At 36.8% G+C, this 57,671-nt stretch carries 49 protein-coding genes (1 of these 49 running past the window's edge); 17 read left to right on the top strand and 32 right to left on the bottom strand.

All coding sequences use genetic code 11. From position 1 onward, the window contains the following. Window positions 1-2 precede the first annotated feature (2 nt). Both V5290_RS11190 and V5290_RS11195 read right to left on the bottom strand, forming a co-directional pair. Window positions 3-1,478, bottom strand: a complete 1,476-nt coding sequence (locus tag V5290_RS11190; protein ID WP_333385515.1) for an aspartate aminotransferase family protein — start codon at window positions 1,476-1,478, stop codon at window positions 3-5. Then, a complete protein-coding gene (locus V5290_RS11195; protein ID WP_333385518.1) occupies window positions 1,478-2,890 on the bottom strand; it encodes a diaminobutyrate--2-oxoglutarate transaminase family protein in 1,413 nt (470 codons plus the stop codon). Before V5290_RS11195 ends, V5290_RS11190 begins: the two co-directional genes overlap by 1 nt. Window positions 2,891-3,479: 589 nt before the next feature. Here V5290_RS11195 and V5290_RS11200 point away from each other — a divergent pair. Genes V5290_RS11200 through V5290_RS11210 form a run of 3 tightly spaced genes read left to right on the top strand, consistent with a single transcriptional unit; the run spans window position 3,480 to window position 6,908 of the window. Continuing rightward, window positions 3,480-4,205, top strand: coding sequence for a response regulator (locus tag V5290_RS11200; protein ID WP_333385520.1), 726 nt, complete (start codon window positions 3,480-3,482; stop codon window positions 4,203-4,205). A 16-nt stretch (window positions 4,206-4,221) separates the two neighbouring features. Beyond that, entirely contained in the window at window positions 4,222-5,649 is a 1,428-nt protein-coding gene (locus V5290_RS11205; RefSeq protein WP_333385523.1) for an ATP-binding protein, read from the top strand. After that, complete coding sequence (locus tag V5290_RS11210) at window positions 5,649-6,908, top strand: ABC transporter substrate-binding protein (protein WP_333385526.1); 1,260 nt, start codon at window positions 5,649-5,651, stop codon at window positions 6,906-6,908. Before V5290_RS11205 ends, V5290_RS11210 begins: the two co-directional genes overlap by 1 nt. Before the next feature lie 68 nt (window positions 6,909-6,976). On the opposite strand, the gene V5290_RS11215 is transcribed toward V5290_RS11210, so the two are convergent. Then, window positions 6,977-7,495, bottom strand: a complete 519-nt coding sequence (locus tag V5290_RS11215) for a hypothetical protein (RefSeq protein ID WP_333385529.1) — start codon at window positions 7,493-7,495, stop codon at window positions 6,977-6,979. Between the two features lie 387 nt (window positions 7,496-7,882). On the opposite strand from V5290_RS11215, the gene V5290_RS11220 reads away from it, so the two are divergent. From V5290_RS11220 to V5290_RS11230, 3 genes are all read left to right on the top strand, one after another. Next, window positions 7,883-8,962 carry a BMP family ABC transporter substrate-binding protein gene (locus V5290_RS11220; protein ID WP_333385532.1) on the top strand — a complete coding sequence of 360 codons (1,080 nt, stop codon included), beginning with the start codon at window positions 7,883-7,885 and terminating at the stop codon, window positions 8,960-8,962. Window positions 8,963-9,041: 79 nt separating this feature from the next. Next, the gene (locus V5290_RS11225) at window positions 9,042-10,103 is read left to right on the top strand and encodes a 2-oxoglutarate and iron-dependent oxygenase domain-containing protein (protein WP_333385534.1); all 1,062 of its coding nucleotides are present in this window, start codon (window positions 9,042-9,044) and stop codon (window positions 10,101-10,103) included. Between the two features lie 2 nt (window positions 10,104-10,105). Further along, complete coding sequence (locus V5290_RS11230) at window positions 10,106-10,558, top strand: NfeD family protein (RefSeq protein WP_333385537.1); 453 nt, start codon at window positions 10,106-10,108, stop codon at window positions 10,556-10,558. 134 nt (window positions 10,559-10,692) lie between these two features. Here the strand turns inward: V5290_RS11230 and yeiP are convergent, their stop codons facing one another. The 3 genes from yeiP to V5290_RS11245 all read right to left on the bottom strand — a co-directional run bounded on the left by yeiP (window position 10,693) and on the right by V5290_RS11245 (window position 13,898). Next, a complete protein-coding gene (gene yeiP / locus V5290_RS11235) occupies window positions 10,693-11,259 on the bottom strand; it encodes an elongation factor P-like protein YeiP (RefSeq protein WP_333385540.1) in 567 nt (188 codons plus the stop codon). A 23-nt stretch (window positions 11,260-11,282) separates the two neighbouring features. Continuing rightward, window positions 11,283-11,609 (bottom strand): TusE/DsrC/DsvC family sulfur relay protein, encoded by a 327-nt coding sequence (locus V5290_RS11240; RefSeq protein WP_333385542.1) that lies wholly within the window; start codon window positions 11,607-11,609, stop codon window positions 11,283-11,285. A 93-nt stretch (window positions 11,610-11,702) separates the two neighbouring features. Continuing rightward, window positions 11,703-13,898 (bottom strand): FUSC family membrane protein, encoded by a 2,196-nt coding sequence (locus V5290_RS11245; RefSeq protein WP_333385545.1) that lies wholly within the window; start codon window positions 13,896-13,898, stop codon window positions 11,703-11,705. 561 nt (window positions 13,899-14,459) lie between these two features. Here V5290_RS11245 and folD point away from each other — a divergent pair. Then, window positions 14,460-15,314 (top strand): bifunctional methylenetetrahydrofolate dehydrogenase/methenyltetrahydrofolate cyclohydrolase FolD, encoded by an 855-nt coding sequence (folD, locus tag V5290_RS11250; protein ID WP_333385548.1) that lies wholly within the window; start codon window positions 14,460-14,462, stop codon window positions 15,312-15,314. Window positions 15,315-15,389: 75 nt separating this feature from the next. Here folD and trxB read toward each other — a convergent pair whose 3' ends face one another. Beyond that, the gene (trxB, locus tag V5290_RS11255) at window positions 15,390-16,343 is read right to left on the bottom strand and encodes a thioredoxin-disulfide reductase (RefSeq protein ID WP_333385550.1); all 954 of its coding nucleotides are present in this window, start codon (window positions 16,341-16,343) and stop codon (window positions 15,390-15,392) included. Window positions 16,344-16,525: 182 nt separating this feature from the next. Beyond that, complete coding sequence (gene rne / locus V5290_RS11260) at window positions 16,526-19,480, bottom strand: ribonuclease E (protein ID WP_333385553.1); 2,955 nt, start codon at window positions 19,478-19,480, stop codon at window positions 16,526-16,528. Between the two features lie 331 nt (window positions 19,481-19,811). Between rne and rluC the strand changes: the two genes are divergently transcribed. The 3 genes from rluC to V5290_RS11275 are packed head-to-tail and all read left to right on the top strand — an operon-like array spanning window position 19,812 to window position 22,428. Then, window positions 19,812-20,750, top strand: a complete 939-nt coding sequence (gene rluC, locus V5290_RS11265) for a 23S rRNA pseudouridine(955/2504/2580) synthase RluC (protein ID WP_333385556.1) — start codon at window positions 19,812-19,814, stop codon at window positions 20,748-20,750. Between the two features lies 1 nt (window position 20,751). After that, window positions 20,752-21,396: an HAD-IA family hydrolase gene (locus tag V5290_RS11270; protein ID WP_333385559.1), complete on the top strand. Its 645-nt coding sequence runs from the start codon at window positions 20,752-20,754 to the stop codon at window positions 21,394-21,396. A gap of 21 nt (window positions 21,397-21,417) precedes the next feature. Continuing rightward, the gene (locus V5290_RS11275) at window positions 21,418-22,428 is read left to right on the top strand and encodes a glycosyl transferase family protein (RefSeq protein WP_333385562.1); all 1,011 of its coding nucleotides are present in this window, start codon (window positions 21,418-21,420) and stop codon (window positions 22,426-22,428) included. Between the two features lie 93 nt (window positions 22,429-22,521). On the opposite strand, the gene V5290_RS11280 is transcribed toward V5290_RS11275, so the two are convergent. From V5290_RS11280 to V5290_RS11290, 3 genes are all read right to left on the bottom strand, one after another. Next, complete coding sequence (locus tag V5290_RS11280) at window positions 22,522-23,394, bottom strand: peptidoglycan binding protein CsiV (protein ID WP_333385565.1); 873 nt, start codon at window positions 23,392-23,394, stop codon at window positions 22,522-22,524. 19 nt (window positions 23,395-23,413) lie between these two features. Beyond that, complete coding sequence (gene mfd, locus V5290_RS11285) at window positions 23,414-26,893, bottom strand: transcription-repair coupling factor (protein ID WP_333385568.1); 3,480 nt, start codon at window positions 26,891-26,893, stop codon at window positions 23,414-23,416. 91 nt (window positions 26,894-26,984) lie between these two features. Beyond that, window positions 26,985-27,542, bottom strand: coding sequence for a PilZ domain-containing protein (locus V5290_RS11290; protein ID WP_333385570.1), 558 nt, complete (start codon window positions 27,540-27,542; stop codon window positions 26,985-26,987). Window positions 27,543-27,757: 215 nt separating this feature from the next. On the opposite strand from V5290_RS11290, the gene V5290_RS11295 reads away from it, so the two are divergent. The 3 genes from V5290_RS11295 to lolE are packed head-to-tail and all read left to right on the top strand — an operon-like array spanning window position 27,758 to window position 30,901. After that, the gene (locus V5290_RS11295) at window positions 27,758-28,984 is read left to right on the top strand and encodes a lipoprotein-releasing ABC transporter permease subunit (RefSeq protein WP_333385573.1); all 1,227 of its coding nucleotides are present in this window, start codon (window positions 27,758-27,760) and stop codon (window positions 28,982-28,984) included. Next, window positions 28,977-29,660, top strand: coding sequence for a lipoprotein-releasing ABC transporter ATP-binding protein LolD (gene lolD / locus V5290_RS11300; protein ID WP_333385575.1), 684 nt, complete (start codon window positions 28,977-28,979; stop codon window positions 29,658-29,660). Before V5290_RS11295 ends, lolD begins: the two co-directional genes overlap by 8 nt. Continuing rightward, on the top strand, window positions 29,660-30,901 hold the full coding sequence (gene lolE / locus V5290_RS11305) for a lipoprotein-releasing ABC transporter permease subunit LolE (RefSeq protein ID WP_333385578.1): 1,242 nt from the start codon (window positions 29,660-29,662) through the stop codon (window positions 30,899-30,901). Before lolD ends, lolE begins: the two co-directional genes overlap by 1 nt. Window positions 30,902-30,941: 40 nt before the next feature. On the opposite strand, the gene V5290_RS11310 is transcribed toward lolE, so the two are convergent. The 13 genes from V5290_RS11310 to yegQ all read right to left on the bottom strand — a co-directional run bounded on the left by V5290_RS11310 (window position 30,942) and on the right by yegQ (window position 44,856). Beyond that, a complete protein-coding gene (locus tag V5290_RS11310; protein ID WP_333385580.1) occupies window positions 30,942-31,544 on the bottom strand; it encodes an arylesterase in 603 nt (200 codons plus the stop codon). Between the two features lie 66 nt (window positions 31,545-31,610). Continuing rightward, complete coding sequence (locus V5290_RS11315) at window positions 31,611-32,267, bottom strand: Bax inhibitor-1/YccA family protein (RefSeq protein ID WP_333385582.1); 657 nt, start codon at window positions 32,265-32,267, stop codon at window positions 31,611-31,613. A gap of 287 nt (window positions 32,268-32,554) precedes the next feature. Further along, window positions 32,555-33,307, bottom strand: a complete 753-nt coding sequence (gene tpiA / locus V5290_RS11320) for a triose-phosphate isomerase (RefSeq protein ID WP_333385585.1) — start codon at window positions 33,305-33,307, stop codon at window positions 32,555-32,557. A gap of 170 nt (window positions 33,308-33,477) precedes the next feature. Then, the gene (gene ttcA, locus V5290_RS11325; protein ID WP_333385588.1) at window positions 33,478-34,407 is read right to left on the bottom strand and encodes a tRNA 2-thiocytidine(32) synthetase TtcA; all 930 of its coding nucleotides are present in this window, start codon (window positions 34,405-34,407) and stop codon (window positions 33,478-33,480) included. A 94-nt stretch (window positions 34,408-34,501) separates the two neighbouring features. Continuing rightward, on the bottom strand, window positions 34,502-36,340 hold the full coding sequence (locus tag V5290_RS11330; protein WP_333385591.1) for an EAL domain-containing protein: 1,839 nt from the start codon (window positions 36,338-36,340) through the stop codon (window positions 34,502-34,504). A gap of 214 nt (window positions 36,341-36,554) precedes the next feature. Next, window positions 36,555-37,334, bottom strand: coding sequence for an ATP-binding cassette domain-containing protein (locus V5290_RS11335; RefSeq protein WP_333385594.1), 780 nt, complete (start codon window positions 37,332-37,334; stop codon window positions 36,555-36,557). A gap of 2 nt (window positions 37,335-37,336) precedes the next feature. After that, window positions 37,337-38,347: an oligopeptide/dipeptide ABC transporter ATP-binding protein gene (locus V5290_RS11340; protein ID WP_333385597.1), complete on the bottom strand. Its 1,011-nt coding sequence runs from the start codon at window positions 38,345-38,347 to the stop codon at window positions 37,337-37,339. After that, window positions 38,347-39,237: an ABC transporter permease subunit gene (locus V5290_RS11345; protein WP_333385600.1), complete on the bottom strand. Its 891-nt coding sequence runs from the start codon at window positions 39,235-39,237 to the stop codon at window positions 38,347-38,349. Before V5290_RS11345 ends, V5290_RS11340 begins: the two co-directional genes overlap by 1 nt. Next, a complete protein-coding gene (locus tag V5290_RS11350) occupies window positions 39,227-40,201 on the bottom strand; it encodes an ABC transporter permease (protein WP_333385603.1) in 975 nt (324 codons plus the stop codon). Before V5290_RS11350 ends, V5290_RS11345 begins: the two co-directional genes overlap by 11 nt. Window position 40,202: 1 nt before the next feature. Further along, window positions 40,203-41,807, bottom strand: coding sequence for an ABC transporter substrate-binding protein (locus V5290_RS11355; protein ID WP_333385606.1), 1,605 nt, complete (start codon window positions 41,805-41,807; stop codon window positions 40,203-40,205). A 124-nt stretch (window positions 41,808-41,931) separates the two neighbouring features. Next, entirely contained in the window at window positions 41,932-43,206 is a 1,275-nt protein-coding gene (locus tag V5290_RS11360) for an MATE family efflux transporter (protein ID WP_333385608.1), read from the bottom strand. Window positions 43,207-43,262: 56 nt separating this feature from the next. Continuing rightward, window positions 43,263-43,511 carry a YfhL family 4Fe-4S dicluster ferredoxin gene (locus V5290_RS11365; RefSeq protein WP_333385611.1) on the bottom strand — a complete coding sequence of 83 codons (249 nt, stop codon included), beginning with the start codon at window positions 43,509-43,511 and terminating at the stop codon, window positions 43,263-43,265. Window position 43,512: 1 nt separating this feature from the next. Continuing rightward, a complete protein-coding gene (gene yegQ, locus V5290_RS11370; protein ID WP_333385614.1) occupies window positions 43,513-44,856 on the bottom strand; it encodes a tRNA 5-hydroxyuridine modification protein YegQ in 1,344 nt (447 codons plus the stop codon). Between the two features lie 266 nt (window positions 44,857-45,122). Between yegQ and proQ the strand changes: the two genes are divergently transcribed. The 3 genes from proQ to V5290_RS11385 all read left to right on the top strand — a co-directional run bounded on the left by proQ (window position 45,123) and on the right by V5290_RS11385 (window position 49,494). Beyond that, entirely contained in the window at window positions 45,123-45,752 is a 630-nt protein-coding gene (gene proQ, locus V5290_RS11375; RefSeq protein ID WP_333385617.1) for an RNA chaperone ProQ, read from the top strand. A 12-nt stretch (window positions 45,753-45,764) separates the two neighbouring features. Further along, window positions 45,765-47,759, top strand: a complete 1,995-nt coding sequence (gene prc, locus V5290_RS11380; RefSeq protein ID WP_333385619.1) for a carboxy terminal-processing peptidase — start codon at window positions 45,765-45,767, stop codon at window positions 47,757-47,759. A gap of 70 nt (window positions 47,760-47,829) precedes the next feature. After that, a complete protein-coding gene (locus tag V5290_RS11385; protein ID WP_333385622.1) occupies window positions 47,830-49,494 on the top strand; it encodes an AMP-binding protein in 1,665 nt (554 codons plus the stop codon). Between the two features lie 217 nt (window positions 49,495-49,711). On the opposite strand, the gene V5290_RS11390 is transcribed toward V5290_RS11385, so the two are convergent. Then, entirely contained in the window at window positions 49,712-50,452 is a 741-nt protein-coding gene (locus V5290_RS11390) for a UDP-2,3-diacylglucosamine diphosphatase (protein ID WP_333385625.1), read from the bottom strand. Between the two features lie 6 nt (window positions 50,453-50,458). Next, a complete protein-coding gene (locus tag V5290_RS11395) occupies window positions 50,459-50,953 on the bottom strand; it encodes a peptidylprolyl isomerase (RefSeq protein WP_333385627.1) in 495 nt (164 codons plus the stop codon). Window positions 50,954-51,205: 252 nt separating this feature from the next. On the opposite strand from V5290_RS11395, the gene cysS reads away from it, so the two are divergent. Further along, on the top strand, window positions 51,206-52,603 hold the full coding sequence (cysS, locus tag V5290_RS11400; RefSeq protein ID WP_333385630.1) for a cysteine--tRNA ligase: 1,398 nt from the start codon (window positions 51,206-51,208) through the stop codon (window positions 52,601-52,603). Window positions 52,604-52,960: 357 nt separating this feature from the next. Here cysS and V5290_RS11405 read toward each other — a convergent pair whose 3' ends face one another. The 6 genes from V5290_RS11405 to V5290_RS11430 all read right to left on the bottom strand — a co-directional run. Then, complete coding sequence (locus V5290_RS11405; RefSeq protein WP_333385633.1) at window positions 52,961-53,143, bottom strand: DUF2496 domain-containing protein; 183 nt, start codon at window positions 53,141-53,143, stop codon at window positions 52,961-52,963. Then, complete coding sequence (gene priC / locus V5290_RS11410; RefSeq protein ID WP_333385636.1) at window positions 53,136-53,699, bottom strand: primosomal replication protein PriC; 564 nt, start codon at window positions 53,697-53,699, stop codon at window positions 53,136-53,138. Before priC ends, V5290_RS11405 begins: the two co-directional genes overlap by 8 nt. Continuing rightward, complete coding sequence (locus V5290_RS11415) at window positions 53,678-54,466, bottom strand: TSUP family transporter (protein WP_333385640.1); 789 nt, start codon at window positions 54,464-54,466, stop codon at window positions 53,678-53,680. The genes priC and V5290_RS11415 overlap by 22 nt, the downstream gene beginning before the upstream one ends. Continuing rightward, window positions 54,467-56,524 carry an ATP-dependent DNA helicase DinG gene (gene dinG, locus V5290_RS11420; RefSeq protein WP_333385642.1) on the bottom strand — a complete coding sequence of 686 codons (2,058 nt, stop codon included), beginning with the start codon at window positions 56,522-56,524 and terminating at the stop codon, window positions 54,467-54,469. It lies immediately after the preceding gene. A 182-nt stretch (window positions 56,525-56,706) separates the two neighbouring features. After that, on the bottom strand, window positions 56,707-57,342 hold the full coding sequence (gene narL / locus V5290_RS11425; protein WP_333385645.1) for a two-component system response regulator NarL: 636 nt from the start codon (window positions 57,340-57,342) through the stop codon (window positions 56,707-56,709). Window positions 57,343-57,447: 105 nt separating this feature from the next. Continuing rightward, window positions 57,448-57,671, bottom strand: the end of a protein-coding gene (locus V5290_RS11430; RefSeq protein WP_333385648.1) for a histidine kinase. It continues 1,363 nt past the right edge of the window; only the last 224 of its 1,587 coding nucleotides appear in the window; the start codon falls outside the window, past its right edge — the gene reads right to left on this strand; it ends in the stop codon at window positions 57,448-57,450.

Raw genomic sequence — 57,671 nt, forward strand, 5'->3', positions numbered from 1 at the left:
TTTTATTGATTGATTAATTGCAGAGCAGTCGTTTCAATCTTAGCGATTAATGAATCGAAATCTGCGCTATTTAAACATGGGTTTAATAACGTAAATTTAAGCACTAATTGCCCATCAACCTTGGTTTCTGCAATCACAGCTTCACCACTGGTTAATAGTTGTAAACGTAAGGTTTGATGTAACTGATTAAACTCAATTTCATTCAGCTCGCCCTGAACTTTACTTGATAAGCGGAACAATACCGTTGAGAGTAACGGAGTACAACATAACTCAAAATGCGGGTTTTGATGGATCTTATCTGCTACGTCTTGTGTTAAAGAAAGTAGATGATCGTAAAATTCACCAAACTGTTTCACACCAACTGCTTTTAATGTCATAAACATTTTTAATGCATCAAAACGTTTCGTCGTCGCAATGCTTTTATCCACCAAGTTAGGCAGTTCATCACCTTCGCGATTTAAGTAATCAGCATGATGTAATAAGGTATTAAAGTTAGCTTTATCTTTAATTAATAAAGCACCACAACTGATTGTTTGATAGAACAGTTTATGGAAATCAACACTGACAGAATCTGCTAGTTCAATGCCTTTAAGGCGGTTTTTATGTTGTTCGCTTAATTGTAACGCGGCGCCATAAGCACCATCGACATGTGACCAGCAACCTGCATTGCGTGCGATATCAACAACCGCTTCTAGATCATCAATCGCACCATGGTCAGTAGTACCTGCCATAGCAACAACAGCAAAAGGTAATAGGTCCTGCGCTTTTAGTGCCTCAATGATTAATTGTAATTCATCAACATCAATTTGCCCTTGTACATTGGTTTTCACCAAGACAACACTGCGTTCACCTAAACCCATTAACGACGCTGATTTTTGTACGGTAAAGTGGCTCTTATCTGAACAGATGATACGCATTTTTTGAGCGTAATCAGGTAAACCGTCTTGCTGTACATCATGTTGTGATTGTTGGTATGCAAACCAATCTCGTGCTAACAACAAACCCATTAAATTGCTTTGTGTACCACCGCTGGTGAAAACCCCATCGGCACGCTCACCCATTTGGTAGGTATTACATAACCAATCTACCATTTGTTGCTCAACGAAAGTGGCAGCAGGGGCCTGATCCCAAGAATCCATTGATTGATTTAACGCTGCAATAAAGTGTTCAGCGACAATCGATGCGATTAAAGGCGGTGTGTGCAAATGTGCAATCGTATGTGGGTGCTGCACTAATAATGAGTTTTTGGCAACCAGTTGGTTAGTGGTTTCGATCACTTCAGCTAACGGCGCTGGTTGTGTGAAGTCCACTGCATTAAGCTGCTGTTTCAATAATGCAGGCTCAAGCCCTGAATAAGGGGTAGTTGCATGTTGAAATAAACCATCAATTGCTGCTTTAGTCTGTGCAGTTGCTTGCTCAAAAGCTTGATTCTCACCAAGCTGAGCAAAATATCCTGACCAGTTGTTGGTTGCTGTCATTATTGTGCTTCCACTGCAATTTTGATTGCTTTTTCAATGGTGTCAATTACAAAGTTAATTTGCACTTCACTAATAACTAGCGGAGGTAAGAAGCGTAATACAGCACCTTGACGTCCACCTTTCTCAATAATCAAACCTAACTCTAATGCGGCACGTTGAATGGCGATAGCTAATTGTGGATCTGCAACGGCTTGGCCTAACGCATTGGTTTCGCCTGGTTTAACGATTTCGATACCGTTCATTAAACCTCGGCCTCGTACTTCTCCGATATGTGGGAAGTTTGCTTGAACACGGCGTAAACCTTCACGAAGTTGCTCACCTCGTTGTGCAGCATTGTCTGCTAAATTATCACGTTGAATAATTTCTAGTGTTTTTGCACCACTCGCCATGGCTAATTGGTTACCACGGAAGGTACCTGTGTGCTCACCTGCATTCCAACAATCGAATTTCTCATGGTAAAGAATAATCGACATTGGCATACCGCCACCAATCGCTTTAGATAGGATAAGAATATCTGGTTCAATACCAGACTCTTCAAAAGCAAAGTGATCGCCACTACGTGCAATACCACATTGTACTTCGTCAAAGATCAGTAAAATACCGTGTTCAGTAGTAATACGACGTAATTCTTGCAACCATTTTTTCGGTGCTGGTATCACGCCGCCTTCACCTTGTATAGGCTCAACAATTATTGCAGCAGGTTTAGTAATGCCAGACTCGTCATCGCATAATACTGATTCAATGTAACGGATACTTTGTTTTGCGCCTTCTTCACCACCTAAGCCAAATTTACAACGGAAGCTGTATGGGAATGGCATAAAGTGTACGTCAGACATTAACCCTGTACGACGACTTTTTGAGCCTAAGTTACCAGTCAAGGCTAATGAACCATTAGTCATACCGTGGTAAGCACCTTGGAATGACATCATGGTATTACGTTTAGTGTATAATTTAGCTAACTTAATTGCCGCTTCTACAGCATCAGCGCCAGAAGGGCCACAGAATTGAATACGTGCTGTTTTAGCGAAATTAGTCGGTAAAAACTGCATTACAGCTTTAATGAACGCATCTTTACTTGGAGTCGTTAAATCTAATGTTTGGTAAGGTACACCCATGTTGATTTGATTAATCAATACTTGGTTTATTTCTTTGTGATTGTAGCCTAACGGTAGTGCTCCAGCACATGCTAAACAGTCTAAATATACTTGGCCTTTAGTATCCTCTACGATAGCTCCACGGCTATTTTTTATCGCAATAGGTAGGCGACGTGGGTATGAACGTACTTCAGATTCATAGTGTTCTTGACTTAATAATACTTCATCGGGCGTTAAGTCATATGGAGAAGTAACAACAGGTACTTCTGAATCGTTTAAAGAGTGACATTCTGGTGCTAAATTTAGGACGTTCGGCATTTTACGCTCCACTAAACTGGAAAAATTAAAATACAGCAATTTATAAAAATAAATTGAGTAAATAAGGCATAGCAATAAATTTATTACAAATATTCGGTACGAAATTTACAGTGCTTAAGAGTAATGGCTCAAGGTTCGACTGTACGTTCGCGATGTTGTAATGAGTATTGTTTTTGGGGGTTAAAATAACGATTTAGAGATCTAGATGAGTCAATGTTAAGTGTTTGCATTGTATAGGCCTCCGTTTAATAGTTAATCGTTAAAATAATTTGTGAGTTGAATTTGAAAACGCGCGCATTTTATCATCGTTTATAGCCAGTGCAAGCTTAAAAGACGGGTTTATTTAAATTAAAATATTCACTGTTTTTATGTTATTGAAAGTTAATGGTTTAACTTTGTATTTGTTTGAATAATAGACTTTATATTTGTGCGTTTTTTTTAATGATTTTGTTGTGTTTTTGCGGGGTGAATCAATACTCTACAACAAAACCATAGCGTTTATTGTTTGCGATTACTTGTTTAGTTTAAAATGGTTTCTCTTTTGGTGATTTTTTCATTATCAAATTTTTTCTGTAATAAGCGAGTTCATGTGTCAAATAGTAAACAAATTTTAGTCGTCGATGATGATAAAACTATTCGAGAGTTATTATCGGAATATCTCAGTAAAGTCGGATTTTCCGTTATCTCCGCTGAAGACGGTATTGAGATGGAAAAACAGTTAGCGTTACATCAACCAGACTTAATTGTATTAGACATTATGATGCCAGGTGACGATGGCTTTGTTTTGTGTCAGCGTGTTCGTCAAAATTCTAATGTGCCTATTATTATGTTGACTGCTAATTCAGATGAAGTCGATCGAGTGTTAGGTTTGGAAATTGGTGCTGATGATTATATGGCTAAACCATTTAGCCCTCGAGAATTACTTGCACGTATTAAAGCGTTATTACGCAGAAGTGCTTTCCATAAAGCTGCCATTGATTCAGTAAAACCTCGTTTTATGAAGTTTGCGCAATGGAAGTTGGATGCATTACAACAGACCTTATTAAATGATAATGGTGAAAGTTTATCGTTAACAGGTGCGGATTTTCAATTGTTGATGTTATTTCTAGAGAACCCAAATGAGGCTATTTCTCGAGATAAAATCTGTCAAACTTTACATGGTAGAGATGCTTTCTCTAATGAGCGCGCTATTGATGTGCATTTAAGTCGTTTACGCCAAAACTTAGGAGACGATGCCAAAAATCCACAAATCATTAAAACCGTACGTGGCGCAGGTTATGTTTTCATTGCTGAAATACAACGACTCACAGAATAATCATAATTGGTAAAACATGGCTTATATTAGAAAACTATTTGGATCGTTGATCTCGCGAATGCTGCTACTGACTATCGTGTCTGTGGTGCTGGCACAAAGTTTGACCAGCCTGTTTTGGGTAACACAAATTGCCGATACTGAAAAAAATGCAGTGATTGCTAATGCACAAAATTTAGCAAATAGTGCAGTGAGTACTATTTCCTTTTTTCAAAAATTACCCAATAGTTATCGCCATTTAGTTTTAGAGCAATTACGAGATTTAGGTGGTTCGCGTTTTTTTGTTTCATTAAATAAAAAAATGATAGACATCAATCCTATTAACAACAGTGATTTAAAGCAGCAAGTGCTAAGTGACATGAAGGGGATAGTTCAGAAAAAATTGGGTGAGCATAGGACCTTATACTTAGAGTTTTCTAGCCCAGATGATTTACATGTCATTAATAATAATATTTTACTCAAAGATCTGCCGCCGTCTTGGGGTGCTTATAGTTTAATGATTCCGTCAGTCAGCCCTCCAATTTTGGTATTGCAAATGGAGCTAGGTGAAAACGAATGGCTATATTTAGCCGCGGTTTTACCTCCTCCGTATTTATTAGATGATCCGTCACCAATTTCAACTCAGCAGTTTGTATCCATTACGGTGACTACTTTCATCCTCTTAACTTTTATTTATTTGATTTTTTATTGGCAAACAAAACCTTTAAAAAATTTAGCATCAGCAGTTGGGGAATTTAGTATAGACTTCACTAAACCTCCTCTAGTAGAGCAAGGGGCAACAGAAATTGTTGCGGCGACTCGTGCTTTTAATCATATGCAACAGAAACTACAAAGTTATATAAAGGATAGAGAAGAGGTATTTCGTTCAATCTCTCATGATTTAAAAACACCAATCACGCGTTTACGTTTACGGGCGGAATTATTGGAAGATGAAAAACAAACGGATGCGTTTAATGTTGATTTAGAAGATCTAGAAATGTTGGTTAAAGCGGCACTGCAAACAGTGAAAGATACTAATATTCATGAAAACATCGATAATATTAATATTGATAAATTATTACAACAGATCGTTGGTACGCAAAAAGACGTGATTAGATTACATATCAATACCAAGGATACATTTCGAGGCAAACCCCATGCTTTAAAAAGAGCGCTATCCAATGTTATCGATAATGGTGTGAAATATGGCGCGACAGTGGATGTATTTGTTAAAGATTCAGCTCATTCATTAGTCATTACGGTGAGGGATCAAGGGCCTGGTATCGCCGAGTCAGATTTAAGTTCAATCTTTACGCCTTATGTGCGCTTACATAACGATAAACAAGGCCATGGTTTAGGTTTGGGTATTGCTCGTAATATCATTCAAGCACATGGTGGAGAGATACACCTATTTAATCACCCTCAGGGTGGACTTGCAGTATGTGTTGTTTTACCGAGAGCATGCTAATGAATAAAAATATCATAAAGTCGCTGTCTACAGTGTTTTGTATTGGTACCTATATTTTAAGTTACACAGCCAATGCTGCACCTTTTGAAGTCTTACACTGGTGGACTGAGCCTGGAGAACTTCAATCTAAACAGGTGTTAGTGGATCATCTTAAAATTAAGAATATTGAGTTTGAAGACTTTGCCATAGTGGGTGGTGGTGGTGATGGTGCAATACATGTATTACAAATGCGCGCTTTATCAGGAACGCCACCTGAAGCCGCTCAAATCAAAGGTCCTGACATTACTGAGTGGGATAAATTAAGCATGTTAGTATCTATTGATAAGTTGGTAGATACGCGTGCTTGGACTAATTTTTTGCCTGAAGTTGTTATTAATGATGTGTCAGTAGACAACAAATATATGGGCGTACCTATTAATATTCACCGAGTGAACTGGCTATGGTTGAATACAAAAATTTTTAAGCGTTTCGGTTTAGCTGCCCCCACTACTTGGAAACAGTTTTTTACCGTGGCTGATTTCATTCAAGCCAAAGGGATAAAACCTTTATCAATGGGAGGTACCCCTTGGCAAGATGCGTTATTGTTTGAATCGATAGCGATCTCAGTATTAGGCCCTGACAATTACATTAAGGCTTTTGTTTATTTTGACAATAGTGTGATTAACTCAGCAGCTATGGTTGAAGCGTTTAAGTTATTCAAGCGCTTACATCGTTATACTTCTATCGCACAACAGGGACAAGATTGGTTTTGGGCTTCTCAATCCTTTATCAATGATCAAGCTGCTATGTTTTTTATGGGGGACTGGGTTAAAGGCAGTTGGACAGCAGCGGGGAAAGAAGCGTTAAAAGATTATCGTTGTGTGCCTGCACCGGGTACTGAAGAGGTTTTTAGCTATAATATTGATAGTTTTGTTTTGTTCAAAAAAGTAAACACAGACGTAGAGCAGACCAACCAAAAAGTCTTTGTAAACACATTAATATCACCTGAGTTTCAAATAGATTTTAGTAAAGCAAAAGGCTCTATTCCTGCTCGTCAAAACGTTGACTTAAGTAGCTTTGATGCGTGCTCAAAACAATCAGCCTATGACTTTGACCATAAAATAAAAGTCCCATCATTTACTCAAAACATGGCGACTAGCAGTCATCAACAAGGGCAAATAATTCAGTTGATCAGCGATTACTTTAATAGCGAGTCATTGAGCGCTGAAGAAGCGGTTCAGCAACTAGATGTAATGGTAAAAGCATTAACGTCTAAATAATTTAATTTGTCTCTGTTTGTTTAAGAACAGAGAGGCAAAACTAAATTATCAAAGTTTATCGATATTTTTTAATTTGCACAGTTAGCCATTAACAATACTGCTTTACCCTTGTCGTCGAAAGTGGCATTTAGCACTTCATTATTATTAATTGTTGCACTAACTGTGCCTTTAGCTATTTCTGCGTCAGTAACGCGTATATTACCTAACTCACTTTTTGCAAGCGTATCATCAACGTCAATAGTGAAACTAGCTGTATCATTAGCTGCGATAGAAGTAATTATCAGAGATAATAATTTGTCGCCATCATTGACATTACCAGTTTTATTAAGTGATACCTGACCCTTGGTGACTTCAAAAGGTTGGAATACTTCTACGCCTTGACCCGATGCCGTAGTATCAAATATTAGACGCCCATTACTGTTCGTTAAGTCAATATTCATCGCGATTTTTTGCACATCACATTTACTTGTATTACTAATAGTGAATTTATCTTTTGGAGCGCCATCACGAAATTGAACTTCAATGTTTGCGTATGAGCTAGAGGAGATGATGCATAAAAACAGAGCAGATAATAAATGTTTAAACATAATTTTAATCCTTTAAAAGTTATTTTTTTATATCTTACGTTTGTAGTAAGGGTGTAGATCAGTCAATTAAACTTTATAGATAAAAGTGAAAATAGTTTTACTGGTGAAATGAGTGGAAGCTTTAACATTGAGGCTAACAGCTTACAAAAATACCTCACAACAACATCCCACAACAACACCTCACAATTTGTGCAAATGGTCAGGAAAATGCACCAAAACAGAACAAAACATAAATTTTTTGAATACTAGAGAGCTTAAATAAATCACATAAACTCCTGTTTTAGCTAACAAAGTAACCTTTGAAGGCGTTAAACCTTTTATTGGTTTGCTTTTTGCTAGTTAACTGTAGTTAAATGTAATTTGATGTTAAATAAAAGGGAGTTATTTATGAAGTTCAACAAATTAGTGACAGCTGCTGCTTTGGCTGTTAACGCGTTCTTATTGCCAACAACACAAGCTGCGGATGATCCATTAAAAGTGGGGTTTGTGTATGTAGGCCCTGTTGGTGACCATGGCTGGAGTTACGAGCATGACCAAGGTCGACTAGAGTTAGAAAAGCATTTTGATGGAAAAGTTGAAACAACTTATGTTGAAAATGTACCTGAAGGTGCTGATGCTGAGCGAGTTATTACTCAATTAGCTAAAACTGGCCATGATGTGATCTTTACGACCTCTTTTGGATTTATGAATCCAACCATTAAAGTGGCAAAACGTTTCCCTAAAGTGCATTTTGAAAATGCAACGGGTTATAAGCGCAGTAAAAATGTCGGTACGTACTTATTAAGTACATATCAAGGTCGTTATGTTTCTGGTGTTGCAGCAGGTATGGAAACAGAGTCGAACGTATTGGGTTACATTGCTTCTTTCCCAATTCCAGAAGTTATTCGCGATATCAATGCAGTTTACTTGGGCGCTAAAAGTGTTAATCCTGATGTGAAAATGAAAATTGTTTGGGTAAGTACTTGGTACGACCCAGGTAAAGAAGCTGATGCAGCAAATGCTTTAATGGATCAAGGTGCTGATGTGATTCTTCAGCATACAGATAGCCCAGCACCGCTAATTGCTGCTGAAAAACGTGGTAAAATGGGTATTGGCCAAGCTTCTGACATGAGTCACTTTGCACCTACTGCGCATATGTTCTCAGTGCGTGACCATTGGGGACCTTACTACATTGATACCGTGCAGAAGATCATGGATAACACTTGGAAACCTGAAGATTACTGGGGCGGTTTCAAAGAAGAGATTTTACAAATCGTTTCTGTTAACCCAAATCTAAGTGATGATATCAAAACGGCAATCAGTGAAGCTGAAGCAAAAATTAAGTCGGGTGAATTCCATCCTTTTACAGGTCCAATGAAGGATAACCAGGGTAACGAAGTTATTCCTGCAGGTAAAACGCTAACAGATAAAGAGTTAGCTGGCTTGATGTGGTATGTAGAAGGCATCGATGCAAAAATTCCACAGTAAATAGTTACCCCACTTAGTACTAGTTCGCTAGTACTAAGTTTCCTCGCTTAAATAAATACCCAATTTTAGGATACACAATATGACCTTAAACTTACCCATCATTGATATAAGTGCGCTACAAAGTGATGATATTAGCCAGTGGAGTGACGTCATTACGGCCATTGATAAAGCATGTCGTGATACTGGATTTTTTTATATAACAGGCCATGGTATTCCAAAACAACAGTTTGATAGCGTACAGTCAATGGCAAATACTTTTTTCTCTTTACCTGAGTTTGCTAAACAAAAAATTAATATTCAACATTCAAGTAATCACCGTGGTTGGGGACAGGTGAGTGCTGAAAAACTAGATCCTAATGGGCCGAGTGATCATAAAGAAACCTTTGATATGGCTTTAGACCTTAGCCCGTATCACCCTCAGGTCGCACGTTGCAGTCAACTTTATGGACCAAATCAATACCCTAACGTCGATGGCGTATTATTTTTTAGAGTGTTAGACCCATACAAAGCGACTTACGGTGTTGATGATTATGTATTTGCTGTTACCCAATTATCACAAACTACGATGCGTTCAGAATTAGGTAAGATGGAGTTAGATAAAACCTTTGAGGAACGTGATGTTCTAAACACTAATATCGTTGCATCAATCAACGAAGCTGCAGGTCCTTGGGGTATTCAGGTTCTGCGTTATGAAATTAAAGATATTGTGCCGCCAACGACTGTAATGGAAGCGATGGAGACACAAATGAAAGCTGAGCGTGTTAAACGTGCTCAAATTTTAGAATCTGAAGGTGATCGTCAAGCGGCAATTAATGTCGCAGAAGGTCAAAAGCAATCCGTTGTATTACAAGCTCAAGCTGAAAAAGAAGAACAAGTATTACGTGCACAAGGTGAAGCAGAAGCAATCATTGCTGTTGCGGAAGCACAAGCTGAAGCGTTAAATAAAGTTGGTGAAGCTGCCAATACAGAATCAGGTCAAAAAGCGATCCAGCTAGATCTTGCTACTAAGGCAATTCAAGCTAAAGCTGCTATAGCTAAGGAATCGTCAGTAGTATTGCTACCTGACAGTGGTAACGATGCAGCTTCAATGGTTGCACAAGCAATGACAATTATTACGAGTTTAAATAAAGATAAAGGCTAATTATGGAATACATACTGACACACCTTCCACAAACTCTGGTTGTGCTGGGTCTAATATTTTTAGTGATTGAAGTGCTAGTACTTGGTTTTTCAACCTTTGTATTATTATTTGTAGGCGTAGGAACCATTATTACTGGTTTATTAATGGCATTAGGTTTTTTACCTGAAACCTTAGTTAATGCCTTACTTGCAACGGCGGTTATATCATCACTCGTTGCTTTAGTTAGCTGGAAACCAATGAAGCGTATGCAAAATAGCGTTGAGGCTCACCAAGTTGAAAATGGCATGGTAGGGGAAACATTTACTCTAGAAGAAGATCTACAGTTAGGTAAAACCGTCAGTCATCGATATTCAGGTATTGATTGGAAAGTTAGATCAAAGCAAGCGTTAATAGCTGGTACTGAAGTGAAGATAGTCAATATGCAAGTCGGTGTATTGACAGTAGAAGCTGTTTAGTAAAGATAGTACTAGCAAATCGCCGATTAGATTAACGGCAGATATTTAATGTTGTTTACATTATATAAAAATAAAGCCGATAATTAATATCGGCTTTATTGTTTCTATCTGTTATGGTTAATCAATCGCTCTAATTAAGCACGGCCCATGAATTTCTTTTCGGTAGTATTTACACGGATTTTATCACCCGTTGAAATGTGCTCAGGTACTTGTACTGTTAAACCTGTTGTTAAGATTGCAGGTTTAGTACGTGCTGTTGCTGAACCACCTTTAATGGATGGGTCAGTTTCAGTAATAGTTAAATCTACACTTGCAGGTAATTCAACACCTACTGGTGAACCATCAACAATCACTACCTGTAAACCTTGTGTATTTTCATCAATGAACAATACTTCTTCAGCAATGCTTTCTTTATTTAAGTTGTAAGGTGTGTAGTCTTCATTATCCATGAATACATACTCTTCACCATCAATGTAAGAAAACATAACATTACGACGGATTAGGTCTGCTAATGTCAGCATATCACTGTCTTTGAAAGTTTCATCTGTTTTTGCACCTGTAACTACGTCGTACATACGCATGCGGTATAAACTACCTCCAGCACGACCTTGCGGTACAGAACGTTCGATGTCTTTAATGATGTAAACGCTGTTATTAAATTCAATTGCGGTGTTTTTCTTGATATCACTTGCCTTAGGCATCTTATCTTTCCTTTATTAAGTACTTAAATACATCTAGCTGGCTTTGGTAAACCCGCTATTTTGGTGGCTTGCTTTGCAGGACCATCAGGGAATAATTTATACAGGTAACGACTGCTTATTTTATCTTTACCGTATTTATTTTGCATCGCTTTTACTAAGGCTCTAATCGCTGGTGAGGTATTAAATTCCTCATAAAACTCGCGTACAAAGTAAACCACTTGCCAGTGTTCTTCTGTCATTGTAATTGTTTCTATGTTTGCAATTGACTCCGCTAAAGCAAGATCCCATTGTGTGGAATCGAGCAAGTAGCCTTGCGCATCAGTTGCAATGTCTTGACCATTAAAAAGCAAGTTATCTTCCTCTTATCAGTGGACGCTTGATTGCTGCAAAATTCTATAATAAAAGTTACAAATTGCCTATCTTAAAAGCAAGGTTAGCTGTGTCTACTGTGCATTGCGTCTATTTTTCTCATTAACACTTTCAATCTTGGTTAATAAGAGTTGTATATCCATAGCTGAAAAAGCAATTAACCTTAGTTGTTCCACAATTAGTTTAGCTTCATCGGACATATTTTCTTTATATTGTTCAAAGCTATCAATATCGATTTGATTCTCCGATGACTGTTTTAACTCGGGACGATAGGTAAATAAAATTTGTTGAGATGTAGCTTCAAATAACTCTGATAACACGGCTAATTCAGTTTCTAATTCAATTTTATGACGGTGCGATGAAAGGGCAGCAATATAACAACACAAAGCATCACATCGATTAACTAATCCATAAACCTCTTTTTTAAGGTGCTGCTTTGAATTCGGTTCAAATAACATACTTTGCCAAGCATTGGTTAACGCTGAATCAGACTTAAAAGCGGCGAAACGAGTTTGACGGAAGATAATACTTTCACTTCGACCAAACTGATATTGCTGTGCAACCTGCTTAAAATAACGGCTAGTTTTTAAAAGGTGGTTATTAACCAAGCCTGGAAAGCGTTTAAATTGCCAATCTGGATAGATAACACTGATTGCAGCAAAGCTGAGCACACAACCAATTAAAGTTTCATAAATTCGGGCGTATAAGAAAGCAATACCAGAAGGTGCCAATAGATTAGTTAAGATCATCACCATGATGGTAATAAAAATAACCGCGAGCCCATAATTGGTTTTTACATAGGTGATAAATAAAAATGCTGCCAATACCATCAATACACTTTGTGAGAGTGTATCGTGCAAAAAATAGAAAATGGGAAAACTGAGTAAAATGCCTAATAAGGTACCAAAGCTTCTTAACATTAATCGTTTGCGTGTTTCACTAAAACTGGGTTGGCAAACAAACAATACTGTAGGAAGGATCCAGTAGCCATTATTAAGATTAAATTTAGCTTGTATGGCAAAAGCGATCACTAAGGAGACACTAATACGCACTGCATGTTTATATACGGGTGTTTTTTGTTGGTAGGCTTCGAATAATACTTTCCAAAAAGGACGTGGCAACGTTTGTTCATTATCTACAATAATTGGATATTGCTGCGATTTAACATTGGTCAATGACATTAATAATTGATCAATTCCATTTAAGTTATCATAAATAGCCTGAAGAGCTTGCATTGCTTCTTGGTTATTATCAAACGATTGTAATTTTTGTTTTAATAGTAGGAGTTGATCCGATAGGGCTTGTACAGTCCATTTTAAACGTTTGCTATGTAAATATGGATGTTTGTCTTTAATACAGCTGCCGACTAGGTGACAATCACTACTGAGCTGTAATAAAAGTTGATGAAAGCCTTCTAAAATCTGGCTACGGCCGAAGGTATGCTCTAACTGGCTGTATAGATACTGACTTGCACAAATACGTTCATGGATTTGCTCAGCAACAAGATAATATTGATTAAGGCGCGCTAATTCTTGTTGACGTCTATTAGCTTGGTATTGCCCCTTTACCATATCTTTAGATGAGGCTAATCGAGCCACAATACTAATATTCAATTGGGCTAATTTTTGGCGGGTATCGGTAATCGCCTGTCGAGAGTTACTTTTTTGCGTATCAAACAGTTCAGATTTTTGTAACTGATAACGGCTTAATGCATAAAATAATTGTGCTAATTGTTCTCGTAATGTTCGGTTAGGGCTTAAATGTGACCAAGCAATAGCAAACAGCCCATACCACAAAGCTCCTAAGGCTAATAACATTGGAGACTCAAACCATGCAGCTTCTGGTTGATGGCCAATTAAGGTATATATCGCAATAAGGATTGCCCCGAATCCAATGCGGCTATAGTGCATACCTAAACTTGCTAACATCATAAACGCAAAAGTAGATGTGCCCAAACCCACAGCGAATAAAATAGGGTAGGGTAAAAGTAATTCAACACTCGATGATGCAACAAAGAAGCAAGCAATTACCGTGGCAATAAACTTTTGTCTATCTTTAGTATTTTCATCAACTTCTACAATAGCCGACGCTAACACGCCTAAACATAATGAAAGAGAAATCGCTAAACTTGATTGTTTAAAGAAACCAAATTGTAGGTCAAAAATAGCAGGGATAAATACACAAGCCATTGCAATTACAATTCTAAATCCAGAATGGGTATTAGAGTCTGTAATTAGGCGTCTGAGCATTAAAGTAAAAGAGTGTTGCATGCAAGACTTCTCATGAGAGTGGAATGGAGAAAAGAAAGTTTATTTTATACTAATGATAGTAATTAATAGATCTAATTTTTAAGTCATTAATCGAATTCTTATTCATCAAATCATATTTTGATCAGATAAATGCTGTATAGCCATGTACTTAACCTCAATACTGGATAAGAAAAGCGAGTCAATACCGCTATTTATTAGGATTCCTGCGCTAAATCATTTGGCAGATTCAACTATGAAGTGCATAACTCGTTATTGCTTCAATAATTTGTCTTGCCTACGCGCAATTATCAGTATTGTCTATTACATGATTTAACTATCTGATTTTATATGATGTTTCGCTTCCATTAACTAGAACGGAGATTACTTAATGATCATTTTATGGTTGCGTATTATAGCCATTATCAAAGCGAGAATGAAATAGTAAAAATATCGAGATTTAAAGGGGTAGTCTAAAGGTTTAAGGTTTAGTGTTAGTTATTAAATTTTGTATGTTTGATGTGACTTCTTAAGTGAGTTTTGCGACAATAGCGAGAATTTCTTAACTACAAAGAGTATTGCTTGATGTCTGCACAAATCATTGATGGGAAAGCGATTGCGGCTAAAGTTACTGATAAAGTAACTGAAGGTGTGAAAGCACGTATAGCAAAGGGACTTCGCGCTCCAGGTCTCGCTGTTGTGTTAGTAGGTGGTGATCCTGCTTCACAAATTTATGTTCAAAGTAAGCGTCGTACTTGTGAAAAAGTTGGTTTCACATCTAAGGCTTTTGACTTGCCTGATACAACCACACAAGAAGACTTATTAGCTTTGATCGACCAGCTTAATGATGATGACAGCATTGATGGTATTTTAGTGCAGTTTCCATTACCAAAATCACTTGATGAAACTTTAGTGGTTGAGCGTATTAAACCAAGTAAAGATGTAGATGGTTTTCATCCTTATAATGTAGGACGTTTAGCGCAACGTATCCCTAAACTGCGTTCTTGTACGCCACGTGGCATGATCACTATGCTGGAGACTATTGATGTTGACCTACATGGCAAACATGCGGTCGTAGTAGGAGCTTCTAACATTGTTGGTCGCCCTATGACATTAGAGTTACTGTTAGCGGGTTGTACAACAACGACTTGTCACCGTTTTACTAGCGATTTAGAGCACCATGTACGCCAAGCGGATATTTTAGTGGTTGCACGCGGTAAAGCTAACTTTATTCCTGGTGAATGGGTTAAGGAAGGGGCGATTGTACTTGATGTTGGTATTAACCGTTTAGAAAGTGGTAAAATTACCGGTGATGTAGATTTCGATACAGCTAAAGAAAGAGCTGCTTACATTTCACCTGTACCAGGCGGTGTTGGTCCTATGACAGTGGCTACTTTGATTGAGAATACATTATTTGCTTGTAATGAATTTCATTCTTAATTAACGTTTAATCTCCCAATAAAAAAGACTGCTTAAGCAGTCTTTTTTGTATCAGAACCTAAAATAGTTAATTAATTACTTTAGGTTATCTAAATATCTTTCAGCATCTAGGGCTGCCATACAACCCGTTCCTGCTGAAGTGATTGCTTGACGGTAGATGTGATCAGATACATCACCAGCAGCAAATACACCAGGTATAGTGGTTTGAGTGGCATTACCTTCACTACCTGTTTGTACTTTAAGGTAACCGTGGTTCATCTCTAATTGGTCGATGAACATATCTGTATTTGGTTTATGACCAATCGCAATGAATACACCCATTACATCAAGCTCTTCAGTTTTATCAGATAATGTATCTTTAATACGAATGCCTGTTACACCCATGTCGTCGCCTAATACTTCGTCTAATGTACGGTCAGTATGTAAAACGATATTGCCGTTTTTCACTTTTTCGTTCAAGCGATCTAATAAGATCTTTTCTGAACGGAATTCAGTACGGCGGTGAACTAGGTGAACTTCTGAAGCGATATTAGATAAATAAAGCGCTTCTTCAACAGCGGTATTACCACCACCAACAACCGCTACCTTTTGGTTGCGATAGAAAAAACCATCACAGGTTGCACAAGCTGAAACACCGCGTCCTTTAAACGCTTCTTCAGAGTCTAATCCTAGGTAACGCGCAGATGCGCCTGTTGCGATGATTAATGCATCACAAGTATAAGTACCTGTGTCACCTTTTAAAGTAAATGGTGGTTTAGTTAATTCTACTTGATTGATGTGATCAAAGATAATCTCAGTATCAAAACGTAAAGCGTGTTCTTTCATGCTTTCCATTAAACCTGGGCCTGTCATATCAGCTGCGCCGCCAGGCCAGTTTTCAACTTCAGTTGTTGTTGTTAATTGTCCACCTTGTTGCATACCTGTGATTAAAACAGGTTTAAGGTTAGCACGTGCGGCATAGACAGCTGCAGTGTAACCCGCTGGGCCCGAACCTAAAATTAACAATTTTTTATGTATTGTTTCGCTCATATTATTACCTTGAGTAATGTTGCTCATCGATCCATTAAACTATCGTAAGTAATGGGGTGAGGTTGATTAATTGACTGTTGATAAATGTTATTAATTCTAAACTGTTGAATAACAAACTTCAGTAAAAAAAAACGGATACTCCATAGGAATATCCGTTTTTATTAATAGTTATTACCTACTAATTACAAAGATGTTTTAACTGTTTCACTGCTTGAACGGTTACTCGCAAAAGAACTACCAGCTTGTTGTGAAGCTTTAACAATAGCTTGACGTTCAGTTGCTGCAACGATTTTAATCTCTTTAGATAGATCTAAAGGTTCTGAAATCGTTTTAACCATTGCTGAAGTTGATAGGCCTTTAGCAATACTTACTGTGCCAGTTTGAACCGCTGTAGTATTAACAGGCGTAGTTTTAACCGGTGCAACTTCAACAGAAGCTTCAGTTTCTATTGCTGCTACTTCTTGTGGCGTTTCTGTTACCGGCTCAGCTATTGGTGCCGTTTCAGGTGTAACAATAATTGGCTCTGGCGTATCTTCTACCACTACTGTTTCAGCTGGCTTAGTTGGTTCAGGCGCCGCTTCTACTGGTTTAGATACCGTCGCTTTTTCTGCTAAAGGTAAGATCTTTTTAGCAGGAGTCACGTTAGAAGATTCGACACTTTTTTGTAGCTTCTGTGCTTCTTGTTGCGGAGCTTCAACCGGAGCAATGCTATCTACTGTTTCTGCAACTGGTGCTGCTGATTGCACTTTTGGCGTATCAACTTGCTCTGTTTCAGTTTCAGGGTAACGAGATACTACCGCTTCCTTAGCTGAATCATTCTGTTGTTCACGCTTATTGCGTTGACCATTATTGCGTAGGTAACGAGAGCGACGTTGTGGAATTTCAACTGGCGTATATGCCTCTTCAGCATTAACGGTCGTTTCTTCCGCTACTACGTCAGTTGCTTTATCTTCAACGTTAGGCGCTTGTTGCTTTTTCGTTTCTTTAGTGACTTCAGGCGCTTTTTTAGCTTTGTTTTTAGCTTTCGGCTTTTTAGGCTCAGTTGCTTTAACAGGAGCTTCATTGTTAATGTTAGCTGTGTCATTTACGTTCGTTTCAACAGCATTTTCAGGCTGTTGTACACGTACTTTTTTGCGCATGTTACGACGTTTACGACGCGCTACAATCACTTCTTGATTATTACCTTTCTCGTTATTATCTTGAGAAGGTTTAGCTTCGTTCTCGTATTTTTTAGCTTGTTGCGTTGGTTTACGATCTGACTGCTTACGGTTATTACGACGCTCGTTAGAGTGCTCTGCCGATTTGTCATTGCGGTTATTACGTTGACGATTACGGTTTTGATTACTCTTATGATTACGTGTATTACGTGCCGGCTCTTTCGTCGCTTGAGGCCCTGGTTGAGGTGCTTTCTCTACTTGTGCTTTTGGTTCAGCACTGAAGAACTTAACGATAGATTGAATCAGTTTTGCAACAAAAGAAGGTGACTGCTCAGCGGCTTTTACTGGTGCACTTTGTTTAACTTGTGCTTGCGGTGTTGCTTCTTTCTTTGGCGCACTAAAGCCATTTAGTAACGGCTCTTCAAGCTCTTCATGCTCTTTTTGTGCACTGTTAGGGATATATACAGTATGTTGCTTTTCAAGTGCATCATAGTTGATATCTTCTTTACCATCTTTACGCGTACGTTTTACTTCAAAGTGTGGCGTTAATAGGTTGGCATCTGGAACGATATAAACTTCACAGCCGTGACGGTTTTCAATTTTTGCTACTGCTTTACGTTTTTCATTAAGCAAATAAGCAGCCACAGCCACTGGTACACGTGCTTGAATCTGTGCAGTGTTTTCTTTTAGGCCTTCTTCTTCGATTAAACGAAGGATAGCTAATGACAATGAATCATTATCACGAATAGTACCTTGTCCATGACAACGTGGACAAACACGAGAAGCTGATTCACCTAAAGAAGGGCGAATACGCTGGCGTGACATCTCCATTAAACCAAAGCGCGAGATACGACCTAATTGAATACGAGCTCTATCTTGACGAACGGATTCACGCATTCTATTTTCAACTTCACGTTGATGGCGAGCAGGTGTCATATCGATGAAATCGATAACCACCAAACCACCTAGATCACGTAAACGTAGTTGGCGTGCAATCTCTTCTGCAGCTTCTAAGTTAGTGTTAAAGGCTGTTTCTTCGATATCTCCACCACGTGTAGCTCGTGCTGAGTTAATATCGATTGAAGTTAATGCTTCAGTTGGGTCAATAACAATTGAACCACCTGATGGTAAACGCACTTCACGTTGGAAAGCAGATTCAATTTGGCTTTCAACTTGATAGTGAGTAAATAGAGGGATTTCACCTTGGTACAGTTTAAGACGGTTAACATAGTCTGGGCGTACCATTTCGATATGACTTTTAGCTAATTCAAATGTTTTAGCGTGGTCGATAACGATTTCACCGATATCGCGACGTAAGTAGTCACGAATTGAACGTACAATAACATTACTTTCACGGTGGATTAAGAAAGGAGCTGCTTTAGTTTGTGATGCTTGATCAATGGCTTGCCAATGATTTACTAGTACATTTAAATCCCACTCTAGTTCTTCTGCTGACTTACCAACACCAGCGGTACGAACGATTAATCCCATACCTTTAGGCAGTTGAAGATCTGATAAAGCAGCTTTTAATTCGGTACGATCATCGCCTTCGATACGACGTGAAATACCACCTGCTCGGGGGTTGTTCGGCATTAATACTAAGTAACTACCAGCTAAACTGATGAAAGTAGTTAAGGCTGCGCCTTTATTACCACGTTCTTCTTTTTCTATTTGAATAATTACTTCCTGGCCTTCTTTAATCACATCCTTAATGTTTGGGCGGCCTTTGAATGAATATCCTTCTGGGAAGTAGTTACGTGCAATCTCTTTAAGTGGTAAAAAACCGTGGCGTTCTGCACCGTAGTCTACAAATGCAGCTTCTAAACTTGCTTCTACACGTGTGATTTTACCCTTATAAATATTTGCTTTCTTTTGTTCGTGACCAGGACTTTCAATATCAAGATCATACAGCTTTTGCCCATCGACGAGGGCTACACGTAACTCTTCTGCTTGAGTTGCGTTGATTAACATTCTTTTCATTTGTGAACTCTTGTAGTATTTTTTTCGTTATTTTCTAATATGTACTAACTGTTTTTTGCATGCTTGACCTCATGTCTGGTTATACAATCTCTCGACTGGAAGTATTCAGAGGTGCGTTAAAAAGCGGATACAAAAAGGTTAAATCAAAAATAATTCAACACATCAGCGTTACATTCTAATCATTTGATTTGCTTTCATAATAGCCATGCCTACTAGCAATTTTATAGTGAAGTAATTGCGAGGCATTAACTTTGTTATTGTCGCATTTATATCTACTTACAAGCAACAAAGTTTTTACATATTATGCGATCAGGCATGATAAACTTAACGAATGGAACAGATAAATCACTCAGTACGCATTATTGACATCGCTCAAGAGAATGCACAACAACGTATCGACAACTTTCTTCGCTTACATTTGAAGGGCGTGCCTAAAAGCATGATCTATCGAATTGTGCGCAAAGGAGAAGTTCGAGTTAATAAAAAACGCATTAAACCCGATTATAAGTTACAGGTAGGCGACAGTGTGCGCATTCCACCTGTTAAAGTTGACCCGGAAAATGCTTTACCATCACCTAAACTTAACAGCATTAAAAATTTGGAGTCTGCTATCGTCTATGAAGATGATGCTTTGATTATTTTAAACAAACCTTCAGGGCTTGCTGTACATGGAGGAAGTGGACTTGATTTTGGCGCAATTGAAGGGCTGCGAGCATTACGCCCTGATTCACGCTTCTTAGAGTTAGCTCATCGTTTAGATAAAGCGACTTCCGGTTGCTTATTGATTGCTAAAAAACGCAGTATGTTGCGTGCATTACATGAGCAGTTACGCCAGAAAACCATGAAAAAACAGTATTTCGCGCTAGTGAAAGGTCAATGGGATAAAAAAGACCGATTAGTACGTGAACCTTTATTAAAAAATGCTCAAGACTCAGTGGTCAAAGTCAGCCCGCAGGGTAAAGCATCAGAGACTCACTTTAAAATTATTCAACGCTATGAAGGCGCAACGCTAGTTGAAGCAAGCCCAGTGACTGGTCGTACTCACCAAATTCGCGTACATAGTGCATGTAAAGGACACAATATTGCCTGTGATGAACGTTATGGTGATAGTGCTTTTGATAGCAAAATGACGGCACTTGGATTAAACCGACTTTTCCTGCATGCGGCACATATTACTTTCTTTCATCCGGTATTAGAGAAGAAAATGACAGTTAGCGCTCCTCTTTGTCCGCGTTTAGAGACGCTTTTAAGTAAATTACAACGAAGTTAATATGAAATATCAATTAATCATTTTTGATTGGGATGGCACGTTAATGGATTCGCTGGATAAAATTGTACTCTGTATGCAACAAGCTGCGCAGAAAGTTGCAATTCCAGTACCCAGCGAAGCCTCAGTAAAAAATATTATTGGCCTAAGTTTAGAAAAAGCAGCAGAGCAACTATTTCCTTTATTGCCTATTGTTAAACAACAAGCTTTAGTGGATGCCTACCGAGAGCAATACCATGCTAATCAACACATTGAAACTCCATTTTATAATGGTATAGCTGAAATGTTGATAAACTTGCAGCAACGAGGTTATCGTTTAGCGGTTGCAACGGGTAAAGGACGAATTGGTTTAGATCGTATGATCGCTAAAACCAATACGGCTAATTTATTTAATGCCACTATCTGTGCAGATGAAGCTAATTCAAAACCCGACCCGCTAATGATTGAACTGTTATTAAAAAAGCTAAATATCCCTGCATCTCAAGCGATTATGATTGGGGATTCTATTTACGATTTAGAGATGGCTGAAAATGCTGGTATTGATAGTTTGGGCGTCAGCTATGGTGTGCATAGCCCTGAACAGTTATTAAAAGCCAAACCTAAAGCGATTTTGGATTGTCTTGCTACTCAGTTGGATAGTTATATTTAAATTATTTATTAAGGTTTTATTGTGGAAGAGTCAACGTTGAACGATAAAGTATTATTCAGTGAATATATAAAATTAACGGGGCGTGGCGAAAAGGGTCGTCGTCCTTTAACCATGCTTGAAGCAAAACAAGCGTTAACTGATTATTTACAGGGCGATGCTAGTATTTTGCAATTGGCTGTGTTGTTAATGTTACAACGAGTTCGTTGTGAAACGCCAGAGGAAGCTGCCGGTTACATTGAAGCGTTACGTGCACAGGTTTCTGAGCAATGGCAAACGCTACCTGTAGATTTAGATTGGCCATGCTTCGCCGGCAAAAAAAGGCAGCCACCTTGGTTGTTATTGGCTGCAAAAGTATTAGCTGCGAACGGTATTAAGATATTCTTACACGGTCATATGACAGTCGACTTGATAAAATATCAAGTCGAGTCTGCTTGTCCGTTATTAGGAATTGAAATTGCAGATACACCGGAAAAAGCTAAACTCGCTTTAGAGAAAAATGCCTTAGTGTATGTTCCATTATCTGCATATTGCCCTGAATTAATTGAATTACTCGCTTTACGGGAACAAGTTGGGCTTCGTACGCCACTAAATACAGTCGCTCGTAGTGTTAATCCAACTAAAGCTCTTTATAGTATTCATGGTGTCTTTCATAAAAGTTATGAAAAAATACATGCTGAAGCTGCACTATTGAACAATGAGCATAGCATTATTGCTTTTAAAGGTGAGGGCGGTGAAAGTGAAGTAAATCCTCGTGTTTCAACGTTAGCATGTGGCGTGACACAGGTAGATGGTCAAACTCATTATATCGAACAAGATTGGCCAACTTACCTTGAAGATTTTTCTGGGGCACATACCGAAGTTTCCGCTGAGTACTTATTAAAAGTGTGGAATAAAGATATTGAAGATAAATACGGTGATGCAGCTGTGATCACTACAATGGCAATGGTATTAAAACAGATGCAGCCAGAATGCTCTCAGGATGAAGCGTTACAAAAAGCAAAACAGCTGTGGGAAACTAGAAGTATTGGTTAAGGTTTACCGTTAAACCAGCCCATAAAAAAAGGAAGCTTAATTGCTTCCTTTTTAGTTTTTATTTATTGATTTTTCTAGTTACAGTCACTCATATTAGATTCTTCTAATTTGAATAATCATGCCGAAAAGTGGGTGATCGAAATAGTGTATTTCACCGCTTCGTAAACGGGTCGATTGATCAAATAAGGTTTCAGTAATAACTTTTTCAGTGCGTACATTTTTTTGGACAGGCTCTTGATTGACAATTTGCACTACTCCATCTTGTTCAACAACTTTTGTTTCTGGTGCTCGAACCGATAAAGGCGATGAAACGGCTTTCTCTGTTTCAGTACGTACTATTAATTGACTATCGATGTGTAAGTAACGACCTACATAAATGTTAAGATTACCATCTACCTCATAAAGATCTTGAAGTATGTCTTTCTTTTGTAATGCAGCCAATACATCCAGTGACTCATCTGATTGATTAGAGTCGGTAGTTGAAGGGGCATTAGATGAACCAGTTTGTTGCATTGATAATGCATAGTTTTTACCTGCGAAAAGGTGAATAGGTATAGCATTCTGTTTACTTTGTATCGGCATACGCCAAGCAGTATGAAGTAAAGGGGTGAAGAGTTGATGATTATTCAGTCTTTTTAGCTGTGCATTGAGCCTTGTACCATTTAAACGTTTTAATCGATGACCACCCTCTACCATTTGCGCATCAGTTAAGCGCACAGGGTTTTGTTGATGTAAACAAGGTTGTTCTGGTAAACAGCTTGTTACAGGGTTTGCTTTAATAACTTCTAGACGCTCACGTTGTTTTAAATAAACATTGTTTTGATCGAGTTGTTCACTGTTATCTTGGACATCAACATTACGTTTAAATACAAGTATTTCAACGTCAAACCAACGACCACCGGCAGCCTGTGCATTCAAAGAACAAGTTGCCGCAAAAAACAATGGTAAAATATAACGTAAGCTCAAAAGGTTATCCTTTTTTTGATTATTTAATTAGGTTTAATTTAAAACTATTGAGTAACTGTTTCAACCAGTTTAAACGTTCTGCACTATTTTCTAACGCAATACTGAATTTTAATTTACTCGGTCCGTCAAGTTTAAAGGTATTTGATTGTGTTTGCAGTAATGATACAAGGAACATTGGGTCAACTTTTGAATGTTCTGTAAAAGTAACCGCGCCTCCTAAGGCATGAGCCTCAATACGAGCAATACCTAATTTCGAACATCTTTGTTTGATAGCCGTGACAGCCACTAAATTTTTCGTTGAATCTGGCAATAGACCAAATCGATCAATTAGTTCTACTTGTATCTCATTAAGTTCATTATTATTTTTACTATTTGCGATACGTTTATACAAAGATAAACGCATATTTACATCTGGAATATAATCATCGGGAATAAGTGCTGGGATTCTTAATTCTACTTCCGCTTGTGTTGATAATAAATGTTCTAAACTTGGCTCTTGACCATTGCGCAAAGCTTCTACCGCTTGATTCAACATATCCATGTATAGATTAAAGCCAATGCTGGTAATTTGTCCCGATTGTTCATCTCCCAATAACTCACCTGCACCACGAATTTCTAAATCGTGAGTTGCTAATGTAAAACCAGCTCCTAAAGTATCCAATGACCCAATTGCTTGTAAGCGTTTTTTAGCATCTTTAGTCATTAACTTAGGAGTAGGTGTCAATAGATAAGCATATGCTTGATGATGAGATCGACCAACACGGCCACGTAATTGATGTAATTGTGCTAAACCAAGGTGATCAGCACAATTAATAATAATGGTATTAGCCGTTGGAATATCGATACCCGTTTCTATGATAGTAGTACACACTAATACGTTTTGACGTTGATGGTAGAAATCAGACATCACTCGCTCTAGCTGTTGTTCATTCATTTGCCCGTGTGCAATAGCAATTCTTGCTTGAGGTAATAAAACTTGTAAATCAGCGGCGGCTTTTTCGATAGTGTCGACATTATTGTGCAAGAAATAAACTTGACCCCCACGCATAATTTCACGGGTGATAGCATCACTAATAGTCTGGTCAGTACGTTGCTCTACGAATGTCTTCACCGCTAAGCGTTTCGCTGGTGGTGAAGCTATGATAGATAGGTCTCGCATTCCATTCATCGACATATTTAAGGTACGAGGAATAGGGGTCGCAGTCAGCGTTAGAATATCGATTTGTGCACGTAGACGTTTAATTTTTTCTTTTTGACGCACTCCAAAGCGATGCTCTTCATCAATAATTAATAAGCCTAAATCTGCGAAGTTAATACCGTCACTTAGTAATTTATGTGTGCCTATCAGAATATCCACTTTACCGTCAGCAGCGTCCTGTAAGATAAGCTTTTGTTCTTTAGCCGTTTTAAAGCGCGATAATACTTCAATTCTTACCGGCCAATTAGCAAATCGATCTCGGAAATTTTCAAAGTGCTGTTGTGCAAGCAAGGTCGTTGGGACTAATAAAGCAACCTGACGCGCATTATCAGTAGCCATAAAAGCGGCACGCATTGCAACTTCTGTTTTACCAAAGCCCACGTCCCCACAAACGAGTCTATCCATAGGTTGAGATGAGCACATATCGGAAATAACAGAGTTAATAGACACGGCTTGGTCGTGCGTTTCTTCATAGGGGAAATCATTACTGAACAACGCATAATTTTCTTTATTTAATTTATATCTAAAGCCTTTTTTTGCAGCACGTTGCGCATAAATCTCAAGTAGTTCTGCGGCTACATCACGGACTTTTTCTGCTGCGCGTTTTTTAGCTTTAGCCCATGTGTCATTGCCTAATTTGCTGATAGGAGCGGTTTCGACATCACTGCCGCTGTAACGACCGATGAGGTGTAAAGAAGTGACTGGTACATAAAGTTTGTCGCCACGTAAATACTCTAAAGTTACAAATTCATTCACGCTACCGGAAACTTCAATTGTTTGCAGACCTAAATATCGCGCTACGCCATGATCAATATGTACAACTGGCTGGCCAACTTTTAACTCAGCGAGGTTACGAACGATATGTTCTGAATTTTCTTCGCCATTATTATCTTTATTCTGGCGTCTTCTTTGCGTTATTTTATTACCTAATAGCTCAGTTTCAGTAATAAAGGCAAAGCTTGAATCTATAATTAAAAAACTATGCTCAACGCGGCTGACGGTAATATATACCTTTTGCTTTCCGGGCTTACATTCACTCAGGCGATTGACTGATTTAATCTTGAGTTTGAGTGGACTAAGTAATTCGAGCAAAGCTTCTTTACGACCTGCCGATTCTGCACTGAGTAAAATAGTGCCATCAAAATCATCAATAAAAGCACTGATATTTGCTAATGGATTTTTATCTTTATGATGGATCTTGATATCAGGTAAGGTGGTAAGAGGTAAGTTGGTTTTGCCCGCTTTAGGTAACGCAAAAGAGGCGTTTTGTAATTGATACTTTGGAAACTCATTTAGGCGTCTAAAGCATTGCTCTTGGCGAAGATAGAGTTCAATAGGTTGCAACAACGGTCGAAGAAGATCGACGCCTCGTTCTTCAAAACGATGTGTGATGGTATTCCAGAAATCATCGATAGCAGTACCAATATCACCAACGATACATAAACGACTTTGCTTAGGAAAATAATCAAATAGGGTAGCTGTCTCATTAAAAAATAGAGGTAGATAATACTCTATACCAGCTGGTAGATTTGTTTGTGAAATTTGCTGATAAATAGAGTCACTGCTAGTACAAATCTTTGCCGGGAATTTGTCTTGATAGGCTTGTTTAAAGTTTTCTATAGCCTGTTTGTCTGTTGCAAACTCATGAGCTGGTAACATTTTTATCTGCTCAATGGTTGGCAAAGAGCGTTGTGTTTCTGTATCAAAGGGGCGAATAGAGTCTACTTCATCATCAAAAAAGTCGATACGATATGGGGTATCACTGGCCATTGGGTAAATATCAAGTAATGAACCTCTTGCACAAAATTCACCGTGCTCTTGTACTTGGTCAACAGCGTAATACCCAGCTTCTTGTAACTGCTCCCGCAATAGTTGTAATTCTAATTGTTGGCCAGTTTTAACTACTAATGTATTTTGCTTTAAATAGCTCGGAGGAGCTAATCTCAACAGTAAGGTAGTCACTGGCACAATCAAAATTCCTTCTTTCATAGAAGGAAGTTGGTATAAGGTTTCGATACGTGTTGAGATAATATCTTGATGTGGTGAAAAATGGTCGTAAGGTAATGTTTCCCAGTCTGGGAATAAATTTACTTCAAATTTATTTTCAGCAAAAAATAATAACTCTTGGTGCAACTTAATGGCACTGGGCGTGTCATTAACGATGACGATTAACGGCGACTTTTGTGGATTAGCTTGTGCGCATTGATTGATCACTAAACTTTGGCTACTTCCGACTAAATTGGCAAGTTGTTGAGTGTCACTAGCTGATTTCAATATTTGTATGTCGAGTAAATTGTTCATGTTTTGACTTATTTTATTTATTTAATTGCTAAGTAAAGTGTACGTAAAAATAGCTTGTATCACCAACATTAAAGGATGCTTATTATTCTAATTAGCTATTTTCTTCACGTAATTTAGCTCTATCTTTTAGTTGTTGAGATTGAATATGTAAACTAGCCCGAATCAATAACTCACGATCTTGGTCTCGAATAAAGGTATAAGTTAATGTACACTGCTCGGCGCTTATTTCTGTGACGTAAGCATAACAATAAATGGCGGAAGATTCTTCAGGTAAAAATATTTTTAGCCTAACAATATCTTCTTTTTTCAATGTGTTGTTGTTTTTTATGATTAAACAGCCTGCGCTAAACTTTAAGCTTTGATGACGCGATTTTTCTTCATCTTGCTGGGTGAGGACATAGCTTAATAGGGTGTTTATCTTTTGATTTTGAGCTTGTAGATATTGCCATAATGCTTTACTGGTTTCGTTATTTAACTTTAACGGTGTAAGTATATTTGCATCGGCTTGTGCTAAGTCACTTGCCATTCGAAATGGGCCTGGTATCTCTTGCTCAAAAGCGTGTTGGCTAAGAGGGAGTTCCTCTTTGTCAATTGACTTTAAGTTGATTGAAAGTGTATGTTCTACCAAAAAATATTCATTATTATTCATATCTACAAACCAAGCTGTGATTAAGTGGTGGCGAAACACCTTATTCTAGGAGTTTTGTCTGTCTTAGCGAATAAAGATACATTAGAATGACCAGCATTAAAATGTAATCAATAAGTTAAGTCTAATTTAGTGAGATTAATGATGATTTGTATTACACATTTCTTCACCTTACTCAAATTCGTCTTTATTAAAGATAATTATTATAAAAGGTAACTATGTTTTATCCTTTAAGTGTTTTCATTGGTTTACGCTATACAAAATCTAAGCGTAATAATCAATTTGTCTCGTTTGTTTCCCTGTTTTCTACTGGCGGCATAATTCTCGGTGTTTTAGCATTGATCACTGTATTGTCAGTAATGAATGGTTTTGAAGCTGAATTAAAGCAACGCATCTTAGGTGCAATTCCTCAAGCCAAGTTAACTAACCAAACCAATACCATTACGGAATGGCAGGCGCGTATAGATCAACTTCCCGATGATCCTTTAATTATTGATGTAGAGCCCATGATCAATGCTGAGGCTATTTTACAAAGCAAAATTGGGTTGCAAGGTACAAAAATTGAAGGTATCTATCCCGATAAGTATGCAAGTGAAACGGTTAAAAGCAATATAGTTGTGGGCAGTTTAGATAAGTTGGTTGCAAGTGAATACAACATCATCATTGGTGATCAGTTGGCACGTATATTAGGTGTGACAATTGGTGACAAGGTGAGAATAACATCTACCAGAGGAGTACGTTATACACCTTTGGGGCAAGTGCCTAGCCAACGTAATTTTACTGTTGCAGGATTATTTGATGTTGGTTCGGATGTTGATAAATACCTGGTGTTGATGCATGTCGAAGATGCCGCACGTTTAATTCGTATTAAAACAGATCAAGTCACTGACTTACGCTTTTATTTTACTGAGCCTTTTGCTGTTGAGTCTTGGACACCTCCTGTATTACAAAAAGATGAAATGATCATTGATTGGCGTAGTACACACGGAGAGTTGTTTGCAGCGGTGAAAATGGAAAAAAATATGATTTGGTTATTGCTTTGTCTAATCATAGCCGTGGCTGCTTTCAATATTTTATCTTCCTCTGTGATGGTGGTAACAGATAAAAGCGCGGAAGTAGCAATATTAAAAACGCTTGGTATTAACGCTAATACGATTAATTTTATATTTATTATTCAAGGTGCGTTTAGTGGCATTGTTGGAGCATTGATAGGGACAGGTTTAGGTTTATTGTTAAGCACCTACATTAATGAAATTATGTCGTTTTTAGGCCTGCATTTATTGGCTAATGCGTCAGGTGGGACAAGACTTCTTCCCGTTGTACATGAACCTGTGCAAATAGTATCCATTATGTTAGGTGCAATGTTTTTAAGTTTATTAGCAACTTTATATCCAGCTTATAGAGCAGGTAAAGTTAGCCCAGTCGAGGCATTAAGATATGAGTAATTCAATAGTAGTTTGTCAGGATTTAAGTAAAGTTTATCAAGAAGGTCGGTTAGCAACATCAGTACTGCAAGGTGTTCATTTAGCAGTTGAACCAGGTGAATTATTAGCCATTGTAGGCACATCTGGATCGGGTAAAAGTACTTTATTGCATTTATTAGGCGCATTAGATGCACCTTCAACTGGTGAGGTTATTTTTAATGGTAAAAATATACATAAGTTGTCTGCAAAACAACAAGCAAAGTGGCGTAATCAAGAACTAGGTTTTGTTTATCAATTCCATCATTTATTATCAGAGTTTACCGCTTTAGAAAATGTTGCTATGCCATTATTAATTGCAGGCGAACCGATTAAGGTTGCACAACAAAAAGCCTTAGATTTATTAACTCGAGTTGGATTAAGCGAACGTGTTGCACATCGCCCATCGGAGCTTTCTGGTGGTGAAAGACAACGAGTAGCAATTGCAAGAGCCTTAATTAATAAACCCTCTTTAGTATTAGCTGATGAACCTACAGGTAACTTAGATGCAAAAAGTGCGGAATCTGTTTATCAGTTGTTAAAAGAACTCAATGCGGAATTAGGTACTGCTTTTATCGTGGTGACTCATGACCAGCAGCTCGCAAATAAGTTAGATCGTCAGTTATATATGAGTAACGGCATTTTACAGGATTCGCAGTAATGTTTAGACCTTTATCATTGTTTGTTGGTTTACGTTATAGCAAAGCCAAACACAAAAATAAGTTTGTATCGTTTATCTCCATGGCATCAATTTTTGGCATTATTTTAGGTGTTGCTGTGTTGATTGTTGGCCTTTCTACCATGAATGGCTTTGAAAAAGCATTAAGAGACCAACTTTTATCAGTTATTCCTCACGCGGAACTTGAAGTTGTTGAAGGTGATTTCAAAAACGAAAAAGACGTTCTTTCAAAGGTAAGAGAACACCCTGGTGTAGTCGGCGCTAGCCCATATATTGTTATGAATGCGCTGTTACAAAACAATATTAATATGAAAGCGCTGCAAATGCGGGCCATTAATCCTGATACTGAAACCCAAGTAACAGCGGTTGAGAAGTACATTAAACAAGGAGGCTGGGAGCTTTTGTCAGGCGCAGAAAATAGCATTATATTAGGAGAGCCTGTTGCTAATCAGCTTAAATTATCTGTAGGTGATACGGTTACTCTTTTATTACCTCAACCAAGTTCGGTTAAATTAAGGGCACCACGTAAATTTGCATTTACACTAACTGGTACTTTTAAAATGGGAGGGCAGGTCGATACGACACTAGGCTTCATCCATATTAATAAAGCTAAACAGATTTTAGGTGTGAAGCACGCTACAGGGATTGCTTTCAAAGTCGATGATGTTTTACAGGCACAAACGTTAGCTCGAGAAGTCGCTTATAGCATCCCCGTATACATGTATGTGAAGAGCTGGATAACTAGTCAAGGCTATTTGTACCAAGATATCCAAATGGTTAAATCATTGATGTATGTGATTTTATTGTTAGTGGTTGCAGTAGCTTGTTTTAATATTGTTTCAACATTGGTGATGGCAGTTAATGAGAAACGTGGTGACATCGCTATTTTAAAAACCATGGGGGCTAATAAATGGTCTTTACGTGCTATTTTTATGGTGCAAGGCGCTTTTAATGGATTGGTGGGAAGTATCTTTGGCGCTTTACTAGGTACTTATCTTTCTTTAAATTTAAGTACTATTTTTGCTGCAATTGAAAACTTGATGGGGCGTAAATTTTTGTCTGGTGATATCTATTTTATCGATTACTTACCGTCACAAATTGATTATCAGCAAGTATTGGTAATCACTGTCGTTGCTTTTGTTATGAGTGTTGTTGCTACCCTTTATCCTGCTTGGACGGCAAGTAATATTGAGCCTGCAAAAGAGTTAGGCTATAGCCATTAAATTATGGCATTAATCATGTAGTTAAAAATAAGGTGTGTTGTTAATTCAACGCACCAAATTCCTCAAGTAAGTCATATACTCCCTCAGCAATTAATCGATATCCTTGTGCATTAGGATGAACTGTATCGCTGTGCAGTGCAGGTTTCTTCAATACGTCCCTCATAATGTTATTACCCAGTGGAATATTATATTCTGTTGCTAATAACTGATATTGCTCGATGTCAGATAAAAATATAGTGGCTTCAGGTACAGATAACAAAACCACTTGTATATCTCGAGCTTGAGCCATTTCAATCATCTGTGCGAGGTTATCTTGCATATCATCTAAGCTTCTATTTTGTAAAATATCATTGCCACCATGACACAGAATTAATAATTGAGGCTGGTATTGGTCTAATAGTTCAGGTAAACGTTCAAGGCCTTGTTGGCTAGTTTCGCCATTAATACCTGCATTAATTACCTGTTTGTCTAATAATAAACTCAGCTGGCTTGGGTAACTTTGTTGTTTGTTGGCTCCTTTACCAAAGGTCAAGCTATCACCGAATGCTAAGATAGGTTGTTGTTCATTGAGCTTAGTGAGAGATGGGGAGTCACTGCATGCAGTTACTAAAAAGCTAAACATTAAAGCAAAAAGTATTTTCATAGGGGATCTCAAAATTTAAGCAAAAAAAAGCGCACTAAAAAGTGCGCTACAAAGGCTGTGTATTAACTAGTCGTCTAAAATACCTAGAATGCTCAATAGGTGAACAAAGATATTAAAGATGTTTAGGTATAATGAAACCGTTGCACGAATATAGTTAGTTTCGCCACCATTAATAATACGGCTAGTATCAACTAAAATTAAACCTGACATGATCATAACTACAACACTGCTGATCACTAATTGCATTAATGGGATTTGTAGGAAAATGTTAGCAATCATTGCTACGATAACCGCAATCATACCAGCCATTAGAAAACCGCTCATGAATGAGAAGTCTTTACGAGACGTTAATACGTAAGCAGATAAAGCAAAAAAGATGATTGCTGTTGTACCTAGTGCTTGCATAATAAGCGCTGGGCCATTTGCCATTGTTAGGTAGTGATTTAGCATGTTACCTAATGAAGCACCCATTACCCCAGTAAACATAAATACCCAGAATAGGCCTTTACTAGAGTCTGCTGTTTTTGAGACAACAAATAATAAACCGAAGCCAACTAGCATGAGCACTAATGACATCATCGGCCCGATACCGACCATTGTCGCGATAGTTGCAGTCACGGCACTGAATGCCAGTGTCATTCCTAACAGCATATAAGTGTTTTTTAATACTTTATTGATCGATACACCAGCACCTCGTGCTTGAGTGTTAATTGAAGAATTCATAATGTACTCCAGTTGATTAAATAATAATTAACAAACATCATAACACTTGAATTTAGCTTGTGTAGTGTTTTCGTGTCAGTTTAGTTAACAGAGTGTGATTTATGTAATAGTAATTTTAAAAAGATAGTGTTTAGACAATGTAAAATGGCTACTTATACTTTTTAAGTAATTACAATCAGTTATGAAAGATTATAGCTGGGGGGAAGAGGGTATATACTTGTGGCTGTTGGGTAAAAAATAAAAAAGGCACCGAAGTGCCTTAATCATATTGGTCATTTTAAAAGAGCTTATTTAGCACCTTCGATGATACCAACAAATTCTTCAATGATTAGTGCTGCACCGCCTACTAAACCACCGTCGATATCAGCTTGTGCAAATAGTTCTTTTGCACTGTTTGCTTTAACACTTCCGCCGTAAAGGATTTGTACTTTTTCTGCTACAACTTCACTTTGTGCTTTTAACCATGAACGGATATGTGCATGAACTTCTTGCGCTTGCTCAGAAGTGGCAACTTTACCTGTACCGATTGCCCAAACTGGCTCATATGCGATTACTGAGTTTTCAACTGCAGCAATACCTGCAACATCAATAACAGCTTTAAGTTGTGTTTCAACAACTGCGAATGTTTTATCTGTTTCACGCTCTTCTAGAGTTTCACCGATACAAAGAACAGGTACTAAGCCGTTTTCTTGAATCGCAACAAATTTAGCTGCAACAACTGCATCAGTTTCATTGTGGTACTGGCGACGCTCAGAGTGACCAACTAAGCTGTATTTAGCACCAAATTCTTTAACCATTACTGGTGAAGTTTCACCTGTAAATGCTCCAGAAACATTTGTGCTTACATCTTGAGCACCAAATTCAATGCTGTTATTTGCTGTTAAGTTAGCAACTTGTTCAATGAAGATAGCTGGTGGGCAAACTGCAACTTCAACATTGCTTGCTGAATCAGCTGCGCTTTCAATACCTTTGATTAATGTTGCAACTGATTCTTTTGTACCGTTCAGTTTCCAGTTACCCATTACAAGAGGTGTTCTCATGTTTAACTCCGTTAGTTTATTAAATTGTATGCTTTTCAGACATTTTGGTAATTAAAAATCACTTCACTTACCATATTGTGATCTATCCCAGTAAATTATCTGTTATCTGTTATAAATACAAGCAAGGCTTTTATGAAAGTCGCATTTTTATTGTGTTCAATCAATAAAGTCTAGTTTACTTGCGTAAATTGTACCGCAGGTTGCTGTTTATAGAACTCATTGTCATCTGTTTCTTCAATCTTTGTTGGATTAGTAAAAGCTTCTTTGTCGAAAGCGATATCACCCCCATCAATTACCCCAGACTCACTATTAATCGATTTAAAATCAAATAAATCAGTATCTGCTAGATGAGATGGCACCACATTTTGCATCGCAGTGAACATTGTTTCTAAACGCCCAGGAAATTTTTGGTCCCATTCATTGAGCATCTCTTCAGTTAGTTTGCGTTGCAAGTTAGGCTGTGAGCCACACAGGTTACAAGGAATAATTGGGAATTTTTTTAGCTTAGCAAAAGCTTCAATATCTTTTTCTTTACAATAGGCTAAAGGACGGATCACAACATGCTCTCCATTATCAGAGACTAATTTTGCTGGCATTGATTTCATTTTACCTGCAAAAAACAAGTTGAGCATCATAGTGGCGAGCATGTCATCACGGTGATGTCCTAAGGCAATTTTTGTTGCACCAATCTCTTTTGCGGTATTGTAGAGAATGCCTCTACGTAATCTAGAACAAAGGCTGCAAGTTGTTTTACCTGGTTCTAATTTTTCAGTCACGATACTATAGGTATCTTGCTCTACGATTTTATAATCAACGCCTAATTTAGAGAGGTATGCGGGTAGTATGTGTTCAGGAAAGCCTGGTTGCTTTTGATCTAAGTTAACGGCAATAATATCAAAGTTAATAGGTGCAACAGCCTTGAGCTGACTTAACATTTCTAATAAGGTATAACTATCTTTACCGCCAGATACACAGACCATGACCTTGTCACCATCTTCAATCATATTATAATCTGCGATAGCTTGACCTGTTTGTCTACGCAACACTTTGTTTAATTTTTTGAGGTTAAATAATTCTTTTTCTGAAAGTTGCTGCGTCATGATAAGCCTTGTTTAGGGAGAGTTAAAAGCATGCGCATTGTATAAAAAGAGAGGAGTATATGTAAAGGACTGAGACGCCCTTTGTACTTGACGTTTATAAAGGGGAAGGGCGAGCAATTAAGAAACCTTGTACTCCATCGATATACATATGTTCTAATATATGTTTTTGTTCGAGACGTTCTATTCCTTCTGCAACAACCTGACATTCCATACGATGAGCAACATCAATAATCATACGAATAAATTGTTGGTTAGTACTATCATGCTCAATATCTACAATTAAGCTTGAGTCAATTTTAATATAGTCCGGTTTTAGTTCTTTAAACAAGCGGAATGAGCCAATCCCTTTGCCAAACCGACAAATAGCAGAACGACTGCCTGCGCGCTTAAGCATGTCAAAAAATCGTTTACTCGCTGTTAAATGATTATCTAGTGGCTTTTCTTGTACTTCAAAAACCAATGAAGCAGCGATATCTACTTCTCGTAATAATAAACGCTCTAACCAGATAAGAAATGCACTATTTTGTATCGATGCATAACTGACGTTAATACCCCAGTGGCTATCAAAGTCGCCTTTTAAACGGTAGGTAGCGATTGTACGCTCAATGATTAATTGCTCAAGTTTGACAATTGTATCAGTGCGTTGAGCCATTGAAAAAACAGTACTGGCTGGAATTACATTGCCTGTCTCACCCAAGAAACGAGTAAAGATTTCTTGATATCCCTTCATGTTACGATGAATTGCTTGCACTGGTTGTTGTAAAAATTCAAATGAGCGTTGTACCATTAATTCATTGATTGTTGAACGCCAGTGTTGTTCGCCTAATTGGAAGTCAGTGTTTTCTTCAAGTGCCCATGAATTCGGTCCTGTGATTTGAGCTTTAGCGAGTGCAATATCTGCTCTGGCAAGGACATGTTCAGGTAATTGTTTGGCAGAGACACGGGTCATGCCGTTAAAAGCAACACTTTCTAAGTTGTGTGTTGCTTGATATTGGTCAAATTTAAATTTTAGTTCGTCACTATATTTATGTGCTTGAGCAGTAGTCATATTGTGAGCAATAACCGCAAAATCTGAACCGCTTACTCGGAAAACTTCAGCATTAGCAAAATTAGATGATACTTGCTTGATTATTTTTGAAACGCTTAATAAATAATCATCCCCTTGATCAAAGCCGAGGCTTGCATTTACCGTAGATAGTTCAAAAATTCTTATAATAGATAAAATAGCGTGATCTTGATTGTTGTCTGTCGATAATAGAGTTGTTAATTCTCTACGAAATACATGGCGATTATTTAATCCAGTTAAGCTATCTTTGTTAGCTTGGTGTGTTAACTTAAAAATTTGTTGATTTTTGTCGGTTAAATCATGAGTTAATTTTTTAATTTTTTCTTTAATGTTGTTCGCTGCTAAAGTAAATATAGACTTAACATCTTTGTCATTTAGTGTTTCTTCAATTAATAAACGTTCATTCTTTCTGAACAAAGTGAGATAAATCAGGTTACAAAAAAGCGTTGAAATCAAAAGAGCTGCAATAATCAATAAAATAATATTGTGGTACAACTTTGAATATTCATTATTTTTGGCAATGTATTCAATTACCTGATTTGTAGAAATAGAATATTGCTTTGAAGAAGAAATGGGTAAAATTTTACTAAACAGTTCATTGTTTTGTTTATTAGAAAAGGTCAATGGTGTAAGTAATTGATCATTGGTTACTTTTATATAAGTAAAATCATTAGTATTTAATTTATTTTTTAAATCAGCCTCAGAAGTGATGTCATTTAACACTGCTAATCTTTTATCAAGACCATACAAATCCTGTTGTTTTGATAAAATAGGATTAAATAATGCTTTTATAACAAAAACTAATGCGATGATAATTAATGCAATAAGGAAGTTGGAGATCCAAAAATTTCGTCCAAGGTTGTTCATGTTTAACCTCCTTTGGTCTTAATTGCTTATTGAAACTTACTTCATTATCGTATTGAGTTAAGTTTAATCTAACGTCTTTTCATTGATGAAAATAGTTCAACTGGCTATTTTTTGCAATTGAATGAGTCACGTTTCAATAATGCTATGATTAATAATTAATTTTTATATTATATAGCAATTTAAAATCATAATTTAGTTTTTTGTTGAATATTTATTACTTTCGGTAGTCAGGTTGATGAGTTAACAGTAAGTATTTTGTTTGTTCATGTTGCGGGTTATCACATATTTCCTCTGCTGCGCCTTTTTCAACAATTTTACCTTGATGTAAAACCATGATTTGATCACTCATATGTTTAACTAAGTGCATATTGTGAGCAACAAAAATATAACTAGTACCATTAGTTTTTTGAATTTTTAATAAAAGATTAACGATCTTAAATCTAAGTGAGATATCTAATGTAGTTAAAATTTCATCAACTAAAATAATATCTGGGTTTAAGATCATTGCGCGAGCAATGGCGACTTGATGCTTTTGCATACTAGAGAGCATATTTGGATAAAATGCTAGATAATCAGGTAATAGCCCTACTAACTTTAATGTATCAAGAATTTGTTGATGGCGTTGTTTTGCGTCTAAATTAGTATTTAATTCAATGGGTGCATTTAAAATTTTACCAATAGTCATTTTAGGGTTAAGTGAACTACTTGGATCTTGGAATATCATCCGTACTGATACACAACGTTGTTGTGAACTTAAAGTACGAATGGAGTTTCCTGAAATATAGATATCTCCAGCGTTGGCTTTTAACACACCTGCTATGGTTCTTACTAGCGCACTTTTTCCTGAACCACTTTCACCTACTACAGCTAATGTTTCACCTTTTTCTAAGGTAAAACTGACAGGGCCGAAAGCGACTTTCTCTTTACTTCCAAAGAATCCGAAAGGTTGTTTGAAACTTTTACAAAGGTTATTTACTTTTAATAATGACGGCATAGCTAACTCAGCTTACTTGGGTAGTGGCAACGAAAACTGTGTCCTTTTTGAATGGTTAACGTTGGATTTTTAACACATATTTTTTGAGCTTTTGGGCACCGAGGTCCTAATCGACAACCGATAGGTAGTTGGTTTGAAGAGGGGATATTACCTGGTAAGGTGTATAACTGTGCTTTATGTTCATTGATCTCTTCATTATTAATCATGGTTTTAAGCATCGCTTGAGTATAAGGGTGCATGGCTGAACTCATGATTTGCTTGTAAGACCCTGATTCAACGGTTTGACCACAATATACTAATGTCATGTAATCAGAAATACTACTGGTATTAGCAAAGTTATTACTTAACATTAACAGAGTAGTATTGTTGAGCTGATTGAGCTTATAAAGCAGTCGATAGATTTGCGATTGTGTAACCGACTCCATCGCTGTTGTGGGTTCATCAGCAATAATAAGGCGGGGGTTATTAGCAATCGCCATTGCAATCATTACCTTTTGACATACTCCTTCCGATAATTGATGCGGGAAACTTTTTAATACTGCTACATCATTTTGTATTCCGACTTTATGCAATAACTCTTTAATTTGTAAACGTCTTGAAGGGACTGTTACACGCTTTATTTTACTTAAAATTGGCCTAAAACGTTGCTGCCAAGTTTTCTTGGGTAGTACTGATTCAATTTGTGTACGTATTCTTTGACTAGGGTCCAGATAAGAACTCGGTTCTTGAAAAATAACTGAAATCTCAGTGCCTAGTATTTCTCTTCGCTCTTTTTGAGAGAGCTTAGTAAGATCGGTTTTACCTAGAAACATACGGTCTGCGGTCACTGTCCAATTACTGCTGTGTAACCCTAAAATAGCTTTAGCAATTAAAGTTTTACCCGAACCAGACTCTCCGATTAAACCATGAATAGAACCATCAACAATATTCAGTGTTGCTTTATCAATAACGCGGATTTTACCCTGTGCAGTTTCTATATCGATACTGAGGTTTCTGATATCCAATAAAGCCATTATTCCTCTCCCTCAATCACTGCGTGACGTAAACCTTCTGCAAATACATTCACAATAATAATAGTGATAAAGATTGCAAGTCCGGGGAAAGCAACTAGCCAAGGAGATAAATAGATCAATTCCATATTGTTGGCGATCAATGAGCCTAATTCTGTTTGCGGTAATTGTGCGCCAAAACCTAAAAAGCCTAAGGTAGCAATTTCTATGATAGCCATGGTAAATAGACGGTTTAAAATGGTAATTGTTGGCTCAAGAATGTTAGGTAAAATTCCATATTTAAATAAACGCGTTTTAGTTGCACCATCAAGCTGCAAGGCGATAATATATTGTTTGTTTAATTCTTGCGCTATAGCTAAGTAACTTGCTCTAATAAATTGGGGGAGCAAAGACAATGCAATAGCGAAAAGACAATTAATATAACTAGGTCCAAAGAAAGTAATTAATATTAATGCTGACAGTAAAGAGGGGATTGCTAAGAGCGCATCTAGCAAGTGATGCAAAACACTGGCTTTCACACCTTTAGTTAAAGCTGCACCTGCACCAATTGTCATGCCTATAATTGACACAAAAAATGTAATGAGCAGCGCACCACCCAATGTATATTGAATGCCATGAAATAGACGTGACAAAGTATCTCTTCCGAGATCATCTGTACCCAGTACGTGGTCTATTGAACCACCATCTATCCAATAAGGTGGAAGTAACATTTTGTCAGGATCTTGCAGTAAAGGAGAATGAGGCACTAACCATGAAGCAAATAATGAGACCAACACTAAAAAGACGATGACCCACATTGCAACGACCGCAATACTTTTACTTTTAAAAATGGACCATATATAACGCAATGGTGATTGTATTTTATCTTCATTAAATCCGTTATTAATCAGCATATAACGAACCTCTTCTAATTGGGCTAATAATGACCATGGTAATTTCTATTGCAATACTGAACATTAAAATAAAGCCTGTAATAATAAGCATGCCAGCAGGTAAAGCATGGTAATCACCAGTTTTTAAGGAGTTAAACAACCAAGTACCTATACCATTAAGATTAAATACAATTTCAATGGTCATTGCAAAAGATAAGATAGTACTCAATTGTAATCTTAATTGCGGAATAATAGGAGGTAATGCGTTATTTAAAGCATGTTTAAAGACTATTTTAGTGCGAGAAAACCCTTTTGCATAAGCGGTTTGAATATAATTGCTGCGCATTACCATGGTCATCGAATGACGTGTTAAACGCACAATTTCTGCGATTAAAAAGAACGATAATACAGCGGCTGGTAGAATAAGATGTGCAACGCGATCAAAAAAAGCAAACAAACCATATTGTGATGTAACAAAAAGGGTATCTATTAGTAGAAATCCTGTTACGACGGGGATATCGTAAACTAAACTCATATTACCATCTACTGGGAGAATATCGCCCCAGACACTAGGCAACAATACTGCCATTACACCGACCCAAAATACAGGCAAAGCTAACCCTATAATAGCTACTGTCATGATCGCATAATCTAATTTGGTATTACGAAATAATCCTGCTAATAAGCCTAATGGAATAGCAATAATACAAGAAAATAACAGTGCAACAAAACATAACTCTAACGTTGAAGCAAAAAAAGTTAATCCGCGTTGTAATAATGGTTGTTGATCTAAAGCAGAGTGGCCTAGATCTGCACTGAATATATTCCATAAATATGAAAAATATTGTAAGACATAATCTTGTTGCACTATAGGTTGTGTTTGATGATGAATAAGAATGGTTCGGTCGATTGCAAAAGCGAGAATAGTTAAAATAAACGCTGTGATTAACAATAAATTTAAACGTCTTATTAGGAATGACAGCATATTAGTTCAGATCTTGTTTGATGGCATTTTGAAAGTTAATGCCAGTTAAAGGATTTACTTCCACATTTAAAATAGTTTTAGCAATCGCGTCTAGTCTTAAAACATGTGCAATAGGTAAGTAAGGACGCTGTTGGTAGACTATATCTTGGATTTGATAATAGTTTTTAATACGCTGTGCAAAATTACCTTCAGTTAATGAATCATCTAATAAATCTTGAGTTTTAGCATCACACCAGTAGCTGGTATTGCCAGTTTCTGGTGTTGAGTGGCAACTGAGTAGAGGCCTAAATATACTATCGGGATCTTTAATATGGACATTAATACCACTTAAATAAGCATCATAATCACCACTATTTAGACGGCTTTGTAATGCACTATCATTGAGGTGAGTAATGGTACTTTTGACACCTATTGCTAATAAATTCGCTTGAATTAATTCCGCTGTTTTATGAAAGTTAGGATTAAATACATTAGCGCCATCAGGTAGTAAAATCTGTAAAGTCTCTTCGAAATTAAATTTTGCTTCAATGAGCTCTTTTTTAGCCTCTTCAGGGTTAAATAATTGTTTATCAAAGCGTGGTTTCAATGCCCAAGATTGTTTACTTAACAATGTGTCGGTTTGCATTGCACTTTGGAAATAAACCGCCTGAAGAATAGTTTCAGTATCAATGGCTTTAGCTAAAGCTCGACGCACACGAGGGGCGCTTGTTTTATCTGTCTTGGTATTGAATGCAAGTAGAGAGATATTTGATGTTGATTTACTGTTTAAACTAATATCTTCATTTTCACTAATTGTTTGTAATTGGCTTGCTGCTGGATACGAAATTGCATCACACTCGCCGGATAATAGTTTTGTGTAACGTTTTGTTGCGCTTGGATTAGTAAAGAAAATCAGGTTTTCAATATTACTAATTGAATGCCAATATTGTTTGTTTTTATGATAACGAATAGTACCGTTATTATCGAAGCTTTTGAATACAAAGGGACCAGTACCAATTGGTTTAAAATCAATTTGTTCTGGATGATTTTTTTCCAATAATTGTTGGGCATATTCGGCTGAATGAATGACTGCGTAATGTGCTGCCAAATTAGCAAGCAAAGTTACGTCTGGTTTAGATAACACAAACTCAACAGTCCGCTCATCTATTTTATTAATAGATGAAAGTAGATCAGTAAAAGGGTGGTTATAAAAGTAATTTACGGTTTTGTTATTGATTGTATGGTACGGATGTTGGTGATCAAACATACGATTAAAGCTAAATAATACATCATCAGCATTAAGATATCTTGTGGGAGTAAAGTAATCTGTTTGGTGAAAGCTGACATGCTCACGCAAAGTAAAACGGTAACGCAGTTTGTCTTCACTTTGTTCCCAGCTTTCTGCCAAATCTGGTACAAATTCATTTGTATTAGGGTCAACTTTTACTAAGCGATTAAAAAGTTGATGGGTTGTAGCATCTAAACTCGCTATGTCATCACTTATTTGTGGATTGAAAGACGTCGGAAGGCTGTCAGTACAATAGATAAGCGTATTTTGTGTTAATGTTTTGTTTTGATAACAACCACTAAGGCTAATAATCAAAGACAATAAGCATATTAAACGCATAGCATTACTCTATTCCATTATGATAATGAGACGGTTTATCTTTAGAAGATAAACGTTGTCAGGTTAACTTAATATTTAATAAGTTAATTCAAATGTTTAGTAAAATCAATCACACTGATATTAGTTAATTATAATCTAACTTACCTAAGATTTGATAGCACAATATAATGGCAATGAATGCAAAGCTAATACTACCCAGTGCTTGACCGATCAGTATGCCATGTGCACCATAAAAATATGCTCCAATACTAACAAACGGAATTGTGCCTAAAGACATTTTACCAATGTTAAGCAGGCTGGCTAATTTTGGGTATCCAACATTATTTAGAAATGACATTGCCACTAGATTTATTGCCACGAAGATAAAACTGATACTAATATATTGGCAAAAGAAACGCAGTAAACTAGCTGTTTCTCCCGTTGCATTAAAAAGCCCTACAATTAATTCTTGAGAAAATGATAATAATAAAGCGACGACAAACACATAACGAATAATAAAATTTAAAGAATAGTTTAAAGTTGATTTCACTCGTTTAAATTGTTGTGCCCCTATATTTTGACTAATGATTGGGCCAATCGCACCAGGCATCGCAAATAAGATCATAAAAATAACCGGAATTAATCGGCTGATCAATGCCCAGCCTGCTACAGTATCAGCCCCTAATTTTGCTATTTCATAAGTGACATATAAGTGAGTCAATGGTGTAGCTAATTGAGTAAAGCATGCTGGACAAGCTACTTTGGTAATATCAGGCACTGCTCTTTTTAAGCTTTTGAATGAGATTGTTGTTATAAACTTAGCTTTTATTAATAAGTAATAAACGGCTAAAGCGACCATAGTGCTTCGTGCAATTAATGAGGCGATGGCTGCCCCTTTGATATCCAAATCAAAATAAAAAATAAAAATTGGATCTAGTAATAAATTGATTAGGCCAGCTGAAATCGTACAGTACATAGCAATTTTAGCTTTTCCCAGTGCACGCAAAGTGGAGATTGCTTGCATGCCTAACGCAACAATTGGAAAAGTAATGATAGTGATAGATAGATAATCATAAGCGGCTTGTAACGCAATCCCTTCCGCACCAATCATCTGCAGTAACTTTTTCGCATTATAAAACACAAAAACACTTAACAATATGCTAATAACACTTGTCATTAGATAACTGGCCATTGCAGAGTGCTGTGCTGCTTGAACTCTCTTTTGTCCTATTTGGCGGGCAACGACTGCTGAATTTGCAATCATCATTGCAATGGTAAAAGAAGTGGTAAAAAAAAGTATCGCAGCAGCGTATGCAATTGCAGATAATAAATAGGGCTGTTTTAATAAGCTAAGAAAATAGATATCTATTAGATCAACAACAAAAAAGACACTTAAACCAACGACGTTGGTTAGTGCCATTTTTGTAATGTGCTGAGCAACATTACCCTTTGTAAATTTAGCTGTGAAAGTTGCCATTAATTAATATGTAAATTCGCGAACTTATCAAGCAATTGTGCTTCGGTTTCAATATGCTTAGGATCAGTAATGATACAATTAATAGGACACACCGCTACGCAGGTCGCTTTTTCGTAAAAACCAACGCATTCAGTACATAAATCAGGGTTAATTTCGTATATTTCTAAACCAAATGTGATCGCTTCATTAGGACATTCTGGATCACACATATCGCAGTTTATACAACTATCTTCTATTAATAATGCCATTTTAGTTATTATGTGGCTGACGGGTATCATTACCCTGGGTTAAGTTACGCATCAATAATCCATGGTTTAAATCAATTTCTTTGGCTATCGGCATATATAAAGTATGGCCTGAGCCTGGTGCAACATCTACTTGTTCACCTTTACGGTTTTGTAGAGCCTCAAGTTTGAAGTTAATATTACCTTGTGGCGTCATTAGCTCTAACTTATCCCCGACTAAAAATTTGTTCTTAACATTTACTTCAGCTAGTCCATTACTATCACGTCCTAAGATTTCACCAACAAACTGCTGTGTTTCACTAACAGAGTAACCAAAGTCATAATTTTGATAGTGGTCATGAGTATGACGACTCAAAAATCCTTCCGTGTAACCACGATGTGCAAGGTTTTCTAAAGATGACATTAATGAAGGATCAAAAGGTTTACCTGAAATCGCATCATCCATCGCTTTGCGATAAATTTGAGCTGTACGAGCACAGTAATAAAAACTTTTAGTGCGGCCTTCAATCTTTAGGGAATGGACTCCCATTTTTAATAAACGCTCAACATGTTGGATTGCACGCAAGTCTTTAGAGTTCATTATATAAGTTCCGTGCTCATCTTCATAAGCAGGCATATATTCACCTGGACGACCTTGATCTTGTAAAAGAAACATTTGATCTGTTGGTTGTCCTTCACCTAGTGTCGGTTCAACTGGCTGGATCGCAACAACATCACCCGTTTCATTTTGCGTGGCTTCATGAGCATCGTATTTCCAACGACATGAGTTAGTACATGTGCCTTGGTTTGGATCTCGTTTATTAATATAACCGGATAAAAGGCACCGCCCAGAGTAAGCCATGCATAATGCACCGTGTACAAACACTTCAATCTCTATTTCTGGACAATGAAAACGAATATCTTCTATTTCATCCAAGGAAAGTTCTCGGGATAAAATGACACGTTCAATTCCTTGTTTATACCAAAATTTAACTGTCGCCCAGTTAACTGCATTAGCTTGGACACTTAAATGAATTGGCATTTCCGGAAATACATCACGTACCATCATAATCAAACCTGGATCTGACATAATTAATGCATCTGGTTTTAAGTCAACCACAGGCTTCATATCTCGAATAAAGGTTTTTAATTTGGAGTTATGTGGTTGAATGTTACATACAACATAGAGTTTTTTACCTTGAGCGTGCGCTTCATTTATACCTATTTGTAATTTTTCTAGGTTAAACTCATTATTACGTACACGTAAAGAGTATCTAGGTTGACCGGCGTAAACTGCATCTGCACCATATGCAAAAGCATAACGCATGTTTTTTAAAGAGCCTGCTGGCGATAATAGTTCAGGTTTCATCGGTCCCTCTAGGTTAAAAATTGGACAATATAAGTTGAAAATAATGTAAAGATTCTACTTGTTTTTATGAAAAAGCGGTAGAAGAAGTAGATAAACATTAACTATTCATAATAAATATCATTAAATTAGCTGTAATCAGTAACTAGAGTGATAATTCGTTTCACATTTAATAAACGCAACATTATACTACTGAATAATTTTCTTAATGATAATCAGAGATTTACTTTGGCTATCTTTCAACATCGTTTTTAAATATTAGGTTTTACATGGAAAACACAGAAAAGTTTACAAATAACAAACAAATCATTGCCTTCTTAACAGAACAGTTCCCTGCTTGCTTTATTGCTGGGTCTGAATCTGCAAAACCATTAAAAATTGGTGTGTTTCAAGAATTAGCTGCTCGTCTAGAGAATGAACCACGTGTTAGTAAAACACAGTTACGTGGTGCACTACGTCAATACACAATGAGTTGGCGTTATCTGCACTGTGTTAAAGCTGGTGCAAAGCGAGTTGATTTAGATGGTGTCGAAGGGGATGAAGTATCTCAAGAGCATGCAGATCATGCGCAATTATCATTAAAAGAAAGCAAAGAAAAAGCATTTGCTAATAAGAAGAAAAACGATACGGCTAAAACACCAAATCGTGCTGCTAAAAAAGTAGCTATTCCAAATCGTAAAAAAGATGCACCAAAGAAAGCGGCTAAGAAACCAGAAATTGATTTAAGCCAATATAAAGAAGCGAATCATAATGAACTTAAAGTTTCTCAACCAGTCAAAGTTTTGCTAGGTAAGTCTCCCGTCTCAGCTACAGTAGTAGAAATCTTAAAAGAAGAAGTTCAAGTGCAACTAGATTCAGGAATGGTTGTAAAAGTGAAAGCTAAACATTTAATCGTATAAAAGGTCTTTTTAATGAAAAAACTCTTTCGTCATGTATTAATTTTATCCCAGATCTGTTTTGTTGGGACCACCTTTGCCGCTACTGATAGTACAACATTAAGTGATATCCCTCAGTTGCATCAAGAATCCCAGCATGCAAAAGTGGCGAAAAGAGTGAGTGACTTATTCAGTCGCTCTCATTATAAATATATTCCTCTAAACGATGAGTTATCAAAAAAAGTTTTTGACCGTTATATTGAGCAATTAGATTTTAATAAACAAATCTTTATGCAAAGTGATATCGATGAAATGACTGCTTATCAATATAGCTTTGATGATAATTTGAAGTTTGGTCAGTTAGATTCTATTTATGCTATATACCAGTTAAATCTAACGCGTCGATTTGAGCGTTTTAGTTACGCACTTTCGTTATTAGATAAAGAGATCACTTTTGATAACGAAGAGTCTTATCAATATGATCGTACTGATGCGGATTGGGCCAAAGACAAGCAAGAGTTAGACGCTTTGTGGCAAGCACGCGTTAAATCTGATGCTTTAACGCTAAAGTTGTCTGGTAAAGAGTGGCCTGAAATTAAAACGTTGTTAACTAAGCGTTATAATTATTCCTTGAAATACTTAACGCAAACCGAAAGCGAAGATGTATTCCAAACCTTTATGAATGCTTATGCTTATACTATTGAACCGCATACGAGTTATTTATCACCTCGTAATGCAGAGCGTTTTAAAATGGAAATGAATCTGTCATTAGAAGGTATTGGTGCAGTACTTCAGCTTGAAGATGACTATACTGTCGTGCGTAGCTTAGTCCCTGGTGGACCTGCCGAAAAATCTAAATTATTAGCCAAAGATGATAAAATAATCGGTGTCGGCCAAGAGGGTGAGAAGATTGTCGATGTTGTCGGTTGGCGTCTAGATGACATCGTTGAGCTTATCAAAGGGCCCAAAGGCACGACAGTTCAATTGCAAATTTTGTCCGGCAAAACAGGTGATGTTAATAAAGTCATTAAAATTGTGCGTGAAGAAATTCATCTTGAAGACAGAGAAGCAAAGTCTTCAGTGGAAGTTATCGATGGAAAAAATATTGGTGTTATCACGATTCCAAGTTTTTACATTAACTTAAGTAAAGATGTTGAACGTGAGTTAGCTGCACTAGCGAAAAAAGATGTCAAAGGTATTGTAATTGACCTACGTAATAATGGCGGTGGTGCATTAAGTGAAGCAACATTACTAACAGGTTTGTTTATTAAAACAGGGCCAGTAGTACAAGTGAGAGATAGTCGCCAAGAGATCTCAGTGCAATTCGATGATAATGAAGATATTTCTTATGACGGTCCTCTAACTGTCCTCATCAATCGAAATAGTGCTTCAGCCTCAGAAATTTTTGCTGCAGCATTACAAGATTATGGACGTGCGATTATCATCGGCGAACAAAGCTACGGTAAAGGTACTGTCCAACAACATCGTCGTATTGCTCGTTATTATGACACTAATCAAGATGCTGTAGGCTCAGTTCAATATACTATCGCTAAGTTCTACCGCATTAATGGTGGCAGTACGCAAAATAAAGGCGTTGTGCCAGATATCGCTTTTCCAACAGCCATTGATCCAAAGGACACTGGTGAAAGTTTGGCGAAAAATGCTTTACCATGGGATAATATTAAATCAGCTAAATACAATAAAGTTGGTGACTTAAATAAAGATATTAAAACGCTTGAATCAGATCATCAACAACGCATTAAGAAAGAAGTTGAGTTTACTTATCTAGCTGAAGATATTGAAGAATATCGTCTAGAAAAAGACGATAAAACGGTTTCCTTAGTAGAAAAAGAGCGTGTTGCCGAACGTGAGAAAAACAAAGCAAAAAATCTAGTTCGTACCAACGAACGTTTAAAACGTGCTGGCCTTAAGTCTGTTAAGTCTTTGGAGGATGTACCAGATGATTTTGAGCCGCTTGATGCATTTTTAATAGAAGCAGCACATATCACATTGGATTATGCAAACTTATAATCACGGTTTAAAAATCAACTTTAAAAACCGACTTCATTAGTCGGTTTTTTTATTTCTGTAGGAATGACTTATGTTTAAACCATGGTTAGATAAATATCCGCCCGGTGTTAATGCTGAAATTAATGAAAACACACTAATTAATCTTGTTGATATGGTTGAGGATACATTTGAACGTCATTCTGATCATATTGCATTCATCAATATGGGGCATGAATTAACATTTTTTGAGTTGGAGAAAAGCTCACGACATATAGCTAGCTATTTACAGCATGCAACAAGCCTACAGAAAGGTGATCGTGTTGCTGTTATGATGCCAAATTTATTACAGTATCCTATCGTTTTACTCGGTATTTTAAGAGCGGGGTTAATCGTTGTTAATGTCAATCCACTCTATACTCCTTCCGAATTAAAACATCAGTTAAATGACTCTGGAGCAAAGGGGATTTTTATCGCTGAGAATTTTGCTCATACCTTACAAAGTGTTATTGAAGACACCAACCTTAAACACCTTGTATTAACTAAAATAGGTGACGGTCTACCATTCATCAAACGTAATTTAGTCAATTTAACCGTTAAGTATATTAAGCGTATGGTACCTAGATTTAAATTAGCTAATACCTGTGATTATCATACTGCATTGAAAATAGGTGGAAAAGGGCAATATACACGTCCTATGATTAGTATTAATGATATTGCATTTATTCAGTATACCGGTGGAACAACGGGAATTTCAAAAGGTGCAAGTATGAGTCATCGCAGTATCGCTGCTGTACTTGCTCAAGCAGAGGAAACTTTTGGATTGGGTCTAACACAAGGTAAAGAGATGATGGTTACAGCTTTGCCATTGTTCCATGCTTTTGCATTATGTGTTAACTGCCTTTTCTTTATCAAAAGAGGGGATACAAATTTATTGGTCGAGAATCCTCGTGATATTGGTACTTTTATTGCGTATCTAAATAATAATAAATTTACTTTTATAACAGGTGTAAATACTCTTTATAAGGCATTGCTTAACTCTCCTAAAATTGGAAAAGTTGATTTTTCCCACCTCAAATTTTCAATTGCTGGTGGGATGGCAACACATGAAAAAGTTGCTAATAGTTGGGAGAGTATCACCGGTAATACTATTATTGAAGGTTACGGTTTAACCGAAACAGCTGCAATTGTTAGCGTGAATGCTCATAATTTATCTAAGCATACGGGGGCAGTAGGCCTACCGATGCCAAACACTGACGTACGTTTAGTTGATCAAAACAACTTTGTAGTTAAAAATTTGAATTGTGTTGGTGAAATTCAAGTGAAGGGCCCACAAGTTATGACTGAATACTGGAATAATCCTACTGAAACTGAGGCTGCTTTTGATCAGGGTTGGTTTAAAACAGGTGATATTGGGTTATTCGATAATGATGGCTTATTGCGTATAGTTGATCGTAAAAAAGATATGATTTTAGTATCCGGTTTTAATGTTTATCCTAATGAAATTGAAGAAACTGTATTAAAGTTAGAGGGGGTGCATGAAGCTGCTGTGGTTGGAGAGAAAGCGGAAGACGGTAATGAAATTGTAGTTTTATTTGTGGTTATCAATGAACTTGAAGTTTCTATTGATAAGATAAAGGTCCATTGCCGCGACTATTTAACAGGCTATAAACAGCCTAAAAAAATCAATGTAGTAAATAAATTACCAAAAAATAATGTGGGAAAAGTATTAAGGCGTTTATTAAAAGAGAAACAGTAATGTCTGCAAAACGTATTTCAGTTACTGATTAATACCGATTACATAAATATGTTATCCAAATTTTTTGCAGGAAAAGCAGCTCAATTCAAGCCATAAACAAGTTCTCTCGAAGATTAACATTGTTAATCGCCTACCGAAAAATTAATTCGTTATTTTATTGAGGTGGTAATAGCATAGATTAACAAATAACTATAACAACCATAATTATCATTGAAGCTTATTGATGATAATAATCAATGGGTAATACTACTAATTCAGTGCCTTCAGGGTTTGCATCGACAAAACTTAGATTTTTATACCAATCGCCAACGTCAAAACGATTAGCTGGCAGGTCATTAACTTCAATTTGGTGATTAAAGGCTTGATGAGTATGCCCATGAATCAATCGTTGTACACCGTGCAATTCCATTAATCGAATCACTTCCTGCTCAGTTACACCCATCATGTTATTATTTTTATGTTGTTTTTTTGATTGGCTAGCAGTACGAATCTTCCAACCGATACGTTTGCGTAGTCTTAATGGCAAGCAATTAAAAATAAACTGTAAAATAGGGTTATGAATAACCTTACGCATACGTTGGTAATTCTTATCGAAGAGGCATAAAGTATCCCCATGCATGATTAAGGTTTTGGTGCCATACAAATCAATTTCAGTATGTTCTGGTAGCAATGTCATTGAAGCTTGTTTAGCATATCGTTTCCCAAGCATAAAATCACGATTACCATGAATGTAATAAATTTTAGTATTATTTTTTTTAGCGTAATTCGTTAATTTTTGCGCAACTTCATCCATTAACGGCGTATGTTCATCATCCCCGATCCATACTTCAAACATATCCCCTAAAATATACAAGGTTTCTGCATTGGTTGCTTCTTTATCAAGAAAACCAAATAGGGCATCGGTGATATGGCGATGTTGTTCACTTAAGTGTAGGTCGGCAATGAATAAAGTGCGCATAATGAGTTACGCTACAGTAACTTTAGTAATAACGACATCTTCAAGCGGTACATCTTGATGTACAAAGTGTGAGTTACCTGTTGCAACACCTTTGATTTTGTCTACTACATCTTCACCAGCAACTACTTTAGCAAATACACAGTAACCCCAACCATCAGTAGTTTCTGATTTAAAGTCTAAGAATTTGTTATCGCCTACATTAATGAAGAATTGTGCTGATGCAGAATGCGGTTCCATAGTACGAGCCATTGCAACAGAATATTTTACATTTGATAAACCATTATTTGCTTCATTTTTAATTGGTTTTTGACTGTCTTTTTCTTCCATATTAGGTGCGAAACCGCCACCTTGGATCATAAACCCATCAATTACACGGTGGAAAATTGTGTTGTCGTAATGACCACTTGTTGCGTATTTAATGAAGTTAGCCACCGTATTTGGTGCTTTTTCTTCATTCATTTCTAAAGTGATATCACCAAAGTTCGTATGTAAAGTAATCATTATTAAATCCTATCTATAAAAAGAGCTTTATTATACCTCAAACGCTTTTAAATTTAAAAGACAGGTAACTTGAGATGCTTTAAACACTACTAAAAATATACCTTTTTTGTCGATATCTTAATAACTTAGTGTTTCTACGACAGTATTGACAACAGAAATTGATTAATTACTTCAATGAAGTCATAGAAAGAGTGAATTTGTCCTTTTTGCAGGTTAGAATAAGATTTTTACAGTAATCGTATTGGATGGAAAATGCTAAAAATCTATAACACACTAACTCGAACAAAAGAAGAATTTAAACCCCTTGTAGCTGGCAAAGTGGGGATGTATGTGTGTGGGGTTACTATTTATGATTATTGTCATATTGGGCATGGTCGTACCTTTGTTGCTTTTGATACTGTTGCACGTTATTTTCGTTTTAGTGGTTATGACTTAAGTTTTATTCGAAACATTACCGATGTAGACGATAAAATAATCAAACGTGCGACAGAAAATGGTGAAACTTGTGATCAATTAACTGAGCGTTTTACCGATGCGATGCATGCCGATTTTGATGCACTGAATATGCTTCGACCAGATATCGAGCCTCGTGTAACTGACCACATGCCAGACGTTATTGAAATGGTAGAAAAGCTGGTTGAAAAAGGTCATGCCTATGTTTCTGATTCTGGCGATGTGTTGTTTTCTGTATCTTCATTTCCTGAATATGGACAATTAAGCGGCCAAAATCTAGAAATGCTTCAAGCGGGTTCTCGTGTTGAAGTAGAAGACAGTAAGCATGATCCTTTAGACTTTGTATTATGGAAAATGGCTAAAGAGGGAGAGCCATCTTGGTCTTCTCCATGGGGGGAAGGTCGCCCAGGTTGGCATATTGAATGTTCTGCAATGAATAAAAAACATTTAGGTGAAGTCTTTGATATCCATGGTGGTGGTTCAGATTTGAGTTTCCCACATCATGAAAATGAAATTGCGCAGTCATGTTGTGCTCATCACGGTCAATACGTCAATACTTGGATGCACTCTGGTATGGTACAAGTTGATAAAGTGAAAATGTCTAAGTCTTTAAATAACTTCTTCACTATTAAAGATGTATTAGGAGTGTATGACAGTGAAACAGTACGTTACTTCCTTATTTCGGGGCATTATCGTAGTCAGTTAAACTACTCTGAAGATAACCTTAAGCAAGCAAGAGCTAGTTTAGAGCGTTTATACACAGCGATTCGTGACGTTGAATTGGTCGATCTTGCAAATGTTGATCAACAGATGAAAGAGAGTAAATTCTATCAAAGCTTCGTAAAAGCCATGGATGATGATTTTAATACACCTGAAGCCTTAGCTGTATTGTTTGAGCTAGCTAAAGAAGTAAATCGTATTAAAAATGATGAACCATCACAGGCATCATTCCTAGCAAGTATGTTGGTTAATTTTGCTAATGTATTAGGCCTATTATCCCAATCACCAGAGCAGTTTTTACAAGGTGATACTAGTTCAACAGATGAAGTTGCGGAAATTGAAGCATTAATCTTACAACGTAAAACAGCTCGTGAAAATAAAGACTGGGCAAGCGCTGATGATGCTCGCGATAAATTAGCTGCTCTAAATGTAGTGTTAGAAGATGGTGCTAACGGTACTACTTGGCGTAAAGTGTAAGTTATACCAATCACACTAATTAACGGATCTATTTTACTTGTAAAATTACTTATTGCTTCGTTGTAATTTTCGAAAATAGAATAACTATCGAAGAGTTAACATCTTACCGTTAACTCTTCGATAGACTATTAACGAAGTTAATCGACGAAAGGCTTAAATTACGCCTTGAACTCAGTCATTTTTCCTGCGTAAAATTTAGATCACTTATTTAATATAATTGGCATTACTTTATTGTGATTGGTATTAGTAAATTGATAACTAAAAGGAGAACTTAGGTTCTCCTTTTTTATTTTTTATTTTTTATTTTATAGAAGTTTGTTTGTGGGCTAATGATTTACAAACTAACGCAATCAAATTTTATTTAGCTATCACTTGACGACGTTTATTTTTAAAATCTTTTAATGCAATTTCTAACGCAGAGATGGTTGTTTCTAATTCTACATCTGTGTCTTCTAACAATTGAATAAGATCTACCGCTAACTTAATCTCAATAGGGGCATCAGCGAGTGTTGTATTAGTTTGAATAACTTCTTTAGTCATTATCTAAGGCATCCATTTTAAATTCCAGGGATTGAGTGAACTCATTACATTTTTGATAGCGTTCTTTTAGCACATTAACACGGCTTCTATGAATTTCTTTATGTGCAAAAGTAGCTGTTTCGTATAAGGTATTTTCTTCATCAATCATGGTCAATAGTCTTTTTTCATATTGGTATTGACGCTGTAGCTGTTGATATACCTTTTCCTGCTGTGTTGAATATCGTTTATATAATCCTTCAGCTTTACCTGCATCTAACTGATTAACAATATTCAGTAACGCGGAGAATTGATTAACGAATTGCTCACATTCGTAATTAATAATAGTTTCACCCATATTATTACTGATCACATAACGTAAATGAGTAAGAGTATTAGATAATTGTTCGCTATAACCCGTTAAAGTTAGACTACTTTGCTTAAAAAGGTGCACTTCAAATTTAAATGATTTATTTTCTGTAAGCGTGATTTTACGATCCCATTCTTGGCAACGTAAATGCAGGGCTTTTAATTGCTTATCTAGCGCGGCTAAATGTTTTAAATCGACGGACTGAACCATGCATTGTATCCCAGGTTAACTGCCATGATTAAGACAATAATAATGAATAATGGGCGAATAAATTTAGCACCAAAATAGATAGCGGAATGTGCACCAATAAACGCGCCAAGCATTAAACATACGCCCATGGTTAATCCTATAAACCAGTCTACCTGCCCAAAATAGATAAAAGTGAGCAGTGAAACAAAGTTACTGGTGAAATTCATAGCCTTAGCAATACCGCTGGATAGCAATATATTTAACCGGTAAAGGTGCATATTTGATATCACCCAAAAAGCACCTGTACCAGGACCAGAAACGCCATCATAAAAACCTAATATGAACCCCTGAATACGCTGGGTTAATTTATGCTTTGAGTTTTTTTCTGGAAGCGTTGCATTATCAATTTCTTTAACTCGGCTTAATAATGTATAAATTGCTGCAATTAAAATGACGACAGGTAAAAACTTATTAAGCAAGTCGGTAGAGATATAATTGACGACAATAGTACCTCCGAGTGCCCCAATTAATGTACTGTAGAAGCAATGTTTCCAAAAAGCTGGATCGAATAGCTTTTTACGAAAGTAAGTAAAAGCAGCAGTACCAGAAGCAAAGCTAGCTGAAAGTTTATTGGTACCTAATGTTAAATGCGGCGGTAATCCCACGCTTAATAAAGTGGGGACTGTTAACATTCCTCCGCCACCAACAACGGCATCAATAAATCCTGCTAATAAGCCTACAAATGCCAATAACATCCAACTATGCGGATCTAGAACAAACTCTGTCATTTATTTCTCTATTTTTAATGCAAAAGGGGGAAGGGCATCAATAAGACTTTTACCATAACGTTTAGTAATGACACGTTTATCTAAAATGGTAATTTTACCGGTGTCAGTCTCTTTTCGAATCAAGCGGCCACATGATTGGATCAGTTTCTTACTCGCTTCAGGAATGGTAATTTGCATAAATGGATTACCGCCTTTAGAAGTTATCCATTCCGCATGAGCTTCTTCTACAGGGGAGTCTGGGACTGCAAAAGGTAATTTAGTAATCATTAAATTAGTGAGATAGTGCCCTGGTAAATCTAAACCTTCAGCTAAACTGCCTGTACCAAAAAGGATACTGGTTAACCCCTGGTCACAATTTTGTTTATGCATGGCGATCATCTTAGTACGTGATGATTCACCCTGTACCAATAATGACTTTGGGAATTTACGGCGCAATTTATCTGCTACTAAGTTCATTTGCCAATAAGAAGCAAATAGTACCAAGTTACCTTCTTTCAACTCAATACGCTTAGCAATATTTTCAATTAATTCGTTATCAAAACCAGACTCTGTTGGATCATTTTTCATTGCGGCAATATTTAAATCAATATTTGGATAATCAAAAGGAGATTTTAAACGTAAATATTGCGTACCATCATTTTGTGTCAAACCAGCTTGACGCATGAAATAGTCAAAACTGTTTAATGAAGTTAAAGTCGCTGAACATAGGACCACTCCGGCTGCTTGTGACCATAGCATGTACTCTAATAAGCCTCCAACCTCCAATGGGCTTGCGCATAATGTATAAGCTTCGCTTTCATTGTTTATCCAAGCTGCAATAGGCGCTTGATGTGAACTACGATCTTTTAAGAGCATTTTCCATAAATCAGATAGTGCTTCTAAGCGTTGAATATAGAAACCAGTTTCAATCAATATCGGTTCAGCATCACTCAACTTAATATTTTCGTCTTTTAATTCTTCAGATGTAATATTGGAGAGCTTATTCACTGCACCAAGACATTTCTTAGTTTCTTCTTTTAAACTAATTAATGAATTAACAATACCTTCCGGTACCTCACCCATACTAAAACGATATTGATTAGATTTATTATAATTCAACGGGTTATTTCTAAAATAAATTTCAATATTGTTTAAATCTTTAACTATTTCATTTGCACTTTCAAGCATATTTAACCCAGGTGTAATCGTCGTTTGTCGGTGTACGACCTTGTTAACATGTGTGCTGACTTGTTTAATCTTTCTTAACCAATCTTGGCTGGTCTTAATATTGACACTAGCACTAGAAAAGTCACGGGCAATTTTAGGCAAATGATGGGCTTCATCTAATACGTAAAAAGAAGCGTCTGGTTCAGGTAAAATGACTCCGCCACCCAACTCTAGATCTGCTAATAACAGAGCATGATTAACGACAATCACATCTGCTTTATTTATTTTATCGCGTGCACGGTGAAAAGGGCACTGACGGTGATTAGCTAATGCTTTTTTGCAGCTGTGTTTATCGGAAACAATTTGTTGCCAAATTCGACGAGGAATTGGTTTAGGCCAACTATCTTGATCGCCATTCCATTTACCGTCTAAGTAGGCATTTTTGAGTCGGTCTAATAATTCTTTATCGCCGATTTGCGGCTTTTCGGTAAACAATTGGGTTTGTTCTGGGTTATCGGTTTGTTGATTTAACAACTTATGTTCACAACAGTAGCGTTGCCTTCCTTTTGCAAGTGTAAAAGTAAATTTATAATCACTGTGACGCAGAAAAAATGGAAGATCTTTAGTAATTAACTGTTCTTGAAGAGTCACTGTTGCTGTTGAAATTATTAACTTTTTATTAGCACGCAAGGCAACTGGTAAGCCAGCTAAAATGTAAGCTAATGATTTACCAATACCCGTACCAGCTTCAGCGACTAAAATACGACGAGATTTATCATAGTTTCCTGCTAACACTTTTGCGATTTCAGCCACTAAATAGTTTTGTGCTTTACGCGCTTTAAATTGCGGTAACGCTTGAGTAATGAGTTCGTAATTGGTACGAATTTCTTTTTTTAGTGAGTCTGAAAGCATAGCTATTATTATTGTTTCTCAATGTTATTGTGCAGAAATTTGGATAGTATTAAATGAAAAAACCTTTATCTGATAGTGTACCAAAATAAAGGTTTTTTATCTGAGATAATATCGCTATATGATATGTCGATATTGTTTACTCTGAAGAAGTTGTGACTGTTTAAAATTACCTATCAACAACTTTATTTTGGTTGTTCTAAAAACAACACTGCAGCTTCAACACGAGATTTAATTTCAAGCTTTTTCAATAGGCTTTTCACATGTACTTTTACAGTACCTTCAGAGATATTTAAATTATCTGAAATTTCTTTGTTACTTAATCCTTTTGAAATTTCACCCATAATCTGGTTTTCACGACGCGTTAGAGTCGCGATTTTTTCTCTAATGTTATTTTCTTGATCTAAGCAGTCTAGGTATTCAGTTAATTCTTCACTAACAACTAATTTACCCTGTTGAATGCGATGTAAGTTTTCTAGCAAAATTTCAGGATCTGTGTCTTTTAGGAGATAGCCATCAGCACCTTGATTAATTAATGAAATAACATCTTGTTTTGCGTCTGAAACAGTCAAAATAACAATTTTGCTGCTGATACCATCGTTACGTAATGCTTTTAATGTTTCTAAGCCAGAAACTGCTTTCATGTTTAAATCCAGCAGTACCATATCAGGGTGTTGCTTTTTAACCATACTCACAGCTTCAATGCCGTTGGTTGCTTCATCTATTACCACAAAATTGGGGTCAATACTGAGTAGTTGTGTAACACCTTTACGCATAAGAGGGTGGTCATCAACCACAATAACGGTAGATACATTGTTCATTTGTGATTCCTTTATCGAGTCATAGTTAAAGTACAATAATTGAAAACAATATAATGTAAATTAAAAATAGTAAGAAAAATGAAATATAAGTGATTTTTGTGAGACTTAAATTTCAAATATAAGTTTGATTTCAGTGCCAAGCGGTAAGTTTTTTATTTCCAATTTAGCATTAAGCTCAGCAGCACGCTGATTCATAATTTCTATACCGTAATGATTGTCTTTACCTGGCTTTTCTTTAATACCAATTCCATCATCTGTAATAGTAATGATAACTTTTTGATCTATAATGACACAGTTTACAATAATATTGCTACATTTTGCATGTTTCA

The organism is Psychromonas arctica (assembly GCF_036697365.1).
Taxonomy (GTDB): domain Bacteria; phylum Pseudomonadota; class Gammaproteobacteria; order Enterobacterales; family Psychromonadaceae; genus Psychromonas; species Psychromonas arctica_A.

What these genes read in the sequence shown, in the direction of transcription:
- V5290_RS11230 (WP_333385537.1), top strand. Translation starts at nt 10,106, where the DNA reads ATGGAATACATACTGACACACCTTCCACAAACTCTGGTTGTGCTGGGT.
- V5290_RS11415 (WP_333385640.1), bottom strand. Translation starts at nt 54,466, where the DNA reads ATGACAGAGTTTGTTCTAGATCCGCATAGTTGGATGTTATTGGCATTT.
- V5290_RS11395 (WP_333385627.1), bottom strand. Translation starts at nt 50,953, where the DNA reads ATGATTACTTTACATACGAACTTTGGTGATATCACTTTAGAAATGAAT.
- V5290_RS11340 (WP_333385597.1), bottom strand. Translation starts at nt 38,347, where the DNA reads ATGGCTTTATTGGATATCAGAAACCTCAGTATCGATATAGAAACTGCA.
- mfd (WP_333385568.1), bottom strand. Translation starts at nt 26,893, where the DNA reads ATGAACAATTTACTCGACATACAAATATTGAAATCAGCTAGTGACACT.
- V5290_RS11350 (WP_333385603.1), bottom strand. Translation starts at nt 40,201, where the DNA reads ATGCTGTCATTCCTAATAAGACGTTTAAATTTATTGTTAATCACAGCG.
- prc (WP_333385619.1), top strand. Translation starts at nt 45,765, where the DNA reads ATGAAAAAACTCTTTCGTCATGTATTAATTTTATCCCAGATCTGTTTT.
- V5290_RS11190 (WP_333385515.1), bottom strand. Translation starts at nt 1,478, where the DNA reads ATGACAGCAACCAACAACTGGTCAGGATATTTTGCTCAGCTTGGTGAG.
- V5290_RS11385 (WP_333385622.1), top strand. Translation starts at nt 47,830, where the DNA reads ATGTTTAAACCATGGTTAGATAAATATCCGCCCGGTGTTAATGCTGAA.
- tpiA (WP_333385585.1), bottom strand. Translation starts at nt 33,307, where the DNA reads ATGAGAACACCTCTTGTAATGGGTAACTGGAAACTGAACGGTACAAAA.
- V5290_RS11315 (WP_333385582.1), bottom strand. Translation starts at nt 32,267, where the DNA reads ATGAATTCTTCAATTAACACTCAAGCACGAGGTGCTGGTGTATCGATC.
- proQ (WP_333385617.1), top strand. Translation starts at nt 45,123, where the DNA reads ATGGAAAACACAGAAAAGTTTACAAATAACAAACAAATCATTGCCTTC.
- rne (WP_333385553.1), bottom strand. Translation starts at nt 19,480, where the DNA reads ATGAAAAGAATGTTAATCAACGCAACTCAAGCAGAAGAGTTACGTGTA.
- ttcA (WP_333385588.1), bottom strand. Translation starts at nt 34,407, where the DNA reads ATGACGCAGCAACTTTCAGAAAAAGAATTATTTAACCTCAAAAAATTA.
- cysS (WP_333385630.1), top strand. Translation starts at nt 51,206, where the DNA reads ATGCTAAAAATCTATAACACACTAACTCGAACAAAAGAAGAATTTAAA.
- V5290_RS11295 (WP_333385573.1), top strand. Translation starts at nt 27,758, where the DNA reads ATGTTTTATCCTTTAAGTGTTTTCATTGGTTTACGCTATACAAAATCT.
- V5290_RS11390 (WP_333385625.1), bottom strand. Translation starts at nt 50,452, where the DNA reads ATGCGCACTTTATTCATTGCCGACCTACACTTAAGTGAACAACATCGC.
- V5290_RS11290 (WP_333385570.1), bottom strand. Translation starts at nt 27,542, where the DNA reads ATGAATAATAATGAATATTTTTTGGTAGAACATACACTTTCAATCAAC.
- lolD (WP_333385575.1), top strand. Translation starts at nt 28,977, where the DNA reads ATGAGTAATTCAATAGTAGTTTGTCAGGATTTAAGTAAAGTTTATCAA.
- V5290_RS11245 (WP_333385545.1), bottom strand. Translation starts at nt 13,898, where the DNA reads ATGCAACACTCTTTTACTTTAATGCTCAGACGCCTAATTACAGACTCT.
- V5290_RS11405 (WP_333385633.1), bottom strand. Translation starts at nt 53,143, where the DNA reads ATGACTAAAGAAGTTATTCAAACTAATACAACACTCGCTGATGCCCCT.
- trxB (WP_333385550.1), bottom strand. Translation starts at nt 16,343, where the DNA reads ATGAGCGAAACAATACATAAAAAATTGTTAATTTTAGGTTCGGGCCCA.
- folD (WP_333385548.1), top strand. Translation starts at nt 14,460, where the DNA reads ATGTCTGCACAAATCATTGATGGGAAAGCGATTGCGGCTAAAGTTACT.
- V5290_RS11365 (WP_333385611.1), bottom strand. Translation starts at nt 43,511, where the DNA reads ATGGCATTATTAATAGAAGATAGTTGTATAAACTGCGATATGTGTGAT.
- yeiP (WP_333385540.1), bottom strand. Translation starts at nt 11,259, where the DNA reads ATGCCTAAGGCAAGTGATATCAAGAAAAACACCGCAATTGAATTTAAT.
- V5290_RS11210 (WP_333385526.1), top strand. Translation starts at nt 5,649, where the DNA reads ATGAATAAAAATATCATAAAGTCGCTGTCTACAGTGTTTTGTATTGGT.
- V5290_RS11270 (WP_333385559.1), top strand. Translation starts at nt 20,752, where the DNA reads ATGAAATATCAATTAATCATTTTTGATTGGGATGGCACGTTAATGGAT.
- V5290_RS11355 (WP_333385606.1), bottom strand. Translation starts at nt 41,807, where the DNA reads ATGCGTTTAATATGCTTATTGTCTTTGATTATTAGCCTTAGTGGTTGT.
- V5290_RS11215 (WP_333385529.1), bottom strand. Translation starts at nt 7,495, where the DNA reads ATGTTTAAACATTTATTATCTGCTCTGTTTTTATGCATCATCTCCTCT.
- V5290_RS11310 (WP_333385580.1), bottom strand. Translation starts at nt 31,544, where the DNA reads ATGAAAATACTTTTTGCTTTAATGTTTAGCTTTTTAGTAACTGCATGC.
- dinG (WP_333385642.1), bottom strand. Translation starts at nt 56,524, where the DNA reads ATGCTTTCAGACTCACTAAAAAAAGAAATTCGTACCAATTACGAACTC.
- V5290_RS11360 (WP_333385608.1), bottom strand. Translation starts at nt 43,206, where the DNA reads ATGGCACTAACCAACGTCGTTGGTTTAAGTGTCTTTTTTGTTGTTGAT.
- V5290_RS11205 (WP_333385523.1), top strand. Translation starts at nt 4,222, where the DNA reads ATGGCTTATATTAGAAAACTATTTGGATCGTTGATCTCGCGAATGCTG.
- yegQ (WP_333385614.1), bottom strand. Translation starts at nt 44,856, where the DNA reads ATGAAACCTGAACTATTATCGCCAGCAGGCTCTTTAAAAAACATGCGT.
- V5290_RS11335 (WP_333385594.1), bottom strand. Translation starts at nt 37,334, where the DNA reads ATGCCGTCATTATTAAAAGTAAATAACCTTTGTAAAAGTTTCAAACAA.
- V5290_RS11345 (WP_333385600.1), bottom strand. Translation starts at nt 39,237, where the DNA reads ATGCTGATTAATAACGGATTTAATGAAGATAAAATACAATCACCATTG.
- V5290_RS11330 (WP_333385591.1), bottom strand. Translation starts at nt 36,340, where the DNA reads ATGAACAACCTTGGACGAAATTTTTGGATCTCCAACTTCCTTATTGCA.
- V5290_RS11225 (WP_333385534.1), top strand. Translation starts at nt 9,042, where the DNA reads ATGACCTTAAACTTACCCATCATTGATATAAGTGCGCTACAAAGTGAT.
- lolE (WP_333385578.1), top strand. Translation starts at nt 29,660, where the DNA reads ATGTTTAGACCTTTATCATTGTTTGTTGGTTTACGTTATAGCAAAGCC.
- rluC (WP_333385556.1), top strand. Translation starts at nt 19,812, where the DNA reads ATGGAACAGATAAATCACTCAGTACGCATTATTGACATCGCTCAAGAG.
- V5290_RS11220 (WP_333385532.1), top strand. Translation starts at nt 7,883, where the DNA reads ATGAAGTTCAACAAATTAGTGACAGCTGCTGCTTTGGCTGTTAACGCG.
- V5290_RS11195 (WP_333385518.1), bottom strand. Translation starts at nt 2,890, where the DNA reads ATGCCGAACGTCCTAAATTTAGCACCAGAATGTCACTCTTTAAACGAT.
- priC (WP_333385636.1), bottom strand. Translation starts at nt 53,699, where the DNA reads ATGGTTCAGTCCGTCGATTTAAAACATTTAGCCGCGCTAGATAAGCAA.
- narL (WP_333385645.1), bottom strand. Translation starts at nt 57,342, where the DNA reads ATGAACAATGTATCTACCGTTATTGTGGTTGATGACCACCCTCTTATG.